The sequence below is a fragment of the Janthinobacterium sp. Ant5-2-1 genome, from assembly GCF_001445815.1.
GTDB lineage: Bacteria > Pseudomonadota > Gammaproteobacteria > Burkholderiales > Burkholderiaceae_D > Janthinobacterium > Janthinobacterium lividum_E.
The window spans coordinates 1-56,717 of record NZ_LNCE01000010.1; the positions used below are offsets into that span (position 1 = coordinate 1).

Annotated in this window: 50 protein-coding genes, 1 tRNA gene and 3 pseudogenes (1 of these 54 running past the window's edge); 25 read left to right on the forward strand and 29 right to left on the reverse strand. The window is 62.8% G+C overall.

Annotated features, from left to right (window positions below):
• Positions 1-1,522 (reverse strand): MHYT domain-containing protein (locus ASN89_RS02735; protein ID WP_152988429.1); only part of this gene is annotated, 1,522 nt, incomplete at its 3' end.
• Between the two features lie 287 nt (positions 1,523-1,809).
• Between ASN89_RS02735 and ASN89_RS02740 the strand changes: the two genes are divergently transcribed.
• Positions 1,810-2,619, forward strand: a complete 810-nt coding sequence (locus tag ASN89_RS02740; RefSeq protein WP_414842498.1) for a class I SAM-dependent methyltransferase — start codon at positions 1,810-1,812, stop codon at positions 2,617-2,619.
• On the opposite strand, the gene ASN89_RS02745 is transcribed toward ASN89_RS02740, so the two are convergent.
• From ASN89_RS02745 to ASN89_RS29250, 3 genes are all read right to left on the reverse strand, one after another.
• On the reverse strand, positions 2,616-3,116 hold the full coding sequence (locus ASN89_RS02745; RefSeq protein ID WP_058048188.1) for a hypothetical protein: 501 nt from the start codon (positions 3,114-3,116) through the stop codon (positions 2,616-2,618). The two genes, ASN89_RS02740 and ASN89_RS02745, sit on opposite strands and share 4 nt — an antisense overlap.
• 64 nt (positions 3,117-3,180) lie before the next feature.
• Positions 3,181-3,903: a M56 family metallopeptidase gene (locus ASN89_RS02750; RefSeq protein ID WP_152988422.1), complete on the reverse strand. Its 723-nt coding sequence runs from the start codon at positions 3,901-3,903 to the stop codon at positions 3,181-3,183.
• A gap of 23 nt (positions 3,904-3,926) precedes the next feature.
• Positions 3,927-4,343 carry a GNAT family N-acetyltransferase gene (locus ASN89_RS29250; protein ID WP_046684356.1) on the reverse strand — a complete coding sequence of 139 codons (417 nt, stop codon included), beginning with the start codon at positions 4,341-4,343 and terminating at the stop codon, positions 3,927-3,929.
• 128 nt (positions 4,344-4,471) lie between these two features.
• On the opposite strand from ASN89_RS29250, the gene ASN89_RS02760 reads away from it, so the two are divergent.
• Both ASN89_RS02760 and ASN89_RS29650 read left to right on the forward strand, forming a co-directional pair.
• On the forward strand, positions 4,472-4,864 hold the full coding sequence (locus ASN89_RS02760) for an Imm10 family immunity protein (RefSeq protein ID WP_058048190.1): 393 nt from the start codon (positions 4,472-4,474) through the stop codon (positions 4,862-4,864).
• 70 nt (positions 4,865-4,934) lie between these two features.
• Positions 4,935-5,021, forward strand: a pseudogene (locus ASN89_RS29650) (protein NrnU); the annotation flags it as partial.
• A gap of 112 nt (positions 5,022-5,133) precedes the next feature.
• Here the strand turns inward: ASN89_RS29650 and ASN89_RS28515 are convergent.
• The 3 genes from ASN89_RS28515 to ASN89_RS02775 form a co-directional block, all read right to left on the reverse strand.
• Positions 5,134-6,180 (reverse strand): SDH family Clp fold serine proteinase, encoded by a 1,047-nt coding sequence (locus tag ASN89_RS28515; protein WP_152988423.1) that lies wholly within the window; start codon positions 6,178-6,180, stop codon positions 5,134-5,136.
• Between the two features lie 119 nt (positions 6,181-6,299).
• Positions 6,300-6,515 carry a tyrosine-type recombinase/integrase gene (locus ASN89_RS29820; RefSeq protein ID WP_058048192.1) on the reverse strand — a complete coding sequence of 72 codons (216 nt, stop codon included), beginning with the start codon at positions 6,513-6,515 and terminating at the stop codon, positions 6,300-6,302.
• 908 nt (positions 6,516-7,423) lie between these two features.
• Positions 7,424-7,510, reverse strand: a tRNA-Leu gene (locus ASN89_RS02775).
• Positions 7,511-7,682: 172 nt separating this feature from the next.
• Here ASN89_RS02775 and ASN89_RS02780 point away from each other — a divergent pair.
• Positions 7,683-8,447: an SDR family oxidoreductase gene (locus ASN89_RS02780; RefSeq protein WP_058048193.1), complete on the forward strand. Its 765-nt coding sequence runs from the start codon at positions 7,683-7,685 to the stop codon at positions 8,445-8,447.
• A 66-nt stretch (positions 8,448-8,513) separates the two neighbouring features.
• Here the strand turns inward: ASN89_RS02780 and ASN89_RS02785 are convergent, their stop codons facing one another.
• A complete protein-coding gene (locus tag ASN89_RS02785) occupies positions 8,514-9,830 on the reverse strand; it encodes an enoyl ACP reductase FabMG family protein (protein ID WP_046684354.1) in 1,317 nt (438 codons plus the stop codon).
• Positions 9,831-10,103: 273 nt separating this feature from the next.
• Positions 10,104-12,461: a DNA polymerase II gene (locus ASN89_RS02790; RefSeq protein WP_058048194.1), complete on the reverse strand. Its 2,358-nt coding sequence runs from the start codon at positions 12,459-12,461 to the stop codon at positions 10,104-10,106.
• 133 nt (positions 12,462-12,594) lie between these two features.
• Here ASN89_RS02790 and ASN89_RS02795 point away from each other — a divergent pair, with 133 nt between their 5' ends.
• Positions 12,595-14,274 carry an AMP-binding protein gene (locus tag ASN89_RS02795; protein WP_058048195.1) on the forward strand — a complete coding sequence of 560 codons (1,680 nt, stop codon included), beginning with the start codon at positions 12,595-12,597 and terminating at the stop codon, positions 14,272-14,274.
• Positions 14,275-14,349: 75 nt separating this feature from the next.
• Here ASN89_RS02795 and ASN89_RS29825 read toward each other — a convergent pair.
• From ASN89_RS29825 to hutC, 9 genes and pseudogenes are all read right to left on the reverse strand, one after another.
• Positions 14,350-14,469 (reverse strand): annotated as a pseudogene (locus ASN89_RS29825) (PEP-CTERM sorting domain-containing protein); the annotation flags it as partial.
• Between the two features lie 51 nt (positions 14,470-14,520).
• Positions 14,521-15,387, reverse strand: a pseudogene (locus tag ASN89_RS02800) (choice-of-anchor A family protein); the annotation flags it as partial.
• 141 nt (positions 15,388-15,528) lie between these two features.
• Positions 15,529-17,253: an ArnT family glycosyltransferase gene (locus ASN89_RS02805; protein ID WP_058048196.1), complete on the reverse strand. Its 1,725-nt coding sequence runs from the start codon at positions 17,251-17,253 to the stop codon at positions 15,529-15,531.
• Between the two features lie 152 nt (positions 17,254-17,405).
• On the reverse strand, positions 17,406-17,675 hold the full coding sequence (locus ASN89_RS02810; RefSeq protein WP_034746247.1) for a type B 50S ribosomal protein L31: 270 nt from the start codon (positions 17,673-17,675) through the stop codon (positions 17,406-17,408).
• 303 nt (positions 17,676-17,978) lie between these two features.
• On the reverse strand, positions 17,979-19,241 hold the full coding sequence (gene rho, locus ASN89_RS02815; RefSeq protein ID WP_010401543.1) for a transcription termination factor Rho: 1,263 nt from the start codon (positions 19,239-19,241) through the stop codon (positions 17,979-17,981).
• Between the two features lie 156 nt (positions 19,242-19,397).
• Entirely contained in the window at positions 19,398-19,724 is a 327-nt protein-coding gene (trxA, locus tag ASN89_RS02820; RefSeq protein ID WP_034780502.1) for a thioredoxin TrxA, read from the reverse strand.
• A 303-nt stretch (positions 19,725-20,027) separates the two neighbouring features.
• Entirely contained in the window at positions 20,028-20,486 is a 459-nt protein-coding gene (locus ASN89_RS02825; RefSeq protein ID WP_046684349.1) for a response regulator, read from the reverse strand.
• 70 nt (positions 20,487-20,556) lie between these two features.
• Entirely contained in the window at positions 20,557-23,889 is a 3,333-nt protein-coding gene (locus tag ASN89_RS02830) for a PAS domain S-box protein (RefSeq protein WP_058048351.1), read from the reverse strand.
• Between the two features lie 331 nt (positions 23,890-24,220).
• Positions 24,221-24,940 (reverse strand): histidine utilization repressor, encoded by a 720-nt coding sequence (gene hutC / locus ASN89_RS02835; RefSeq protein WP_046684347.1) that lies wholly within the window; start codon positions 24,938-24,940, stop codon positions 24,221-24,223.
• A 228-nt stretch (positions 24,941-25,168) separates the two neighbouring features.
• Here hutC and ada point away from each other — a divergent pair, with 228 nt between their 5' ends.
• The 12 genes from ada (at position 25,169) to ASN89_RS02895 (ending at position 40,037) form a co-directional block, all read left to right on the forward strand.
• Positions 25,169-26,224, forward strand: coding sequence for a bifunctional DNA-binding transcriptional regulator/O6-methylguanine-DNA methyltransferase Ada (gene ada, locus ASN89_RS02840; RefSeq protein ID WP_058048197.1), 1,056 nt, complete (start codon positions 25,169-25,171; stop codon positions 26,222-26,224).
• On the forward strand, positions 26,221-26,910 hold the full coding sequence (locus ASN89_RS02845; RefSeq protein WP_058048198.1) for a 2OG-Fe(II) oxygenase: 690 nt from the start codon (positions 26,221-26,223) through the stop codon (positions 26,908-26,910). Before ada ends, ASN89_RS02845 begins: the two co-directional genes overlap by 4 nt.
• A 75-nt stretch (positions 26,911-26,985) precedes the next feature.
• A complete protein-coding gene (locus tag ASN89_RS02850) occupies positions 26,986-28,641 on the forward strand; it encodes a mechanosensitive ion channel family protein (RefSeq protein ID WP_058048199.1) in 1,656 nt (551 codons plus the stop codon).
• 140 nt (positions 28,642-28,781) lie between these two features.
• Complete coding sequence (locus ASN89_RS02855) at positions 28,782-29,408, forward strand: GNAT family N-acetyltransferase (RefSeq protein ID WP_058048200.1); 627 nt, start codon at positions 28,782-28,784, stop codon at positions 29,406-29,408.
• Between the two features lie 72 nt (positions 29,409-29,480).
• Positions 29,481-31,148, forward strand: a complete 1,668-nt coding sequence (locus ASN89_RS02860) for an amidohydrolase (protein ID WP_058048201.1) — start codon at positions 29,481-29,483, stop codon at positions 31,146-31,148.
• Between the two features lie 106 nt (positions 31,149-31,254).
• Complete coding sequence (gene hutU / locus ASN89_RS02865) at positions 31,255-32,964, forward strand: urocanate hydratase (RefSeq protein ID WP_058048202.1); 1,710 nt, start codon at positions 31,255-31,257, stop codon at positions 32,962-32,964.
• 8 nt (positions 32,965-32,972) lie between these two features.
• Positions 32,973-34,532 carry a histidine ammonia-lyase gene (hutH, locus tag ASN89_RS02870; protein WP_046684340.1) on the forward strand — a complete coding sequence of 520 codons (1,560 nt, stop codon included), beginning with the start codon at positions 32,973-32,975 and terminating at the stop codon, positions 34,530-34,532.
• Positions 34,533-34,552: 20 nt separating this feature from the next.
• Positions 34,553-35,341 carry an N-formylglutamate deformylase gene (gene hutG / locus ASN89_RS02875; RefSeq protein ID WP_058048203.1) on the forward strand — a complete coding sequence of 263 codons (789 nt, stop codon included), beginning with the start codon at positions 34,553-34,555 and terminating at the stop codon, positions 35,339-35,341.
• The gene (locus tag ASN89_RS02880) at positions 35,326-36,702 is read left to right on the forward strand and encodes a formimidoylglutamate deiminase (RefSeq protein WP_058048204.1); all 1,377 of its coding nucleotides are present in this window, start codon (positions 35,326-35,328) and stop codon (positions 36,700-36,702) included. Before hutG ends, ASN89_RS02880 begins: the two co-directional genes overlap by 16 nt.
• Entirely contained in the window at positions 36,702-37,277 is a 576-nt protein-coding gene (locus ASN89_RS02885) for a HutD family protein (RefSeq protein ID WP_046684337.1), read from the forward strand. Before ASN89_RS02880 ends, ASN89_RS02885 begins: the two co-directional genes overlap by 1 nt.
• Positions 37,278-37,289: 12 nt before the next feature.
• On the forward strand, positions 37,290-38,516 hold the full coding sequence (gene hutI, locus ASN89_RS02890; protein WP_058048205.1) for an imidazolonepropionase: 1,227 nt from the start codon (positions 37,290-37,292) through the stop codon (positions 38,514-38,516).
• 21 nt (positions 38,517-38,537) lie between these two features.
• The gene (locus ASN89_RS02895) at positions 38,538-40,037 is read left to right on the forward strand and encodes a glycine betaine ABC transporter substrate-binding protein (RefSeq protein ID WP_414842499.1); all 1,500 of its coding nucleotides are present in this window, start codon (positions 38,538-38,540) and stop codon (positions 40,035-40,037) included.
• 11 nt (positions 40,038-40,048) lie between these two features.
• On the opposite strand, the gene ASN89_RS02900 is transcribed toward ASN89_RS02895, so the two are convergent.
• Positions 40,049-40,228 carry a hypothetical protein gene (locus tag ASN89_RS02900; protein WP_034746290.1) on the reverse strand — a complete coding sequence of 60 codons (180 nt, stop codon included), beginning with the start codon at positions 40,226-40,228 and terminating at the stop codon, positions 40,049-40,051.
• Positions 40,229-40,444: 216 nt separating this feature from the next.
• Here ASN89_RS02900 and ASN89_RS28900 point away from each other — a divergent pair, with 216 nt between their 5' ends.
• Positions 40,445-40,582 (forward strand): hypothetical protein, encoded by a 138-nt coding sequence (locus tag ASN89_RS28900; protein ID WP_157808830.1) that lies wholly within the window; start codon positions 40,445-40,447, stop codon positions 40,580-40,582.
• Positions 40,583-40,804: 222 nt separating this feature from the next.
• Here the strand turns inward: ASN89_RS28900 and ASN89_RS02910 are convergent, their stop codons facing one another.
• The 4 genes from ASN89_RS02910 to ASN89_RS02925 all read right to left on the reverse strand — a co-directional run bounded on the left by ASN89_RS02910 (position 40,805) and on the right by ASN89_RS02925 (position 43,586).
• Positions 40,805-41,311 (reverse strand): GNAT family N-acetyltransferase, encoded by a 507-nt coding sequence (locus ASN89_RS02910; protein ID WP_058048207.1) that lies wholly within the window; start codon positions 41,309-41,311, stop codon positions 40,805-40,807.
• Positions 41,308-42,252 (reverse strand): DMT family transporter, encoded by a 945-nt coding sequence (locus ASN89_RS02915; protein WP_058048208.1) that lies wholly within the window; start codon positions 42,250-42,252, stop codon positions 41,308-41,310. The genes ASN89_RS02910 and ASN89_RS02915 overlap by 4 nt, the downstream gene beginning before the upstream one ends.
• Before the next feature lie 318 nt (positions 42,253-42,570).
• Complete coding sequence (locus ASN89_RS02920; RefSeq protein WP_046684332.1) at positions 42,571-43,020, reverse strand: glycine zipper 2TM domain-containing protein; 450 nt, start codon at positions 43,018-43,020, stop codon at positions 42,571-42,573.
• 137 nt (positions 43,021-43,157) lie between these two features.
• Positions 43,158-43,586: a DUF962 domain-containing protein gene (locus ASN89_RS02925; RefSeq protein ID WP_046684331.1), complete on the reverse strand. Its 429-nt coding sequence runs from the start codon at positions 43,584-43,586 to the stop codon at positions 43,158-43,160.
• A gap of 97 nt (positions 43,587-43,683) precedes the next feature.
• Between ASN89_RS02925 and ASN89_RS02930 the strand changes: the two genes are divergently transcribed.
• Complete coding sequence (locus tag ASN89_RS02930; protein WP_058048209.1) at positions 43,684-44,208, forward strand: DNA-deoxyinosine glycosylase; 525 nt, start codon at positions 43,684-43,686, stop codon at positions 44,206-44,208.
• 3 nt (positions 44,209-44,211) lie between these two features.
• Here ASN89_RS02930 and ASN89_RS02935 read toward each other — a convergent pair whose 3' ends face one another.
• Entirely contained in the window at positions 44,212-45,420 is a 1,209-nt protein-coding gene (locus ASN89_RS02935) for a hypothetical protein (protein WP_058048353.1), read from the reverse strand.
• Positions 45,421-45,522: 102 nt separating this feature from the next.
• Complete coding sequence (locus ASN89_RS02940) at positions 45,523-46,389, reverse strand: HDOD domain-containing protein (RefSeq protein WP_058048210.1); 867 nt, start codon at positions 46,387-46,389, stop codon at positions 45,523-45,525.
• 289 nt (positions 46,390-46,678) lie between these two features.
• Here ASN89_RS02940 and ASN89_RS02945 point away from each other — a divergent pair, with 289 nt between their 5' ends.
• On the forward strand, positions 46,679-47,257 hold the full coding sequence (locus ASN89_RS02945) for a DNA-3-methyladenine glycosylase (protein ID WP_058048211.1): 579 nt from the start codon (positions 46,679-46,681) through the stop codon (positions 47,255-47,257).
• Here the strand turns inward: ASN89_RS02945 and ASN89_RS02950 are convergent.
• Both ASN89_RS02950 and ASN89_RS02955 read right to left on the reverse strand, forming a co-directional pair.
• Positions 47,254-48,948 carry a methyl-accepting chemotaxis protein gene (locus tag ASN89_RS02950; RefSeq protein ID WP_058048212.1) on the reverse strand — a complete coding sequence of 565 codons (1,695 nt, stop codon included), beginning with the start codon at positions 48,946-48,948 and terminating at the stop codon, positions 47,254-47,256. The genes ASN89_RS02945 and ASN89_RS02950 overlap by 4 nt on opposite strands.
• 68 nt (positions 48,949-49,016) lie before the next feature.
• The gene (locus tag ASN89_RS02955; protein WP_034780434.1) at positions 49,017-49,475 is read right to left on the reverse strand and encodes a cache domain-containing protein; all 459 of its coding nucleotides are present in this window, start codon (positions 49,473-49,475) and stop codon (positions 49,017-49,019) included.
• A gap of 282 nt (positions 49,476-49,757) precedes the next feature.
• Here ASN89_RS02955 and ASN89_RS02960 point away from each other — a divergent pair, with 282 nt between their 5' ends.
• From ASN89_RS02960 to ASN89_RS02980, 5 genes are all read left to right on the forward strand, one after another.
• On the forward strand, positions 49,758-51,122 hold the full coding sequence (locus ASN89_RS02960; protein WP_058048213.1) for a KamA family radical SAM protein: 1,365 nt from the start codon (positions 49,758-49,760) through the stop codon (positions 51,120-51,122).
• Between the two features lie 2 nt (positions 51,123-51,124).
• A complete protein-coding gene (locus ASN89_RS02965) occupies positions 51,125-52,474 on the forward strand; it encodes an MFS transporter (RefSeq protein ID WP_058048214.1) in 1,350 nt (449 codons plus the stop codon).
• Positions 52,419-53,267, forward strand: coding sequence for a fumarylacetoacetate hydrolase family protein (locus ASN89_RS02970; protein ID WP_058048215.1), 849 nt, complete (start codon positions 52,419-52,421; stop codon positions 53,265-53,267). Before ASN89_RS02965 ends, ASN89_RS02970 begins: the two co-directional genes overlap by 56 nt.
• A complete protein-coding gene (locus ASN89_RS02975; RefSeq protein ID WP_058048216.1) occupies positions 53,267-53,833 on the forward strand; it encodes a carboxymuconolactone decarboxylase family protein in 567 nt (188 codons plus the stop codon). The genes ASN89_RS02970 and ASN89_RS02975 overlap by 1 nt, the downstream gene beginning before the upstream one ends.
• 94 nt (positions 53,834-53,927) lie before the next feature.
• On the forward strand, positions 53,928-55,484 hold the full coding sequence (locus ASN89_RS02980) for a S1C family serine protease (protein ID WP_235501832.1): 1,557 nt from the start codon (positions 53,928-53,930) through the stop codon (positions 55,482-55,484).
• 53 nt (positions 55,485-55,537) lie between these two features.
• Here the strand turns inward: ASN89_RS02980 and ASN89_RS02985 are convergent, their stop codons facing one another.
• Both ASN89_RS02985 and mog read right to left on the reverse strand, forming a co-directional pair.
• Positions 55,538-56,206: an alpha/beta hydrolase gene (locus ASN89_RS02985; RefSeq protein ID WP_058048218.1), complete on the reverse strand. Its 669-nt coding sequence runs from the start codon at positions 56,204-56,206 to the stop codon at positions 55,538-55,540.
• Positions 56,203-56,717, reverse strand: the 3' portion of a protein-coding gene (gene mog, locus ASN89_RS02990) for a molybdopterin adenylyltransferase (RefSeq protein WP_058048219.1). 115 nt of this gene lie beyond the right edge of the window; the window shows 515 of its 630 coding nt (coding positions 116-630); the start codon falls outside the window, past its right edge — the gene reads right to left on this strand; its stop codon occupies positions 56,203-56,205. Before mog ends, ASN89_RS02985 begins: the two co-directional genes overlap by 4 nt.

A 56,717-nucleotide genomic window follows, 5' to 3' on the forward strand; every position in this document is an offset into this window, starting at 1 on the left:
CGGCCCCTGCCGCATCGTGCACGACGGTGCCGCGCTCCCACAGCCAGCGCGCCGTGCCGTCGGCATGCAGCAGCCGGTATTCCAGCAGGTAGGGCTCGCCGCTGGCCACGCTGCGGTTGAAGACGTCGACGACGTAGGCGCGCTCTTCGCTGGCGATCAGGCCCGTGATGCTGCGGCGCGGCGTGGCGCCGATAAAGTCGGCGGCCGGATAGCCGGTGACGGCTTCCACGCCATCGCTGATGAACAGCATGGGCTGGTTTTCCGCCGTGGTGCAGCGAAAGGCGATGCCGGGAATATTGCCGATCAGCGAGCGCAACTGTTGCTCGCTTTCGCGCAGGGCGGCCAGCATGGCGCGCCGTTCGCTGATGTCGGTAATGAACAGCACATATAAATCCTGGTCGGCCAGGCGCGCGCTGGCCATCGAACGTTGCACGGCCACGGGGGCGCCATCCTTGCGCAGGTAGACGATTTCCTCGCTGGTGTGGGACACCTCGCCTTCGCCCGTGCGCAGGTAGTGCAGCAGGCCGTGTCGTTCCGACTGGCGCACGTCGCTGACCAGCACGCTGATATGGCGGCCGACAATTTCCGCCGACCTCCAGCCGAGGATGCGCTCGGCGGCGCCGTTGAAGTCGATGATGCTGCCGTGCCGGTCGATGGTGATGACGCCGTCGACCGTGCTCGTCAGCAGGGAGCGCATCCAGTGTTCGCTCTGGTTCAGGTGGCGAAACAGCTCGCGGTAGCGCAAGAGGCCCACGGCCGAGGCAACCAGGATGGTCAGGGCGATGGTCAGCAGGGTCACGCTGATCACCAGTATCGGCCGGTTGGCATCGGCATCATTGCCGGGCGGAATCGTCCCCACGAAGCGGGCCGCCTGCATGCCCATGTAATGCATCCCCGTAATCGCGCAACCCATGACGCAGGCGCTGATCAGCGTGCGCTGCGACGAGGGCACGCGGCTGCTCCAGCCGCGCAAGCCGAAACGTATCCACAGGGCCAGGGTGGCCAGCGCCACGGCAACGACGAGCGACAGCGCGAACAGCAGCGGATCGTAGCGCAGCGACAGGCCTACACGCATGGCCTGCATGCCCGTGTAATGCATGGCGCCAATGCCCAGGCCCACCAGCAAGCCGCTGCGCAGCAGCAGCGGCGCCGTGACGGCGCGCCGGCTGATGGTGGCCAGGGCCACGAACGAGGCCGCCACGCTGGGCACGATGGACAGCAAGGTCAGGCCCGGGTCGTAATCGACGCTGGTGCTCAGCTCGAAGGCCAGCATGCCGATGAAATGCATGGCCCACACGCCGCAACCCAGCGCCAGGCTGCCGGCCAGCAGGCACAGCAAGTGCAAGCGGCGGCTGATGCTCGCCTGGGCGCGGCTGTACGCCGTCATCTGGAAAGCCATCCACGACGTGAAAATGGCGATCACGAGCGACAGCAGCACCAGACCCGGCGCATGCTGGCCGTGATGCAGCTGGGCCGGGTCGGCGGGAAGGTGGAACAGGTGCTGGACGCTGGCAGGTATCATCGTAGGCAAACGGGTGGCGCGTTGGCGCCGGCATGGACGCCTGCCGCCACTGCGGGTGATCGATGCGAATTACCTTACCAGATTTACGGAAACAAATATCTTAATTGTAATTATTTTCTCTGTCTTGCAAGCGATTCCCGAGCGGGACAGGTGGGTCGCGGACTTGTCGTGCCCGTGGAATGGCGATGCTGGCGAGGAAGTTGCCATCAAGAATTGTGTGGTTTTTTTGCAAGGTGCGACACCTTGCCTGGTGTCATGCTACATTCGCGTCCTGTTTTTTCTGAAGGATGACGATGCCTTTAAGTGACAACTTCTTGCGGCATAATCAGCAAGCCTGGGATGCCCAGGCTGTACAGAACAGCCCATGGTCGCAGCCTGTCGACTGCGCCACCATCGCCGCGGCGCGCGTCGGGCAGTGGCAAATCCATTTGACGCCCGGCCCCTTGCCGGCCGGCTGGCTGGGCGATGTGCAAGGCAAGCGTATCCTGTGCCTGGCCAGTGCCGGCGGGCAGCAGGCGCCCGTGCTGGCCGCCGCCGGCGCACACGTGACCGTCTTCGATTTATCTGGGCAGCAACTGGCGAAAGACCGCATGGTGGCTGAACGCGACAGCTTGCACCTGGCCACCGTGCAGGGTGACATGCGCGACCTGAGCCGTTTTGCCGACGCCAGTTTCGACCTCATCGTCCACCCCGTGTCGAACCAGTACGTGCCCGACATCGCTCCCGTATGGCGCGAATGCGCACGCGTGCTGGCGGACGGCGGCGTGCTGCTGAGCAGTTTCTTCAATCCGGCCGTGTTCATCGGCGACCGCGATCCGCAATGGGCAAAGCAGGGCTTGATACGTCCCCGTTTTGTGCTGCCGTATTCGGATGTGGAGGATATGCCAGCCGATGCGCTGGCAGCGCGCATGGACAGGGGCGAGGCGCTGATCTTCGGCCACGGCCTGGACAGCCAGATCGGCGGCCAGCTGGCGGCGGGTTTCGTGCTGGCAGGCTACCACGAGGAAATGCATCCCCACCCGCGCTTTGAAATTGAAAAATACCTGCCCAGCTTTATCGCCACGCGCGCCGTCAGGGTGGCGCGCGCGATAGCTTAGTTGTACGGCTGCAGATCGAGCCACACGGCATACGACAGGCGCTTGCCGTTCCACAGTCCGCCGCCGCGGATGACGGCGTCGCACGAGGTCAGCTGGCCCACCAGGTCCATGCGGCCCAGGTTGCGGCGCAGGCGCAGCGCGTCGTTGTGCGACAGGTAGCCGACCAGCAGGCCATCGATGAAGACGGCGATGGCCTTGTCCTGGAACGGGTTGGCGTCGTCGCAGACGAGCAGGGCCAGGCATTTCTCTTCCGCATTGCCGGGACCGTGTTCGCCGGCCAGTTTGGCGATGGCGGGCTGGTACATCGCTTCGTTTTCCACTTCCGACGCAAAGCGGCCCTCGTCGCTCCAGTGGTGCGCGGGTGCGCCGGGAGGAATCGCCGGCACGTACTGGCGCACCGAGACGAGCGGCTTGTGCAGCGGTTTGACGGGCGTGCGGCCGCTGAAGACGTAGTACAGCAGGGCGATGACGATCACGATGGCAAGCAGGTAAAGCATGGTATCTCTCTGATTTCGAAGGGGGAAGCCGGGCTCGCGGGCGCGCCGCGCGGCGTTGCCGCTACTATAGCAAGTTCGCCGCCCGGATCCGGGTAAATCTGGCCATGATCTGCCGCCGGCGCCGCAGTGCCAGCGGGTCGCTCAGCACGATGGGCGAGGCACCCGTCAGCCCCGAATAATACTGGCCGTGCCGGCGCAGGACGATGGCATAGTCGCGCAGCGTGTGGCCGTGCGCCAGCATGCGCGCGTCGCAATCGATCTCGATGGCAAAGCGCAGCCGGTGCAACTGCCACCACAGGGGCAGGTTCCAGGGCATGAGCACGATCAAGGCATGCGCCACGGCCAGCAGCAGCGGATCGCGCGCGGCCAGCCGGCATCGCTCGTGCGCCAGCAGCAGCGCTTGTTGCTGGGGCGGAATCAGCTGCAGCCAGACGGGCATCACGATGCGGGGGCGCAGCAGCCCCGCCACGCAGGGGCCGATGCCGCCGCTCAAAAATACCGGCGTGCCCAGCAAGGTGCTCTTTTGCCAGCGGCGCTGGTGCGACAGCAGCCAGGCGCTGCGCAGTAGCAATATCAACAACATGCCCATCGACAAGACAAACCAGCCCAGCTTCAGCTGCGCCTGTTCCGCCGGCATGGCCCCCAGCACGCCGGGCAGCCATGCCAGCGGCAAGAGGACGGACGCGGCGATGGCCGCCAGCCACAGCCAGCGCGTCGTGTGTCCGCGCCGCTGCAGCACGGGCTCGGCGCGCCAGGCGGCAACGCTCAACAGTAGCGCCAGCGCCATGCTGGAAGCCAGCCAGGCCGGCACTAGCGTGTCAGCGCCATGCCGACGGAGGCGGGCGCCGTGTGCTTGAAACCGAATTGCGCATATAGCTCTTGCGCCTGGCCATCGGCGATCAGGCTGACGTACGCGCTTTCAGGCACCTCCGTCTCGATGAATTGCATGATCTCGCCCATGATGCGCTTGCCCAGGCCCTTGCCCTGGTGGGCCGGCAGCACGGCGATATCGGTGACCTGGAAGAAGCAGCCGCCATCGCCGATGACGCGGCCCATGCCCACCACCTCGTCGCCATCCAGGATTTGCACGGCAAACAGCGAGTTCGGCAAGCCCTTGGTTGCCGCCGCCGCGCCTTTTGGGCTCATGCCGGCGGTAACGCGCAGGTGCTGGTAGGTGGCGATGGAGGGAATGGCCAGGCGGATGGTGTAGGGCGATGCTGCGGTCAAGACGGTCTCCTGTGCAATATGGATGGAATGACCATTATAGGCGGCACGCTTTATTCGCCGCGCGCTATGTTGTCCGGAGCGCTTTTGCGCTATGGTGGCGTCATCCATTTATTTGTTGAAAGCACGCCATGTCCGCAGGATTTACCGCCACCGAGTTGTCCGTCATTAATGAAGACGACGCCCTGATCACCACCCTGGCCGCCCCAGCCGGCAAAGGCGAGCCCGTCTACCTGATGCTGCAGCGCGCCGGCGAATATGACGAGCAGGACGTGGCCATGGGCATGGACGAGCCCTACATCGAATACTGTGGCCAGGAATTCGCCTGGTATGGCCACATGCACGCCGTGATTTTGCATCCGAACCGTTTGTCCGTGCAGATGGATGCCGAGGCGGCCATGCAGATGGATGACGACGGCCAGATCGACGTGCGTTTCAATTTGACGCCGGAGCGCTACGCCCAGCTGCAGCAGGCGCTGCGCACCACGTTCGAGGGCTGTGATTATTATCGCGAGGAACGTTGATCTGCGTGGACGGCGCCGGCCATGGTGTCCCGTATGTTCGATAGCTGGTATTGACGGGGGGGAGAAGGCGATGACGGTGCTGATACTCGGGTTGCTGCTGTTCCTGGGCTTGCACTCGGTGCGCATCGTCGCCGATGGCTGGCGCAGCGCTCTGATGGGGCTCGAACCCATGACAACAGGAATCACAATCCTGGCCCGATAACTATTCTGTTGAAATGGAAGAGGCCCGCATATGCGGGCCTCTTCTGAGAGTTAGCGTAAATTAGCGCTTAAGCTCTTTCATCTGGTTTCGCATCACCTTGCTCACCTCCGACAGGATGTTGTTTTTCGACATGCTCTTGTGCAGGTCCTCCATCATGCTCGTGTTGCTGATCGCGTGGTTGCTCGGGATGTTGAAGTGGTTCGGCAGCGGGCGCGGCATCTGTGGCTTCAGGAGTGGGAGCGGGGTCATGATCAGCTTTCGGTGGTGTAGAAGGAACGACGAAATATTGGTTGTAGTCAACCACTATAGCAGAGGAACCTGGATCGGGAAAATACTGTTTCATGAAGTTGCACAATACTTCTTCATATTCGCTTGGTGGATCCACTCGCTTGAAAAGTTGGCGAGCTTCCGACCTATCGATAACGAATCCGTGCGTAGGATATTCCATAATTAATTTACTAAGCGCACCGGTGACTAAACTGTCCGATTTTTCATGCAGACGTTCACCATAGTGCTTCGCGATTTGTAGCGCAGCACTCATTTCGCCAAGCTTTACGGGATCTACTTGCTCGAACAGCGGCTGGTAGAGGCCGATGACGAGCGTGCTGGAGATCTCTAACGCAACTTTAGTGCTTAAGCCACTGCCACCATTGATATTTAACAAATATGATCGAAATGTTGTGAGGGCTTCTTCCCGTAGATGGGTCACACCGCGGAGGATATCAAGGCCCGAACTCTGTTGAAAAAGCTCGTCTTGCTTTCTTAGTTGCACATCGAGGGGGCCGAGTTCGGATCGGTTAGCCATTGCAAGGCTTGTTGCGCCTATGCATATCAACGTCCCTGCGCTCTTGCAATAACCTGGTATGAGAATACGAAAATTCTTGGCGCCAAAATGATGGATTGCTGCTCGAGCTATTCGGTAGCCAGCATTCGGATCGCCGCCAAAGGTGTTTAATACAAGCAACAGTTTGCGGTCGTTAGCTACCCGATCAAGCAGGAGGTCGCAAAATTGATCATATCCAGTACGATCAATTGCCCCTGAATAGAGTATTACATCGGTGTTTGCTTCGACAAAGTGGGCGGAGCATGCTGCGTAATCATTCTTGTCAGCCATGGATGTCTCTTAGTTGATGTGGTAACGAGCCGATGATGCTCGTGATTGCATCAAATTATACTCATTAAAGCAAGTTCCTCAATGCAATTATTTCGCTCACGATCACCACAATGGCGTCGCTAGAGCTTTTTTGCTATCTCCGCTGCGGTTTCATTGTAGTAGACCTGTAGCTGTCGAATGTCCTTGTGCCCAACCATCCTAGCCAGTTCAAGAATATTCAGCTTCTTAGCCAGCCTTGTGATGGCTTCATGCCTGGCGTCGTGAAAGATAAGGCCTTCGATGCCGGCGCGAGTAACTGCTTTTCGGAAAAGGCTGTCTCTGCTTTCATCGGTCACATTGAAGTGTGGGAGCTGGCTGCAGGCACTGGAAGTTCACTGGGGATTTCAAGCGCGTGCATTGAAAGAGGGACGTCGCGTTTGCTATCGGTTTTGTGCGAGGGAGATGCGCAACCGAGCCAGTGATGCGTTCGGGCGTGAGGCTGAGAATTTCCCCTGACCGCATACCCGTTTCATCGCAAACAAAAATGTTGCTGCGACGACTCCAGATACATTGGTGATCTTGCCATCGTAGGCAAGTGGTAGGCAAATGCGGTCGATCTCATCTTGGCTGATTAGACGGTCCCTCGGCGGTGGGGCTTTTCGAAGCCCAATTCCACTCGCGGCGCGCTGTTGTGAAAACGTGCGAGATCAGGTTGAGGTCACGATTGACTGTTGACCCCAATACCGTTTTAAGACGCATATCGCGCCATTGCCCCAGGATGTCCGGTGTTATATCTGCGACCATGTAATCCCCAAGCTTCTTGTCGGCAACAACGTGTTTCGCAATTGCTGATAAACGGATAGTTTCCCAATGCGCACCCTTTTTGTGTACGGAAACCTCGTCGCGATACCGCTCAAACGCTTGTAGGCAGGTTTTGCCTGTTACGATGCCAGTTGCGTCGCTGCGGCGCAGTTGCGCTTCCGTTCGGCCGCCCTTGCAACGGCTTCTGCCTTAGTACTAAATGTCTCTGATTCGCGGGTGCCAAGCGCTGCCACTTCTGCGCGCCAGCCGCCTGAACGTTTTCTAAATGATGCCGTGATCTCTCCAATTTGGCGTAATCATGGCGTAAATTTGGCGTAACGCCTATCAGTTTTTATCGGGTTTAATCGGGAATGTTTGGATTGAACAGGCAAGAAAAAAAGCCACTAAATCCTTGATTCTATTGGACTTAATGGCTTTATCGGTACTTCTTTGATGTGTTCTGTGGTGCCGGGAGCCGGAATCGAACCGGCACGCTGTTTCCAGCGCGGGATTTTGAGTCCCGTGCGTCTACCTATTCCGCCATCCCGGCAACGCGAGACGCATTATCACTGATTTGTCACAATCTGGCAAGTTTTATGCTTGGCGTGCGTTTGCAGAAGTATGGAGACTCTTTGAGCGCGCCGATTCCAGCGCAAGAAGCGGAGTGCCGCGCCTGGCCTGCCGTCCTATCGTATCCCTTCATTCACTTGGAGGGATATCCCATGAAGCAACTGGAAAACAAGGTCGCCATCATCACGGGCGCCAGCTCGGGCATCGGGCATGCGGCGGCGCGGCTGTTTGCCCGCCATGGCGCGCGGCTGGTGCTGGTGGCGCGGCGGCGGGCCGTGCTCGATGCGCTCGTGGCGCAGCTGGCGGACGGCGGCGCGCAAGCCGTGGCTTGCGTGGGCGATGTGGGCGACGCCGCGTGCGCGCAAGAGGCCGTGGCGCTGGCGCTGCAACGCTTTGGCGGCCTCGATATCGCTTTTAATAATGCGGGCACCCTGGGGCCCATGGGGCCCACGCAGGAAGTTGCCCTGGAAGACTGGCGGGCGACGGTCGATACCAACCTCACCAGTGCCTTCCTGGCGGCCAAGTATCAGTTGCCTGCCATGGCGGCGCGCGGCGGCGGCTCGCTGATTTTCACGTCCACGTTTGTCGGCCATACCTTGGGCATGCCCGGCATGGCAGCGTATGCGGCCAGCAAGGCGGGCGTGATCGGCTTGACGAAGGCCCTGGCGGCCGAGTATGGCGCGGCAGGCATCCGCGTGAATGCCTTGTTGCCAGGCGGTACCGATACGCCGTTGGGGCGGCAAGTGGCCAGTACGTCCGAAGCGCTGGCCTTCGTGGCGGGACTGCATGCATTGAAACGCCTGGCCACGCCGGACGAGATCGCCCGCTCGGCGCTGTACCTGGCCTCCGATGCATCGAGCTTTACCACCGGTACGGCGCTGCTGGCCGACGGTGGCGTGTCCATCGTACGGGCATAACGGGGCGCCGAAAACGCCGACGGCCCGGGGATGAGCCGGGCCGTCGGTGGTGCTGCTAGATCAAGCTCAGTTGTGAGCCGAGTTCAGCTGACGCGCGATGATGTCGTGGTTGAGCCAGACAACCGGTGCCGGCGGTTCCGACATGGTGTGGAACATCAACGGGCCCGTGCCTTCCAGAACCAGCGAGCTCAGGTGGTCGGTGATCAGTTCCTTGCGGTCCTTGTGCAGCTTGGTGATGTCGTCCGAGGTGCCGATCATGACTTCGGCCAGCTCCGGGGTGTTGTCCATCGGCCAGGCGGCGAAGTTGCGGAACTGCACGCTGGTGGCGTCGCCATTGTAGGCGGCGATACGGTCGAGCAAGTCTTGCAGCGCAACGCCGTCTTCCAGCAAGCCCTGGCAGGTTTTCCACTGCTCTTCGGCCCAGGCCGCGCCGCCTTCTTTTTTCAGCGCGTCGAGCAGCGGGAACAGGGACAGCTCCACGCCGACGAAAATGTCGGACGAGTTCGTGCGGATTTCCGGGCAGTTGAAGACGGTGGCCTTGATGCCTTTGTCCCACGCGGCCTTGGCCACGTTTTCCAGGCGCATCTTCGCCAGGCCCTGGGTGTAGTTGCTGTAGGTTTGCCACTGGTACTTGCCGTCGATCAGGATTTCGGTACCGTGGTAGCCGTAGGCGCTGTAGCGCACCTGGCCGCCCGTTTGCTCGATGCGGGCGCGGATGGCGGCGCTGCCGTCGATCAAGTGCTGCAAGGTGTTGGCCGTGACTTCGTCGAAGTTCATCAGGATCAGCTTGCCCAGGTCGCTGTCGAGCAGGGCGCGCGAGGACATGAAGCGCTCGCCGCGGCCTTTGTAGATGCGGTTGGCGATCGCCAGGAAGACTTTGACCTTGGGAATACCGCCAGCCATGGTGTGGGCGAAATACACATTGCTGCCGTCAGGAATCAGGCTGTCCAGCTCGGCCATGGCTTTGGCCACGGAAGCGCTGAAACGGGCGATGCCGGCTTCGCGGCAGCGTTCGATCTGCGCCCAGTCCAGCTTGTCTTCCTGCCAGCTCTTCAGGGTCATGTCGGCCAGCAGGGCCGTCGGCGTCGGTTCGCCGGCTGGCGCGTCGAGGTCGAAACCGGCCATCAGCGGCACATTGATGATGCGCCCGCCCAGGTTGGCTTCCGCTTCGGCCAGCTCTTCCGCGTTCAGCGGGCGCAGCGCCATGTTTTCATCGCGGCGGCCGACCGTCATGCCGACGATATTCATGCCCGCCTTGCGCGCCTCGTCCAGCAAGCCATTTACATAGCCGCGGCCGAACAGCTCGCCGAACAGCACAAAGGTGTCGCCCTTGCGGAAGATATTTTTTTGCGGGATGTCTCTTAAGGACGTGATCTCGGTCATGGTGTCAATTCATTCTAAAATTAGCAGGGCAGATGGCTGATGCGACTGCCCGCTGGTTCAACATAGTTGTAAATTATGCGCCATTTCAGCGAGGAAAATCCTGTTGCGAACGATTCTCGTCTGGAATGGCATCTTCTTCTGCATGCAGCTCTTATTCTTTCGCCATGGCGTATTTTACGCTGCCACGGCGCACAGCGCCCGCGGACAGGGTCAGATAAGCCCGGAAGGCGCCGATATTACCTCAGCTTGGCCGCGCAGGTAAGCAGAATTGATCTAGAACAAATCCTGCTGGCCCGACACAAGCCGTGAAAAATCGTCGCCCAAGAAGGGCAGGATGGCGTCGGCCACCGGCTGCAGCTGGCGCGTCAGGTAGTGGTGGTAGTCGATGGGCGAGCGCTGCGTTTCCAGCGGTTCCGGCCCCGCCACCGTGATGACATAGCTGATCCAGCCGCCGTTCTGGTATTGCAGCGGCCGGCCCTGCGACTTGTTGTAGGCGTCGGCCGTGCGCGCCGCGCGCACGTGGGGCGGCACGTTGCGCTGGTAATCGTCGAGCGGGCGGCGCAATCGCTTGCGGTAGACCAACAAGGCATCGAATTCGCCGCGCACCGTGCGCGCCACGTAGTCGCGCACATAGTCCTGGTAGGCGGCGCGCTGAAAGATGCGCCGGTACAAATCCTGCTGGAATTGCTGCGCCAGCGGCGTCCAGTCGCTGCGCACGGTTTCCAGGCCCTTGTAGACCATGTCCTCGCTGCCGTCGGGTTTGCCGACCAGGCCCGCGTAGCGCTTCTTGCTGCCTTCTTCCGAGCCGCGGATGGTGGGCATCAGGAAACGCCGGTAATGCGTCTCGAATTCCAGCTCCAGCGCGTTCTCGAGGCCAAACTCGTCGCGCAAGTGGGCATCCCACCAGGCATTCACGTGCGCCACCAGGGCGCGGCCGATCTTGCCTGCCGCTTCGTCGCTATGCGCCGTTTTCAGCCACACGAAGGTGGAATCCGTGTCGCCATAGATCACCTGATAACCCTGCTCGGTGATCAGCTCGCGGGTGCGGTGCATGATGTCGTGGCCGCGCAAGGTGATCGACGAGGCCAGGCGCGGATCGAAGAAGCGGCAGCCGCTCGATCCCAATACGCCATAGAACGCGTTCATGATGATTTTCAAGGCTTGCGACAGCGGCGCGTTGCGCTCGCGCTTGGCCGTCTCGCGCCCTTGCCATACCTGCTTCACGATGGCCGGCAGGCAATGTTTGGCCCTTGAAAACTGCGCACCCCGGTAGCCGGGCACGGTATCGGCTTCGTCGCCACTGGTACCCACCACCAGGCCTACGGGGTCGATGAGGAAGGTGCGGATGATGGATGGATACAGGCTTTTGTAGTCGAGCACGAGCACGGAGTCGTACAGGCCCGACTGGGAATCCATGACGAAGCCGCCGGGACTGTTTTCGCCGGAGACGTCGCCCAGGTTGGGCGCCACGTAACCTTGCCGGTGCATCAGCGGCAAATATAAATGCTCGAAGGCGGCCACGGAGCCGCCGCTGCGGTCGGCCGCCAGGCCCGTCACGCTGGCCCGTTCCAGCAAGAAGGTCAGCAACTCGGTCTTGGCGAAGATGCGTGTGACCAGCTCGCAATCCTTGAGGTTGTAGCGGGCCAGCGCCGGCTTGTCTTCGCGGAAACGCCGGTCGATCTCGGCCATGCGCTGGTAGGGATTGTCGATGGACTTGCCTTCGCCCAAGAGCGTTTGCGCCACGTTTTCCAGGCTGAACGAGGAAAAATTCCATGTCGCGGACTTCAATGCTTCGATGCCGTCGATGATCAGGCGTCCCGCCGCGGCCGCGAAATAATGTTCCTGCTTGCCGCCATGCTCGCGCCATTCCATGACGGCGCCGCCGCGTCCCAGTTTCAACGGTACCTGGTAGCGCTCGGCGTGCTGGCGCAGCACGCGCAAGTCGAACTGCACCAGGTTCCAGCCGATGATGGCGTCGGGATCGTGGCGCTCCATCCACGTGTTCAGGCGTTCGAGTATCTGTGCGCGGCTGTCGCAGTATTCGAGGTCGAAGTCCAATGCGTCATCGCCGCCGTTTGGCGGCCCCAACATGTAGACCTGGCGCTGGCCGCAACCTTCCAGGGCCAGCGAATACAGCTCGCCATGGGCCGTCGTCTCGATATCGAGCGACACCAGTTTCAATGTGGGGCGGTAGCCGGGCGCAGGTTTCAGCTGCACTTCCGTTTCTCCGCTGAACGTTACCGGCGCCGTGATGAAACGCTCCATCAGGTAGCGCTCGGGCGGGCGGATGTCGGCTTCGTACACGTCGACGCCGTGCGCGCGCAGCTGCTTTTCCAGCTTCAGCAAATGCCGGTATTGCTTGCAGTACAGGCCCAGCACGGGGCGGTGGTGGAAATCGCACAGCGACAGGGGACGCAGTTCCGCATGGCGTTCGCCGCGCAGCAGCTGTTGTGCCTGTTCTTGCTGCTCCATGGGAATAAAGGCGACGGCCGTCTGCACGGGCAGGCGCACGTGGCGGGGCCCGGCATCCGTTGCCAGCCAAAAATCGACTTCCGTGCCGGCGCTCGTGTCGCGCCAGTGGCGGGTCAGGATGAAGCCCTGTTCGGGCGTGTGCTGGGTGTTGCCTGTCATGATGCCGTGAGTGTCGGATGTGCTGGCCTGCACATTACAGCAAGCTGACGCAGGGCGGGGGCGGTTGCGGCTATAATTTTCTGCATCGAAGACGATAACAAGAGCGCGCCGCGCCACCCACCCCGGAGACAGCATGCAAGCAATGAGTTATGTACACGGCGCCCACGAGACGCCGTTGATCGGCGACACCATCGGCGCCTACCTGGACGGCATTGCCGCCCGCTACGGCCAGCACGACGCCCTGATCGTGGCGCACCAGAACGTGCGCTGGACGTACCTTGAATTCCAGCAGCGCGTGCACCGCCTGGCCGCCGGCCTGCTGAAACTGGGCTTGCAGCCGGGCGACCGGGTCGGCATCTGGTCGCAGAATTGCGCCGAATGGGTGCTGACGCAGTTCGCCACGGCGAAAGCTGGCTTGATCATGGTCAACATCAATCCGGCATACCGGCGCTCGGAACTCGAATACGTGCTCGACAAGGTGCAATGCAGCGCGCTGATCCTGTCGCCCAGCTTCAAGTCCAGCGACTACCTGGCCATCGTGCAGGACGTGGTGCCGGACATCGCCCGCTCGCGCGCCGGCGCCCTGCAATCGCCGCGCCTGCCGCAATTGCGCCACGTCATCCGCCTGGGCACGGCCGCCACGCCGGGCATGCACAACTTCGATGCCTTGATGGACGGCATCATGGATGCCGACCTGGCGCACCTGGAAGAAGTGAGCGCTGGCTTGCAGTTTGACGACGCCGTCAACATTCAGTTCACGTCCGGCACCACGGGCGCGCCGAAAGGCGCCACCTTGACGCACCACAATATCCTGAACAACGGCTTTTTCATCGGAGAAGCCATGCGCCTCACCGAACGGGACCGCTTGTGCATTCCCGTGCCCCTGTACCACTGCTTCGGCATGGTGCTGGGCAATCTGGCTTGCGTCACGCATGGCGCGGCGATGGTGTTTCCCGGCGAAGGGTTTGATCCGAAAGCCGTGCTGGAAACCGTGCAGGCCGAGCGCTGCACGGGGCTGCATGGCGTGCCGACCATGTTCATCGCCATCCTCGACCATCCTGACTTCAAGCAATACGATCTGTCCCAGTTGCGCACCGGCATCATGGCCGGTTCGCCATGCCCGATGGAAGTCATGACGCGGGTCATCGAGCTGATGCACATGGCGGAAATCACGATTGCCTATGGCATGACGGAAACGTCGCCCGTCAGCTTCCAGACATCGATCGAGGACCCGCGCGAAATGCGCGTGTCGTCCATCGGCCGGGTCCATCCGCACCTGGAAGTGAAAATCATCGATGCGGAAGGGCGCATCGTGCCGCGCGGCGAGAAGGGAGAGTTGCTCACGCGCGGCTATTCCGTGATGCAGGGCTACTGGGGCGACCCTGAAAAAACCAGCGAAGCCATCGACGCGGCGCGCTGGATGCACACGGGCGACCTGGCCGTGATCGATGACAACGGCTTTTGCAGCATCGTCGGCCGCTCGAAGGACATGGTGATACGCGGCGGCGAAAACATCTACCCGCGCGAAGTGGAGGAATTCCTGTACCGCCACCCGAGCGTGCTCGACGTGCAATGCGTGGGCGTGCCGGACGCCAAGTATGGCGAAGAGCTGTGCGCCTGCATCATCTTGCGTCCCGGCACGCAGGCTACCAGCGACGATATCCGCGCCTTTTGCGACGGGCAGATCGCCTACTACAAGATTCCCCGCTACGTGCGTTTCGTCGAGGAATTCCCCATGACGGTGACGGGCAAGATCCAGAAATATGTCTTGCGCAAGCAGGTAGCCACGGATTTGGGCTTGAGCACGGAGTAAGGTTTTCGCCAGCCCATAAAAAAACACCGGGACGCTCGCGCGGCCCGGTGTTTTTTTATGGATTCAGCGTCAAGCTCAGGCCATCGCGGCTTGCGGTGCGCGCGCTGGCGTGCGGCGGCGCATGAAGGCCAGCAAGCCCAGGCCTGCCAGCAGCATGGCATAGGTGCCTGGTTCCGGCACGGCCGACACGTTGACCGTGTTGAAGCCGGCGCCGTTCATCGCGACGTGGCCATAATTGATCGAGCTGACCGAATTGGCGATCAGGGTACCGTTCATGTCGCCCGAACCCGAGAACGCGCTGTTCGGCGCCAGGATGCTGCCGTTGATGCCGACGTTCTGCAGGTTGGTGGTGGTGGCGTTGGCGAAGTTGAACAGCGTGCGGTTGGCGAAGCTGGCGAAATTGTCGAAGCCGCCGCTCATGGTGATGTTGCTGGCCGTGCCGTTGATGATGATGCTGGCCGTGCTTTTCAGCGAGGACAGGTCCAGGGTCAGGTTATGCAGGTTCGACGCATCGATGTTGAAAATATTCACGTCGGCGTTGACATTGCCCACCAGGGTCATGTTGCCGTACTGCGAGATGACGGTACCGTTCGATTGCAGCTTGGCCACGTCGCCCGACAGGGTCGTCAGTTGCTGCTTGGCGCCCGCGAAGTCCAGGGTGGAAGCGTTGCCTTTGCTGATGTTGTTCGTTGGGAACCATTGTGGCGCCGTCAGGGTGGCGTTAGGATTGCTGACGCCGTACACGGCCGAACCGCCGAGCGTGCCCCAGCCCGTGTTCAGGTTACCGCCAGCAACGACCGAATTGACGGCGTTGCCTGGTTTTTTGTTCGTGCCGACGTTGTAGTTGTCCAGGTAGATATTGCCGCCGGCGGCGATGCTGCCGCCGACGCTGGTAAAGCCGCTGGCGCCGCTGCTGCCGATGTTGCCGAAGATGAAGGCCGAGTAGCCATTGGCGACGCCGAGGTCAACCACGGTGGCCTGGGCCGAAGCGCTGAAGGAGAAGGCGAACAGGGCGGCGCTGATGAGCGGCAAGGTGCGGGTAGCAAATAATTTCATGGACAATCTCATAGTAAATTGGGGGACGAATAGGGCGGGAAAGCAAGACACCGCCATCGCGCAGTCCGCTATTATAATATAAAAAACAATGTTAGTTCAATTTAGGTAATTAACTATATTTTAAGGCAACACTTTTCCTGCGGGCGGCAATTGTCTGGCGGACATAAAAAAACCGGGGCTGGCCCGGTTTTTTTGTACTTACTTGACGCGCTGGTACAGGCGGAAACGCTCCACGTCATCCGTGGGGCGGCGTCCTTCCCACAGTTTGATCCAGTCCGCGCCGTGATGCTCGGGCAGTTGTTCCTTGCTGTCGGGAACCTTGATGCTGTCTTGTAACAAGAACACATCACATTGCTGCTGCCCCACGCTGGCAAACGGCAGGTGGCCGAAATAGACGAACGAGGCGCGCTGGGCGGCGCCGACGTTGCTGTTGATGCACTTGCTGCCTGGCGGCAGATGGACGGAAATCTGGTGCGCCACGCTGGCGTAGCTCTTGCTGTAGTTCAGCGGCGGCAGGAACAAGGTCATGATCAGCACCCAGATCAGGATCAGGCCGCCGGACGACAGCACCACGGCGCGCCACAGCACGGCCGGCTGGCGCGAGATGCGCCAGTGCACCAGCGCCACCCAGCCTGCGCTGGCGCAGGCTGCCACGAAGAAAGCCAGCAAGTCCAGCTCGGGCTTGAAGCCGGGCATGAGTTTCAGGGCGTTATGCGACAGTTTCGGCGGCCAGCCCGTCAGGATGGCGAACCAGAACAGCCACAGCGCGAGGGCGCAGATGGTCAGCACCATCACGGAGAACCAGTCGATGGCGTTGATGGCGCCCCGTTTCATGGTCAGCAAGCCGAACGCGGCCATCACGGCCAGCGGCGGCAGCAGGGGCAGCAGCTGGCTCGGGTCGGGATCGGGATGGCACAGGCCCAGGATGGCCAGCATGGCGACAAAGGTCAGCGGCACGACGATGTGCAGCACGTGGTGTTGGCGGCGCCAGGCATACACGGCCCAGGCGGCGAAAGGCCAGGCAGGCCAGAAGAACCAGATGCCGACACGCAAGAAGTATTGCAGGCTTTTCAGGCTCGGCGCGCTGAACTGGCGGCAATTCCACTCCATCCATGCCTGCAGCGGCGAGTGGCCGTACGGACGCAGCCATTCGCCCGGCAGCAGCCAGACGAGGGTCAGCGCGATGCCGATCAGGATCGCCAGCGCCAGGTGGCGCACGCTGCGCAGCAGCGGCAGGCGCAGGAAGACGGTGCACAGCAGCAAGGCGATGCTCAGCGCCGCCGGCGTGATCCAGCCGCGCGCGAGGGTCAAACCGCCCAGCGCCAGGCCCAGCAACGCTGCATTGCGCACGGACGGGCCTTCCACGTAGCGCACGGCGCGGTACAGCAGATAGGCCATCAGGGACACGTACAGCGCTTCGGCCGTGATGTCGTGGCTGTGCTGCAGCAGGCCCAGGCAGCCCAGGTAGATGAGCACGGCGGCATCGGCCAGGGTGCGGCCGAAGTCGTCCGGCTCGGGCTGGCCGCCGAAGGCCAGGCGCAGCGGCTGGGCGTCGTTGCGGCGGCCCAGGTTGAAGGCGGTATACCAGACGGACAGTGTGCTGACGACGAAGATACCGATGGTCGACATGCGCGCGCCGAAGACGTCGCCGTCGATCCAGCCGAACAGCTTGATGAAGATGGCGCCCAGCCAGAAGGCCAGCGGGCCCTCGTCGGGCAGCGACAGGCCGGCGATATTCGGCCACAGCCAGTCGTTCAGGCCGCCATGCGCCATGGTCCACATGATGCCGAAACTGGCGGCGTCATCGTTCTTCCACGGTTCGCGGCCGATCAGGCCAGGCAGGATGTACAGCAGGCCTAGCGCAAACAAGGCCCATCGTGGCAGCGCGAGTGTGGCGGCGGCGGGAAGGCGGACTGGCTTCATCGATAATCGGTATCAGAATAGTGGCAAGACGCGACGAATGGCGTCGGGTATGCGCGAGTATAAAGTAAAGCGGCCAAAGACAAAAAAGGCAGCCGTGGCTGCCTTTTTTCTGGGAGCCGAAGCTGCCCTTTTTTGCCGCAATGCGGCAAAAATTAGCCTGCTGCGACTGCGGTTTTCGAACCAACCGAACCGAACTTCTGACGGAACTTTTCGACGCGACCAGCGGTATCGACGATTTTGTGCTTGCCCGTGAAGAATGGGTGCGATTCAGCCGAAACCTCGATCTTCACCAGTGGGTATTCTTTACCGTCATGGGTGATTTTTTCGCGGGTTTGGATGGTCGAGCGGGTGACGAATTTGAAATCGCACGACAGATCGTGGAAAACAACTTCGCGGTATTCTGGATGGGTATCGACTTTCATGGTCTTCTCTCTAGTTTGGTAGCCAAACAGCACTTCGTCGGTCGTCTTGCTTCTTGACCCGATTGCCGATCACTTGCCAGGGTTAAAATAATGCAACCGCAGATTATATAGCGCTTTCGGGCTGGCGGCAATAAAAAAGCCGCTCAAAGCGGCTTTGCATGATCGCGTGTGGCCGGCGTGGCGCAACGTAGGTCGGATTAGCGCGCAAGCGCGTAATCCGACAACACCACCGCCTGCGCCAACAATGTTGTCGGATTACGGCCCTGCGGGCCTAATCCGACCTACGATACACGACAGGCGAATTTAACCGCCGCGGCGCATCATGTCGAAGAACTCGGCGTTATTCTTCGTGGCTTTCATCTTGTCGAGAATGAACTCCATCGCCTCGATCTCGTCCATCGAGTACAGCAACTTGCGCAGGATCCAGATTTTTTGCAGTTCGTTCGGCTTGATCAGCAGTTCTTCGCGGCGGGTACCCGATTTGTTCAGGTTGATTGCCGGGTAGACGCGTTTTTCGGCCAGGCGGCGTTCCAGATGCACTTCCATGTTGCCGGTACCCTTGAATTCTTCAAAGATCACGTCATCCATGCGCGAACCCGTTTCGATCAGCGCCGTGGCGATGATGGTCAGCGAGCCGCCTTCTTCGATATTGCGCGCGGCGCCGAAGAAGCGTTTTGGACGTTGCAGCGCGTTCGCGTCGACACCACCGGTCAGGACCTTGCCCGAGGCAGGGATGACGGTGTTGTAGGCGCGGGCCAGACGGGTGATCGAGTCGAGCAGGATGACCACGTCTTTTTTCATTTCGACCAGGCGCTTGGCTTTTTCCAGCACCATCTCGGCCACTTGCACGTGACGCGTGGCCGGCTCGTCGAAGGTCGAGGCGACGACTTCGCCGCGCACGGAGCGTTGCATCTCGGTCACTTCTTCCGGACGTTCGTCGATCAGCAGCACGATCAGCGTGATATCCGGGTGATTGGCCGTGATCGCATGGGCGATGTGCTGCAGGATCACGGACTTGCCGGATTTCGGCGATGCCACCAGCAAGCCGCGCTGGCCTTTGCCGATCGGGGCGATCAGGTCGATGATGCGGCCGGTGATGTTTTCCTGGCCATTCATTTCACGTTCCAGGCGCAGCGGCTCGTTCGGGTGCAGCGGCGTCAGGTTTTCAAACAGGATGCGGTGCTTCGAGGCTTCCGGCGATTCGCCGTTGACCTTGTCGACTTTGACCAATGCGAAATAGCGTTCGCCATCTTTCGGGGTCCGTACCTCGCCTTCGATCGAATCGCCGGTGTGCAGATTGAAGCGGCGGATTTGCGAAGGGGAGATGTAAATGTCGTCGGTGGACGCCATGTAGCTGGCGTCGGGCGAGCGCAGGAAGCCGAAGCCGTCAGGCAGCACTTCCAGGGCGCCATCGCCAAAAATCTGTTCGCCGGACTTGGCGCGTTTCTTCAGGATAGCGAACATCAGCTCCTGTTTGCGCAAGCGGGCCGCGTTGTCAATGTCAAGACCGATCGCCATCTCAAGCAGGGCGGATACGTGTAGGGCCTTTAGTTCGGATAAATGCATATGTGTTGAGTGTCCCGAGACGGGATGTAAAGGTAGGGGAGGGGACTGCGTGGCGTTGATTAATTATTGGGGAAGGCTGTGCACGAATGAGGGCAAAGCCGCTTCCCGGTCTATCCAGTCAGGCGGCGCTGCGGGCGCAGCGCTGCCCATCATACATTAAATGTTGCTGTCGACGAAAGCGGTCAACTGGCCCTTGGCCATGGCGCCTACTTTTTGAGCAGCTGCAACGCCATCCTTGAACAGGATCAGGGTCGGGATGCCGCGGATGCCGAACTTGGCAGGCACTGCCTGGTTGGCGTCCACGTCCATCTTGGCGATCTGGATGCGGCCGGCGTATTCCTTGGCCACTTCTTCGAGGATCGGGGCGATGGCCTTGCAGGGACCGCACCATTCCGCCCAGAAGTCGACCAGTACTGGCAACTCGGATTTCAGGACGTCTGCTTCAAAAGATGCATCGCTAATGTGTTTGATATTTTCGCTCATATTTTCCTCAAATGAGGGTGGGATCAATAATGCCTGGAATTAACCATACGCTGGTTCGCCATCCATGCTTCCTGGAATGCAATGAGAAGATGGGGACAATGGGCACGAATTCAATGTTCTTGGAAGGTGCGACCAGAGGTATGCAGGCGGGGATGGCTGAAATAATAACCCATTTTTTCAAAGCGTGGCGATTATTGCAGAAAAACTTGAGGCATATCGTCGCCGCAGGTGCCGGCAGGGCGCCAAAGCCGCATGCCTGCTGGCCTGCGGCGCCGTACCCTCCCCTCCTGCCTGGTCCTGAGATCAGGCTTGCGCGCTGGCCTGACGCGCCGTGTGCTGCAATTGCAAGTTCACCATCAGCTGCAATTCCGCGCTTTCCATCGGCTTGCGGAAGGTGCCCAATATATGCAGGCCGTTGGCCATGGCCAGGCGCTCGGCCGCCAGGCGCACGGCCGAATGCAGGCCCGACAGCAGGACCACGCCGCCGCGGAAGCCGTTTTCAGCCGCCATGCGCAAGAATTCGATGCCGTCGATGTCGGGCATGGACAGGTCGCAGATCAGCAGGTCCGGCTGGTGCTGCTTCAGGGTCGACAGCGCCTGTTCGCTGTGCGACTCGCAGCGGATGTCGAACGGGCCCATTTGCTCGAGCATGTCGCTGAGCACGTCGAGCATGAAAACGTCGTCGTCCAGCAGCAGCACGCGCAACGGCGCCAGGCCTGCTTCATTGTGTTCCTGGCTTGTTTGGTTGGATACAGTATTCATCGTTCAGTCTTTCTGTTGATATGCATCGCTGTCGATGCCGATACCTTGCCATAGCATAATTTGGCGGTAGCTAATCGTCATTGGCAAAGCTGGTGTTATTCATGATTTGTTCGGTAATCTGTTCCAGCAGGGGCCACAGGCGCGCGACGATGTGCCGTGCCCGCTCCGCCTCGTCGGCCGGTTCGCCCGGCGCCAGGGTTTCCAGGTTGTGGCACAGCTCGGCCAGTCCCAGGGCGCCCACGGTGCGCGCCGACGACTTGATGCGGTGCCCCAGTTCGCGCACCTGGTGCACGTCGCCGCGCGCCAGGGCCGCATCGATGTCGCCGAAGCCATCCTGTGTGGTCTGCAGGAACTTGAAGGCGAACTTGCGCACTTTCTCCGGGTTGTAGCCCAGCAACTTTGCCAGGATGGACAGGTCGATCACTTGCGGATCGCCCGCCAGGGTGGTCTTGAAGGCGGGCGCGGCGCGGCTGCGCGCCGGTGGCGGCGGCGTCTCGCGCGCCGGCAGCCAGCTGGCGATGGTCTGGTACATCATGGCCGGCTGGATGGGCTTGGAAATGAAATCGTCCATGCCCGCATCCAGGCAGCGCACGCGGTCTTCGCTGGTGGCCGTGGCTGTCATGGCCAGCACGCGCAAGTGCGCCAGTTGCGGGTCGGCGCGGATGTGGCGCGTTGCTTGCAAGCCATCCATCAGCGGCATCTGCACATCCATCAGCACGCAGTCGAACTGGGTCTGGCGCAGCAGGTCGAGCGCTTCCTCGCCATTGTTGGCCAGGCAGACGGAGGCGCCCGCTTCCTCCAGCAATTCCAGCGCCACTTGCTGGTTGAACGTATTGTCTTCCACCAGGAGGATGCGCGCATGCTTGAGCGTGCGCATCACCAGGGCCGCGTCGGCGCTGGCGCGCATGGCCGCCGCCGTTTGCACCATGCTGTCGAGCATGGCGGGTGCGGCCTGGTCGGAAATGCCCAGGTTGGCCGTGAACCAGAAAGTGCTGCCGGCGCCGGGCTGGCTGTCGACGCCCACGTCGCCGCCCATCAGCTGTGCCAGCTGCTTGCAGATGGCCAGGCCCAGGCCCGTGCCGCCATATTCGCGCGTGGTGGACGTGTCCGCCTGCTGGAAAGACTGGAAAAGCTTGCTCATTTCATCCTGCGACAGGCCGATGCCGTGGTCGCACACTTCAAAGCGCACCAGACAGTGCTTGGCATCCGCCACCACCTTGCGCACTTTCACGGTAATGCTGCCCTGTTCGCTGAACTTGATGGCGTTATTGGCGTAGTTGATCAGCACCTGCCCCAGGCGCAGCGGGTCGCCCACGAGCACGGCCGGCAATTGCGGGTCGATTTCAAACAGCAATTCCAGGTTCTTGCCGGCGGCGCGCGGCGCCACCACCGTCATCAGGGTTTGCACCACGTGGTCGAAACTGAAGTTGACGCGCTCGATTTCCAGCTTGCCCGCCTCGATTTTCGAGATGTCGAGAATATCGTCGATGATGCCCAGCAAGTGCTCTCCGGCAAAGCGGATTTTTTCCAGGTAATCGCGCTGGCGCGGTTCCAGATCCGTCTTGAGCGCCAGGTACGCCATGCCGATCACGCCGTTCATCGGCGTGCGGATTTCATGGCTCATGTTGGCTAGGAATTGGCCCTTTGCCAGGCTCGCCTCTTCCGCCACCTGCTTGGCCTGGTCCAGCTGCTCCGTGCGCTGCGCCACGCGTTCTTCCAGATGTTCATTGAGTTCGCGCAAGGCGCTCTCGCTGCGCTTGTGATACGTGATGTCCGTCAGGCTGGCCACCACCATGCCCACCTTGCCGTATTCATCGCGGATGGCTTCCGTGTTGACGGACAGCCACGACAGGCTGCCGTCGGGCTGCTGCACGCCCATCAGCACGTCGCGCATGGCGACACCCGTGGACAGGGTGATGTGCACGGGGTGGCTGCGCTGGTCGAAAGGGGAACCGTCCTCGTGGATGGCTTGCCACAGGCTGCGGTTGGACTGACTGGCCGGACTGGCCGCCAGCATGCGCTCGGCGGCGGCATTGCTTTCCAGGATGTGGCCGTGGCTGTCCTGCACCACCAGGCCGTTCGTCACGGCGCCGAACACGGACGCCATGCGCTGGCTCGAGTTCGACAGCGCGATCGACGCCTGGCGACGCTCCGTGATGTCGGTGATCATCGCCAGCGTGCCGCCCGGCTCGCCATTGTCCGACTGGATGCTGGTGCTCGACAGCAAGCCCCACAGGCTGGACTGGTCCTTGCGGAAGAAGCGGAAATCGACCTGGTCCGGCTGGCTGGCGAAGCTGCCGTGGCTGGCCAGGCGGCGCTGCATCAGCAGCTGGCTGTCGCGGTCCATGAAGTCGAGCAGGGGGCGGCCCAGCATTTCCTGCACCGTGTAGCCGAGCATGTGCGCCATCTTCGGATTGACGAAGGTGGTCTTGCCGTCCGCATCCGTCATCCAGATGCCTTCGGCGGCCGTCTGCACGATCAGGCGGTAGCGCTCCGAACTGGCGTGCAGCGCTTCCTCGGCGCGTTGCCGCTGCGTCATGTCGCGCAGCGAGACGATGGAAAACACCTGGCCGGCCATGCGCAGCGGCGACAGGCTGACCTTGGCGGGGAAGTGCGTGCCGTCGCGGCGGCACGCCATCATCACCCGGCCCGGCAGGCTGTGCCGTCCTTGCGGGTCGCCTGCGGATTGGCCAGCCGTGCTTTCCGGCACCAATTGCTCCAGCGACATGCCCGTCAATTCGGCCAGCGGATAGCCGAAGCAGCGCGCGCCGATCTGGTTGGCGTAATGCACCTTGCCCTCGACGTCGGCCACCAGCATGGCTTCCGGCGCCGCTTCCAGCATCGAGCGCATGCGCGATTGCTCATCCTGCTTGCGTTCGCTGATATCGCAGATGATGCCGCTGGCCTGCGTGGCGGCGCCATCCGAGGCGCGTGTCAGCACGGCGCCGCGCGCCAGCAGCCAGCGCCAGTGGCCGTCGCTGTGGCGCAAACGGAATTCGCAATTGAAGGTGCCGGGCGCCTGGCCATCCAGATGCTGGTGAAATGCCAGGCTCAGGCGCGCGCGGTCGTCGCGGTGCACTTCCGCCAGCCAGTCGCCCAGGACATGCTCGAGTTTGGCGCTCTTGTCGCCCAGCACGTCCTGGTATTGGGGCGCGAACTGCAGCCGTCCGGACTGGCGCCGCCAGGTCCAGCCAGCCAAGGCCGCGCCGCGCAAGGCTTGCCCGGCATCCTGTTCGGCCAGGGCGTGCGCGGGCAGGAGCAGGCGGCGCAACCGTTGCCGCAGCCGCCAGGCTTGCCAGCAAGCCAGTCCCGCCAGGGCGGTGGCGCTGGCGGCAGCGTACGGCCACAGCAGTGTTGGCGCCATGCTGTGTACCGCCGCCTGCACCGGCAACGAAAGCGCCATGCCTGCCGCCAGCATCGTATGAGCGAGCCGGTGCAGCGCAGGGCGCCGAGGGCGTGATGCGCTGAAACTCGTGTGGCTGCAATACGACAAATGCATCCCTTTCTGGGGCATGATGGAACTGGGCTGACAGTGCATGATGCGCGCTCAAATAAACGCCTGCGGCGCTTTCTGGCGGCAACTATAGCATCGAATATTTGCTCGCAGTAGTTAAGTTCTGAAACGGCCAAAACGGGATTTTTTTTGTCCCGGAATGGCTGTTTTTTTCGCGATTTGGTGAGAATTCGTGAGAAAGTTGGCGCGAAATCGTGCTAACGAATCGCGATGCCTGACCTCAAGTAAAACTTCCCGCGAACTGATAGCGGTGCCCGGGATGCCACATGGTGGCGATCGAGGCGATCTTGCCGCCCGAGCGCGTCTGGCGGCGCAGCACCAGGCACGCCTGTTTCGTGTCGATGGCCAGCATTTCGGCGATGTCGCGCGGCGCCGACAGCGCCTCGATGCTGTAGGTGGCGCCTTGCAGGGGCGCGGCGGCCATCAGGTATTCGTTCGGCGTGATGCTGGAAAAATCCTGCGTCATGTAGTCGGGCGCGCACTCGGGATTGACCCAGCGGTCTTCCACCTGGATCGGCACGCCGTTTTCAAAATGCACGATCAGCGAGTGGAACAGCGGGTGCTCGGGCGGCAGGCCGAATTGCTTGGCCAGCAAGTCGGATGCCTTGGTGCGTTCAAGCAATTGCAAGCTGCTGCGGTGGATATGTCCGCGTGCCCGCACTTCATCGGCGATACTCTTGATTTCCAACAAGGTCGCCTGGTATTTTTGCTGCGCCACATAGGTGCCGGAACCCTGGCGACGCGTCAGCACCTGTTCGCTGGTCAGTTCGCGCACGGCGCGGTTGACCGTCATGCGCGAGACGCCGAATTGTTTCACCAGTGCTTGCTCGGATGGAATCACATCGCCTTCCTTCCAGCGTCCGGCGGCGATGCCGGCCAGCAGAAAATCCTTGATGCGCTGGAAAATGGGCGTATTTTCTTGTGTATTGTGATCGTCCAATGCGGTTTCTCCGGGGCGCGGGCAGGGCGCGCCGCCGGCTGGAGGCGCGATGGCCGATTTTAGCACCGAGCACGATGCCTGCCGCCAGCCTTTTTTGAATTCAAAAGCAAGCGCCGGAGTGTGGCGCGCGCCGGTGCTGGCTATGCTGGTGACTTGGAGCCTATCCCAGTAGGGGATGTATTCATCTACTGGGAGAGGCTCTTACTATTGACTTGCACGGAGTTCGCCATGGAACACGCTTACCTGACTGACGATGAACGCTGGGATGCCCTGCAGCGGCGCGCGCCCGACGCCGACGGCGTCTTTTATTACTCGGTGCGCACGACGGGGGTGTATTGCCGGCCTTCCTGCGCCGCGCGTCCTGCCTTGCGCCGCAATGTGGCTTTCCACGCCACCTGCGAGCAGGCGGAGGCGGCCGGCTTTCGCCCCTGCCTGCGCTGCAAGCCGAACCTGCCGCCACTGGCCCAGCGTCAGGCGGCCATCGTGGCCGACATTTGCCGGCTGATCGACGCCAGCGACGAGCTGCCCGATCTGGACAGCCTGGCACAGGCGGCCGGCATGAGCCGCTTTCACTTCCACCGCGTCTTCAAGGCGCACACGGGCATCACGCCGAAAGCGTACGCGGCGGCGCGGCGCGGCGAGCGCCTGAAGGCCGGCTTGCAGGGCGAAGCGAACGTCACGGAAACCTTGTATGCGGCCGGCTTCAATTCCAGCGGCCGCCTGTATGCGGCCACGCCCGGTTTGCTGGGCATGACGCCGGGCGCCTTTCGCGCCGGCGGAAGCGGCGCCGTGATCCGCTTTGCCATCGGCGCCTGCTCGCTGGGCGCCATCCTCGTGGCCAGCACGGACAAGGGCATCTGCGCCATCCTCATCGACGACGACCCGGAAGTGCTGCTGCGCGACTTGCAGGACCGCTTTCCCCAAGCCGAGCTGCGCGGCGCGGAAGCCGACTATGAACAGACGGTGGCGCAAGTCGTCGGCCTGGTCGAGGCGCCGGGCCTGGGACTGGACTTGCCGCTCGACGTGCGCGGCACGGTGTTCCAGCAGCGGGTGTGGCAAGCCTTGCGTGAGATTCCCGCCGGCAGCACGGTCAGCTATGCCGAGCTGGCCCGCCGCATCGGCGCCCCGCAAGGCGCGCGCGCCGTGGCCGGTGCCTGCGCCGCGAATGCGCTGGCCGTCGCCATTCCCTGCCATCGGGTGGTGCGCAACGATGGCGCCTTGTCCGGCTACCGCTGGGGCGTGGAGCGCAAGCAGGCATTGCTGGAACGCGAGGGTGAGCGATGATGGCGCTCGATTGGCGGCAGATCGAGGATGAGCTGAATGCGCATGGCTGCGCCGTCGTGCCGGGCTTGCTCGATCCCGCCCAGTGCGCGGCGCTGGCGGCGCAGTACGACGATGCGTCGCGCTTTCGCAGCAAGGTGGTGATGCAGCGTCATGGTTTTGGACAAGGCGAGTACCAGTATTGGGCGCATCCGCTGCCGGACGTGGTGGCCGCCTTGCGCACGAGCTTGTATTCCCCCTTGGCGGCCATTGCCAACCGCTGGCACGCCAGCATGGGCATCGAGACGCGCTTTCCGTCCAGTCACGCCGATTTCCTCGCGCGCTGCCATGCGGCCGGGCAAACCCGGCCCACGCCCTTGCTCTTGCGCTACCGCGAAGGCGATTACAACTGTTTGCACCAGGACCTGTATGGCGAGCACGTGTTTCCGTTGCAGCTGGCCGTGCTGCTGTCGCGCCCGCAAGACGATTTCACGGGCGGCGAGTTCGTGCTGACGGAGCAGCGCCCGCGCATGCAGTCGCGCGCCGAAGTGGTGTCGCTGGCGCAGGGCGACGCCGTCCTCTTTCCCGTCGCGCTGCGCCCCGTGAACGGCACGCGCGGCACTTACCGCGTGAACATGCGCCACGGCGTGTCGCGCCTGCGCTCGGGCTTGCGTCACACCCTGGGCATCATTTTCCACGATGCGAGCTGAAGAGTAGCTGCGGCGCTTGAGTTTCCATGATTACATGGCATGATGGCTGCTCCTTGTCACTCTTTCATTTCCGCCATGTCCGCGTTGCTCCGCCTGTTGTGCCTGTTGACCATTTTCCTGTTGCCCGCAGCCCATGCGGACGATGGCGTGCCCGCGCTCGTTGCGGAGGCCGGGGCCGTCGTGGCGCCGTCGCAAGCTGCGGCCAGGACGGCGCCGCTGATGTTCGCCAACCGCAAGGTATTCGTCTTCCGCGCCGCGCTGGCCGGCTATCCGCCCGACGAGCGTGCCATCGGTGCGCAGCGCCGCCTGGAAAGCGTGCTGGCAAAAAACGGCCCCTTGCAGGCGAGCACGCGCATGATTCCTGAAGGCACGCAAGTGCTGCTCGATGGCGTGCAGCTGTTCGTCGTCGTGCCCGGCGATGTCAACCAGTTGGCTGGCGACACGACGGAAAGCGTGGCGAAAACGGCAGCCGCCGAGCTGAGCAAGGCTGTGTTTGACTATCGCGAGCAAAGCAGCTGGCGCTACCTGGCCATCGCCGCCGCCGTGTGCGCGGCCGCCACCCTCGTGTTCTGGCTCGTGTGGATGGGCTTGACGCGCTTTTACCGCTGGGCCAAGCGCCGCAGCGGCATCCTACTGGCCTCGCGCCTGCGCGACGTGCGCCTGAAGAATGTGCGCGTGCTCGACGCCGAACATTACATCGCCTTCGCCTACCAACTGCTGAGCGCCGTGCTGTGGGGCTTGCGCCTGATGGCCACCTATCTGTGGGCCGCCTTCGTGCTGGGCCGTTTGCCCTACACGCGCTCCTGGGGCGAAAGCCTGAGCGGCTATCTGTTCGACGTGGCGGCCGACGTCTTCCACGCCATCATTGGCGCCTTGCCGGGGCTGGTGCTGGTCTGCGTGATCTTCGCCATCGCGCGCCTGATCGCCGCCACGGCCGCCTCGCTGTTCAAGCGCGTGGAAAGCGGCGAATTGCAAATCGGCTGGCTGGACAAGGACACGGCCCTGCCGACGCGCCGCATCGCCAGCGTGGTGATCTGGCTGTTCGCGCTGGCCATGGCGTATCCATATCTGCCCGGCTCGCACACGGCCGCCTTCCAGGGGCTGTCCGTGCTGGTCGGCCTGATGGTGTCGATCGGCGCGTCGAGCATCGTCGGCCAAGGCGCCAGCGGCCTGATCCTGATGTACACGCGCGCGCTGCGCAAGGGGGAATATGTGCGCGTGGGCGACAGCGAGGGCACGGTGGTCGACGTGGGCATGTTCGAGACGCGCTTGCGCACGGGTCTGGGCGAAGAGGTCGCCTTGCCGAACGCGTGGGTGATGTCGCAAACGACAAAGAACTACTCGCGCGCCCAGCCCGGCGGCGGCTTCGTGCTCGACTCCACCGTCACCATCGGCTACGCGACGCCGTGGCGGCAAGTGCACGCCATGCTGGAACTGGCCGCCTCGCGCACCACGGAACTTTCCACTTCGCCAAAACCGTACGTGATGCAGCTGGCCCTGCAAGACTATTATGTGCAATACCGCCTCGTCGCCTACGCCAGCGCCGAAGTCCCCCGCCAGCGCGCCGAAGTGCTGAACCGCTTGCACCAGAACATCATCGACGTCTTCAACGAATTCAACGTGCAGATCACGTCGCCGCATTACATCGATGACCCGAAAGAATCGCAGGTGGTGCCGCCGGAGGAGTGGTTCAGGGCGCCGGCGCACAAGCCGGAGGACGGGGCCAAGTAAGGTCGCGCGACATGATGCTCGGCCATGGCGCTCCGCGCAAATACCAGTGTCAGCCCGTGGTGTCCTGGTGGTATTGGCCAGGCGCAAGGCCTGCACGCGTGCGCTAAGATGCCGGCGTTTCCACGAAAAGAAAGAGAACCATGTCCAGCCCATCTCCCACCGACACCTCCCGCACCGTCCGCAGCCTGGCCGCCGCCCTGATCGGCGACCCGTTCTACCGCACCGTCACGGTGGCTTGCGGCGAGGACGAAGCGGCGCGGCTGGCGATGCTGGAAGCGTACTTCGCGCTGGCGCTGGCCGAGGGGGAGCAGGCGGGGCGCGTCGACCTGGCTGACGAGGTGTGCAATGAGGCCGGCAATGGCGCCGCGATCTGGACGACGGATACGCCGGCAGCACTGCGCCAGGCCGCGTATGCGCAGCGCGAAGCAGCGTTGCGCGCACTGCTGGGGGAGCAGGGCTACGCGCATTTCACGGCCATCGTCGAGAACATGGAGCACGCGCTGGCGCCGCATGGTTTGCAGGATGCGTGGTATCTGTCGATCGCCGGCATCGATCCCGCCGCACAGGGCCGGGGACTGGGCGCGGCCGTGCTGGCGCCTGGCCTGGCGGCCGTCGATGCGGCGGGCGCCGCATGCTTTCTGGAGACATACAACGAGCGCAGCCTGCCGTTCTATGCCCGCCTGGGCTTCGCGGTGGCGAGGCGGTACGCGGAAGCCGTCACGGGCTGCGATTACTGGCTCATGGTACGGGAACCTCACGCTGCCTGATTGACCATTTTGCCAATTTCTATACACTCGTCTTTTCACTTATTTACTTAATTAAAAGACTTGGAGATGGAAATGCCGATCCCGCGCCGCACCCTGCTCGTTCTCGCCTGCCTGGGCGCCTTGGGTCATGCCCACGCCGACACGGTCATCGACAATGCCAACGGCTATACGCTCGATGCAAACGGCAAGGTGGTGCGTTTCACGGCGCTGGCCTTTGACGATGCGGGCAAGCTGCTCGCCGTCGGCAGCGCCGCGCAGGTAAAACGCAAGGCGGCCAAGGGCGCCACGCATATCGACGTACAGGGAAAAACCGTGCTGCCTGGCCTGATCGACGCGCATGGCCACGTGTTCGGCCTGGGGACGATTGCCAGCGGCGTCATGCTGTACGGTTCCACCTCGCTGCCGGCCGCCGTGCAAGCCGTGGGCGACTTCGCACGCGCGCATCCGCAACGCAGCTGGATCATAGGCAATGGCTGGAACCAGGAAATCTGGAAGCTGGGGCGCTTTCCCACGGCTTTGGAACTCGATGCGGCGGAAAGTGCGCGGCCCGTGTGGCTGCGCCGGGTCGATGGCCACGCGGGCTGGGCCAACAGCCGCGCGCTGGCGCTGGCCGGCATCACGCGCGCCACGCCGGATCCCGCAGGCGGCAAGATCGTTCGCGACGCGGATGGCAACGCCACCGGCGTGCTGGTCGACAGCGCCATGGACTTGATGGACGCCGTGCTGCCCAAGCCCGGTGACGTGGAAAACCGCGCCGCCCTCGATGGCGCGCTGGCGCAGCTGTCGCAGGTGGGCTTGACCAGTGTGCACGATGCGGGCATCGGCCAGATGCAGGACCGGCTTTTCCGCGACTATGCGGACCACGGCAAGCTGACGGTGCGTGTGTACGGCATGATTGCCGACACGACGGACGACTTCGACGCGCTGTCGAAAAGCGGCCCCTTGACCAGCTATGCGCGCGACATGTATGCCTTGCGCGCCGTCAAATTGCTGTCCGACGGCGCCCTGGGCAGCCGCGGCGCGGCTTTGCTTGCGCCATACAGCGACGATCCGAGTACCAGCGGCCTGTTGTTCTACAAGGATGATGTCATGCGCGCGAAGATGGAAAAAGCCATGCGCGCCGGCTACCAGGTGAACGTGCACGCCATCGGCGACGCCGGCAACCATCAAATTCTCGATGGTTACCAGGCCTTGATCGCGCAATACCGCAGCGTGGGCCTGCGCCACCGCATGGAACACGCGCAGGTGGTGCAATTGAGCGATATCCCCCGTTTCAAAAGCCTGGGGATCGTGCCGTCGATGCAGCCGACGCATGCGACGTCCGACCAGAACATGGCGGAGCAGCGCGTGGGCCACGAGCGCATCAAGGGCGCGTATGCATGGCGTACCTTCCTCAAGCAAGGCTCGCGCATCGCCTGCGGATCGGACTTCCCCATCGAGTCGCCGAACCCGTTCGAGGGCATCCACGCGGCCGTGACGCGCCAGAACAGCGAGGGTTTCCCGGCCGGCGGCTGGTACCCGCAGCAAGCGATGACAGTGACGGAAGCGCTGCGCTGCTTTACCTTGGACGCGGCTTGGGCGGGGCACCAGGAAAAGGTCATCGGCACCCTGGAAGCGGGAAAATGGGCGGACTTCATCGTCGTCGACCAGGACCTGTTCAAGGTGACACCGGCCGCCATCGGCAAGACGCAGGTGCTGCAGACGTGGGTGGCGGGCAAGCGCGTGTACGAGAAAAAATAGCTAGTTTTCGCTTGCAAAAACCTGTTGACTTGGTTGTATAGACAACCTATGCTGGGAGTACCAGAGCGGACCACGCATGTACGCTCGCACCCTACGAGGAGACAGCATGAACAGCACAATGGACACCGATCCACGCTTTGATGCCAGCCGTACCATCCGCGCCCCGCGCGGCACGGTCATGGCTTGCAAGAGTTGGCAGGCCGAGGCGGCCTACCGCATGTTGCAAAACAACCTGGACCCGGAAGTGGCGGAAAATCCGCAGCACCTGGTCGTCTACGGCGGCATCGGCCGCGCAGCGCGCAACTGGGCCTGTTTCGACCAGATCCTCGCCTCCTTGCGCGAACTGGAAGACGACCAGACTTTGCTGATCCAGTCCGGCAAGCCGGTGGGCGTATTCCAGACCCACGCGGATGCGCCGCGTGTGCTGATCGCCAATTCCAACCTGGTACCGAAATGGGCCAACTGGGAACACTTCAACGAACTCGATCGCCAGGGCCTGTTCATGTACGGCCAGATGACGGCCGGCAGCTGGATCTATATCGGCACGCAGGGCATCGTGCAAGGCACGTATGAAACCTTCGCCGAGGCGGGCCGCCAGCATTTCGGCGGCGACTGGGGCGGGCGCTGGATCTTGACGGCGGGCCTGGGCGGCATGGGCGGTGCGCAGCCGCTGGCCGCCACCATGGCGGGCGCCGTCTCGCTCAATATCGAATGCCAGCAAAGCAGCATCGACTTCCGTCTGCGCACGCGCTACCTGGACAAGCAGGCGGCCAGCCTGGACGAAGCCCTGGAACTGGTCAAATACCATACCGAACGCAAGGAAGCGATCTCCATTGGCCTCTTGGGCAACGCGGCCGAAGTGCTGCCGGAACTGGTGCGCCGCGCCAAGGCGGGCGGCCTGGTGCCGGACCTGGTGACGGATCAGACGTCCGCGCACGACCTGGTCAACGGCTATCTGCCGCGCGGCTGGAGCGTGTCGGACTGGAAGGCGGCGCAGCAAGACCCGCAGCGCCATGCGCGCCTGACGGTGGCGGCCGCCGATTCCTGCGCCGCCCACGTGCAAGCCATGCTCGATTTCCACGCCATGGGCGTGCACACTGTCGATTACGGCAACAACATCCGCCAGGTGGCGTTCGACCAGGGCGTGCAGAACGCCTTCGACTTCCCCGGCTTCGTGCCCGCCTATATCCGCCCGCAGTTCTGCGAGGGTCGCGGCCCGTTCCGCTGGGTGGCGTTGTCGGGCGACCCGGAAGACATCTATAAAACGGATGCGAAGATCAAGGAGCTGTTCCCGCACCACAAGCAGGTGCACCACTGGCTGGACATGGCGCGCGAGCGCATCGCCTTCCAGGGCCTGCCGGCGCGCATCTGCTGGCTGGGACTGGGCGAGCGCCACATCGCCGGCCTGGCCTTCAACGAAATGGTGCGTATGGGCGAGCTGAAGGCGCCCATCGTCATCGGCCGCGACCACCTCGACACGGGTTCCGTCGCCAGCCCGAACCGCGAGACGGAAAGCATGAAGGATGGCACGGACGCCGTCTCCGACTGGCCGCTGCTCAACGCCATGCTGAACACGGCCGGCGGCGCCACCTGGGTCTCGCTGCACCATGGCGGCGGCGTGGGAATGGGGTATTCTCAGCATGCGGGCATGGTCATCGTGGCCGACGGCAGTGAAGCGGCGGCGAAACGCCTGGCTAGAGTGCTGGTCAACGACAGCGGCTCTGGCGTGATGCGCCATGCCGATGCCGGCTATGAAACAGCGGCCGCCTGCGCCAAGCGCAACAATCTGAACCTGCCGATGCTTAATACGAAGTGAAAGCAAACATGACACAGCACTCCAAAAGTTGGACCCTGAAACCGGGCGCGATGACCCTGGGCGACCTGCGCGCCGTCTGGGCCGCGCCCGCGAAACTGATCCTCGCCGCCGAAGCGTATCCCGTCATCGAGGCATCGGCCGCCGCCGTGCAAGCCATCGTCGCCAAGGGCGATGCGGCCTACGGCATCAACACGGGTTTCGGCCTGCTGGCCAAGACGCGCATCCCCGATGAAAAGCTCGAGCAATTGCAGCGCAACTTGATCCTGTCGCACTCCGTCGGCACGGGCGAACTGCTGTCGGATGCCGTCGTGCGCCTGATCATGCTGATGAAGATCGGCAGCCTGGCGCGCGGCTTTTCCGGCGTGCGCCCGCTGATCGTCGACACCCTGATCGCCCTGTACAACGCCGGGATCATGCCGGCCATTCCCGCCAAGGGTTCCGTCGGCGCCTCGGGCGACCTGGCGCCGCTGTCGCACATGACCCTGGCCATGCTGGGCGTGGGCGAAGTGCGCGTCAACGGCGAATTGATGGCGGCGCCCGAAGCGCTGGCGCAAGCCGGCATCGCGCCCGTCGTGCTGGCGGCGAAAGAGGGCCTGGCGCTGATCAACGGCACGCAAGTGTCGAACGCGCTGGCGCTGCATGGCCTGTTCATGGCCGAGCGCCTGCTGGAAGCGGCCATGGTCACGGGCGCGCTGTCGCTCGATGCGGCCAAGGGCAGCGATTCCCCATTCGACGCGCGCGTGCATGCCGTGCGCGGACAGCCGGGACAGATCCTGGCCGCGCAGATGTACCGCCAGCTGGTGGCGCACAGCGCGATCCGCGCCTCGCACCTGGAAGGCGACGAGCGCGTGCAGGACCCGTACAGCCTGCGCTGCCAGCCGCAAGTCATGGGCGCCTGCCTCGATTTGATCGGCAATGTGGGCCGCACCCTGCTGATCGAAGCCAATGCCGTCACGGACAATCCGCTGATCTTCCAGGATGGTCCCAACGGGCAGGCGGAGATCGTCTCGGGCGGCAATTTCCATGCCGAGCCGGTCGCCTTTGCAGCCGACACCCTGGCGCTGGCGATTGCTGAAATCGGCGCGCTGGCCGAGCGCCGCATCGCGCTGCTGATCGACGCCACGCTCTCCGGCCTGCCACCCTTCCTCGTGCGCGACCCCGGCGTCAATTCCGGCTTCATGATCGCCCACGTGACGGCGGCCGCGCTGGCGTCGGAAAACAAGTCGCTCGCGCATCCGGCCAGCGTCGACAGCCTGCCCACTTCCGCCAACCAGGAAGACCATGTGAGCATGGCCACGTTCGCCGGGCGCCGCCTGGACGACATGGCGCACAACACGGCCGTCATCGTCGGCATCGAGCTGCTGGCCGCTGCGCAGGGCATCGATTTCCACCGTCCGCTGAAAACCTCGCCGCACCTCGAGCACGTGCATCAACAGCTGCGCCAGAAAGTGCCGTTCTTCGACGCCGACCGCTTCTTCGCGCCCGATATCGAAGCGGCCAAGCAGATGGTGCTGCAGGGTGAGTTGAGCAGCAAGTGCAAGAATTTGTTCGCCCCGCTGTACGCCTGAGCGGGCGCAAGGAGACAAGCATGGATTTCCGCTTCAACGAAGGCAGCATCCCGCTGCTCGTGTCGATGCCCCACGTGGGCACCGACATACCCGACGATATCGCCGCGCGCATGACGCCCCAGGCCTTGGTCAAGGCCGATACGGACTGGCATTTGCGCGAACTGTATGGATTTTTGCAGGAGATGGATGCGTCCGTGCTGTCGGCGCGCTGGTCGCGCTACACCATCGACTTGAACCGCCCGCAGGAAGACACGAATCTGTATCCGGGCCAGGATACGACGGGCTTGCTGCCCAGCGATACCTTCCACCGCGAGCCTGTGTACCTGGCTGGCAAGGAGCCCGATGTGGCCGATGTACAGCGCCGGCTGCAGCGCTATTGGGCGCCGTATCATGCGCAGCTGCGCGCGGAACTGGACCGGCTGCTGCGCGTGCATGGCGCCGTGGTGCTGTGGGATGCCCATTCCATCGCCTCGCGCGTGCCGCGCTTCTTTGACGGCAAACTGCCCGACCTGAATTTCGGTACGGCCGACGGCGCCAGCTGCGATGGCGGCCTGACGTCGGCCGTGGTCGATATCGCGCGCGCGCAGGATCAATTTACGGTCGCGCTGAATGGCCGCTTCAAGGGCGGCCACATCACGCGCCATTACGGCCAGCCGGACAACCGCGTGCATGCGATCCAGCTGGAGATGTGCAAGTGCCTGTACATGGACGAGACGGCGCCTTTCGGCTACCGGCCCGACCTGGCGGCACAGGTGCAGCCGCTGCTGCGCCAGATGATGGCAGCGGCCGTGGCATGGGTGGCGCGTTGAGCGGCTGTCTGTTCGCGCGCCACGCGCTGCTGCCGCAAGGCTGGCGCCGCGACGTGCTGCTGGAGTGGAATGCGACGGGCGACTTGACGGCGGTGACCGACAATGCCGCGCCGCCGCCCAGCGTGGAGGTGGCCGAGTATGTCTTGCCCGGCATGGTCAACCTGCATTCGCATGCGTTCCAGCGGGCGCTGGGCGGCATGACGGAAGTCGCCGGCGATGGCCCTGACAGCTTCTGGACCTGGCGCGAGCTGATGTACCGCTTCGCGCGCCACATCACGCCGGAGCAAATGGAAACCATCGCCGCGCAGCTGTTTGCCGAATGCCTGCGCCATGGCTACACGGCCGTGTGCGAATTCCACTACCTGCAGCGCGATATGGCCGGCGCACTGTATGCACGTCCTGCCGAAACGGCGGAACGGGTGCTGGCCGCGGCGCGCCTCAGCGGCATCGGCGTGACCATGCTGCCCGTGCTGTACAGCCATGCGGGTTTCGGCGCACAGCCCCTCAAACCCGAGCAGGCGCGCTTTCGCACCGGTGCGGATGATGTCTTGCGCATCGTCGACGCGCTGGCGCCGCAGCGCGGCGGGCAGGTGGAGGTGGGCTTTGCACCCCATTCCCTGCGCGCGGCCGACGTGGCGCAGATCCGCGCAGTGGCGCAAGCGCTGCCCGCAGGGCGCCCCATCCACATCCACATCGCCGAGCAGCAGGGCGAGGTGCGCCAGAGTCTCGATGTCAGCGGCCGGCGCCCGGTGCAGTATCTGTACGATCAGGTCGACGTCGATGCGCGCTGGTGCCTCGTGCATGCCACGCATGTGCAGCCCGACGAAGTGGCGCTGATGGCCGCCAGCGGCGCCGTCGCGGGCCTGTGCCCGACGACGGAAGCGAACCTGGGCGACGGCCTGTTCCCGCTGGCCGAATTCATCGCCGCCGGCGGGCGTTTCGGCGTCGGCAGCGACAGCCATGTATCCCAGTCGCCGGTGGAGGAATTGCGCTGGCTCGAATATGGCCAGCGCTTGCAGCGCCAGCAGCGCAATGTGGCCGCCACGCCGGATCAACGCCATGTGGGCGACTACTTGTGGCAAACGGCCTTGCAGGGCGGCGCGCAGGCGGCCGGGCGCAAGCTCGGCGCCCTGGCGCCGGGCTGCCGCGCCGACTTGCTGGTGCTCGACGACGCGCATGTCAACCTGTGCGGCGTGGCCATCGCCGATGTGCTGGGCAGCGTACTTTTCTGCGGCAACGACAACCTGGTGCGCGACGTGCTGTGCGGCGGCCAGTGGCAGGTGCGCGATGGGCGCCACGTGGCGCAGGACGCCATCGCCACCGCCTACAAGCGCACCCTGGCGCAACTGAGGGCACTCTGATGGCGACCTTCATCCCGCAGGAATACCTGCGCGCCGCGCCGTGGAAAAACGGCGGCGGCAGCACGACGGAAATCGCGATCGCTCCCCCTGGCGCCGGTTTCGACGATTTTGACTGGCGTATCAGCCTGGCGACGATCACGGCCAGCGGGCCATTTTCCAGCTTTCCCGGCATCGACCGCAGTTTGATGCTGGTCGATGGCGACAGCGTGCAGCTGACGCTGGACGGCGCGCGCAAGGTAACCTTGAGCGCGGCGCAACCGATGCTGTGGTTTCCCGGCGAAGCGGCCGTATTCGCGCAAGTCAAGGGGCCGACGACGGATTTCAATGTGATGACGCGACGCGACCGCTGCCGCCATCAGCTGGAAAAAATCACGGCGCCGGGCAAGTTGGCGCGGCGCAGCGCGGCGACCCTGCTGTTCGTCGCCGGCGAAGGCCACGTGCTGGCGCGCGGTGGCGAGCAGCAGTTCGCGCTGGCCCGCCATGACGCGCTGCTGCTCGACGCCGACGATGCGCCGGACTGGCGGCTCGACGCCTTGCAGCGCACGGCCGTGTTCCGTGTCGACCTGTTCATCTAGGAAGGAAACACCATGCAAGACTGGGATATGGTCATCCACAACGTCCACCTGGCCACCATGGAGCATGGCTATGGCGAACTGCTGGACGCGGCCATCGCCGTCAAGGATGGCCGTATCGCGTGGTTCGGCCCCGGCGACGAGCTGCCGGCCAGCGGCGCGGTGCTGATTGATGGCCAGGGCTGCTGGCTGACGCCCGGGCTGATCGACTGCCATACGCACATCGTCCATGCGGGCAACCGCAGCGACGAATTCGAGGCGCGTCTGAATGGCGCCAGCTATGAAGACATCAGCCGCGCCGGCGGCGGCATCATGTCCACCGTGCGCGCCACGCGCGCGGCCAGCGACGACGAATTGCTGCGGCAAAGCCTGCCCCGCGTGCTGGCGCTGCTGGCCGAGGGCGTAACGACCCTGGAGATCAAGTCCGGCTATGGCCTCGACGCGGACAGCGAGGCGAAGATGCTGCGCGTGGCGCGCAGGATAGGAGAGCAGCTGCCCGTGTCCGTGCGCACCACCTTCCTCGGTGCGCACGCGCTGCCGCCCGAGTATGCGGGCCAGGCCGACTCTTATATCGAGCTGCTGTGCGCGCAGATGCTGCCCCGGCTGGCTGGCGCTGGACTGGTCGACGCCGTCGACGCGTTTTGCGAGCGCATCGGCTTTACGCCGGCGCAGACGCAGCGCATGTTTGACGCGGCGCAGGCGCTGGGGCTGCCCGTGAAACTGCATGCGGAGCAGTTGTCGGACCAGGGCGGCGCGGCGCTGGTGGCCCGCTACGATGGCCTGTCGGCAGACCACCTGGAATTTCTGTCGGACGAGGGCATCGCCGCCATGGCGCAACATGGCACGGTGGCCGTGCTGCTGCCGGGCGCGTACTATTTTTTGCGTGAAGTACAGCAACCTCCTGTCATGGCCTTGCGCGCGGCCGGCGTGCCGATGGCGGTGTCCACCGATTGCAACCCGGGCACGTCGCCCATGACGTCCTTGCTGCTGGCGATGAACATGGCGTGCACCTTGTGGCAGCTGACGCCGCAGGAAGCGCTGGCCGGCTGCACGCTGCAGGCGGCGCGCGCGCTGGGCTTGCAGCATGAAACGGGCAGCCTGGTGGTGGGCAAGCGCGCCGATTTCGCCCTGTGGCGCATCGCGCGCCCGGCCGACCTGGCGTATGCGCTGGGTCTGAACCCGTGCGCGGGCGTGGTGCATGGCGGTGTCTGGCGTGCGCCGGTGGTAAGCTTGCCGGATTGATTATCCGTCCTGGAGCGCCGCGTGCGTGTTGTTTACTCCTTGTCTTACCTGCTGTTGTTGCTAGTCTTCGCCATCGCGCCCGCGCATGCTCAGGATGGCGGCACCCTGAAGGTGGGTTCGAAGCGTTTTACGGAATCGTATATTCTCGGCGAAATCCTCCAGCAGAGCGCCGCGCCGCACGTCAAGGCCGAGCACCGCCAGGGCCTGGGCAACACGGCCATCGTGCTGGCCGCGCTGCAGGCGGGCAGCATCGACGTGTATGCCGAATACATGGGCACCATCGGCAGCGAAATCCTCAAGCACGACAAAGCCATCGACCTGGCGCAGATGCGGCGCGAGCTGGCGGCGCTGGGCCTGGGCGTGGCGGTGCCGCTGGGCTTTAACAATACCTATGCGCTGGCAGTGCGCCATGATGAAAAATCCATCGCCAGCCTGGCGCAACTGGCCCAGCATCCGGCCCTGAAATTCGGCCTGTCGCATGAATTCATCGGCCGTGTCGATGGCTGGCCGGGCCTGGCCGCCCGCTATGGCTTGCCGCAGCGCCCGCGCGGGCTCGATCACGGCATCGCCTATGAAGCATTGGCGCAGCGCCAGGTGGATGTGATCGATATTTACTCGACGGACGCGAAGATCCGCCAGTACGGCTTGCGCGTGCTGGCCGACACGCAGCAGTATTTTCCCCGCTACGACGCCATGCTCTTGTACCGGCTTGACGTGCCGCAGCGTTTTCCCGCCGCCTGGCTGGCGCTACAAGGGCTGCAGGGACGCATCAGCGAGAGCGACATGATCGCCATGAATGCGGCCGTGGAAATCGATGGCAAGCGTTTTTCCGACGTGGCCCGCCAGTGGCTGGCTTCCGGCACGCAGGCGAACAAGCCGGCCGCTGCGCGCGGCAAGCTGCTCGATAAAATCATCGGCGACGACTTGTGGACCCTGACGCGCCAGCATCTGACCCTGGTGCTGTTGTCGGTGGCATTGGCGTGCCTGATCGGCGTTCCGCTGGGCGTGCTGGCGGCGTTTTCGGCGCCGCTGCGGCAAACGGTGCTGGCCTTCGTCGGCGTGCTGCAGACGGTGCCGTCGCTGGCCCTGCTGGCGATATTGATCCCCGTGCTGGGCATGATCGGCACGGTGCCGGCGCTGGTGGCGCTATTCATGTACGCGCTGCTGCCCATCGTGCGCAACACGTGCACGGGCATCTTGCAGGTGCCGCAAGGCTTGCGCATGGCGGCGCTGGCGCTGGGCTTGAGCAAGCGCGACCGCCTGCTGCACGTGGACTTGCCGCTGGCCTTGCCCGTGATGCTGGCGGGCGTGAAAACGGCGGCCGTGATGAGCGTGGGCACGGCCACCATCGCCGCCTTCATCGGTGCGGGCGGCTACGGCGAACGCATCACCATCGGCCTGGCGCTCAATGACAACGACATGCTGCTGGCCGGCGCGATCCCCGCAGCCGTGCTGGCCCTGCTGACGCAGGGCTTGTTCGAGCTGGTGGAGCGCTGGGCCGTGGCCGGCCGGCAGCACTGATGGCGTCACGGTTACAGCGAGTGCAGTTTGGAGCGCACCGAGACGACGGCCTGGTGCAGGATGCGTTCGGCCTGGAAGTCGTTCTCGCGCTGTTCGGCGATGGCTTGCAAGTCGCGCGTGTAGCGCTCCAGGCGGGAGCGCAGATAGGCGCGGTAGATTTTCATGACGAGCGGTTTGGCAGAAACATTCATGATGTGGCTCCCAGATGCGTAACGATGCGTTCATTTTGTGTGAGCGGAATGCTGCCACTTTGTGCCATATCAAATGCCATGACCCCGTCAAATTGGTGCGTTTGACATTGCACAATGCTCCCAAGGCCGAAGATGCCACACTGAATTTTCCCTGCTCGCCTGATCATCATCAGCCGCGGGCCCCTGATTCCCTCAAGCATATTCAAGGAGCGTCGCATGGTCATTTTTGCCGTGGTTGCTGGCTGCATCGCCTGCCTGACAGTGTACCAAATCTATAGAAAATCGCAGGGTGGCAGTGGGGTTGCGCAACAACATATCGGCTTGCACGGCACATTGATTGAACCACGGAAATAATCAGTGTCATCCGAGCGACACCTGGTGACACTTGGTTAGCGGATTTAAGTCAAATGTAAGGCCCGGTAAGCAAATGTAAAGGTCTGCGCTATCGCAAGCGGCAGCGTTTATATTGATAACCGTTGATTGCATTCTCCCCCTCCCACTTGACAATGGGTTCTGCCCCGCGGTGCCGCTAGCCCGCGGGGATTTTTTTTGGAACTTACGCTTACAGTTCCCCCATCAGGCCGATGTCGGCGTGCCTGCCGATAATTGCGTCAAGGCATCGCCAGCGACGCGGCAGATGCGCCAGTCCGGCATCACGTCCGCGCCCATGCCCTTGTAGAAGTTGATCGCGTTTTCATTCCAGTCCAGCACCGACCATTCGAAGCGGCCGCAATCGCGTTCGACGGCCAGTTGCGCCAGCGCCACGAGCATCTGTTTGCCATAACCCTTGCCGCGCACCGATTGCTTCACGTACAGGTCTTCCAGGTACAGTCCCTTGCGGCACAGGAAGGTGGAAAAATTATGGAAGAACAGGGCGAAGGTCACGACTTCACCATTTTCCTCGCCGACCAGCGCTTCGCACGCGGGATGGGCGCCGAACAGGCTGTCGTGCAGCATGGATTCCCTGGCGATCATCATGTGTTCGAGTTTTTCAAACACGGCCAGTTCATGGATCATGCCGAAGATGGCGGCCACGTCGGATGCGGTCGCGGGACGAATGGCGAGGGAGGAAGAGGTGCTCATGTTGCCTTTGCTGATGGAGTGGTGGAAAGGGAAGCAATGGTATTCGTCTTGCGCGCGCCCGACGTCAGGGCCCAGGCCACGCTGGACAGGCACAGCACCATGCCCACCCATTCGATGGCGGCGGGGCGGTAGTGTTCGAACTGCACCGACAGCAGGACGGAAATGACGGGCGTGACGACGCCGATATACACGGTCTTTTGGGTGCCGATGCGGGCGATTAACGTGAAATAGGCGCTGAAGGCGATCACCGAACCGAAGATGGCCAGGTACACCAATCCCATCCAGTAACTGGGGCGGGTGGGCAATTGCCACGACTGCCCCGTGGCGATGGCCCAGGCGGTCACCATCAAGGTGCCCCACAGCATGGTCCAGGCCATGGTCAGCATCACGTTGCCGGAATGTTCGCGCACTTTCATGACGAGGGCATTGCCTGCCGTGCTCGACACGGTGGCCACTAGGGCCAGCATGAAACCGAGCAGGAAATGGCCATTGCCGCCACCCAGAATATCTTGCAGCGCCGCGCCGATGGACTGGTAAAACAGCAGCACGATACCGCAGATGGCGACGAATGCCGCGCAGCAGGTGCTCCAGGTGATCGGTGTGCCAAAGGCGATGCGGTTGAGCAATGGCGTCCAGAACACCATCAGCGCGAACAGTACGCTGACGAGGGCCGAGACCAGGTATTGCTCCGAGCTGTAGGTGCACACATAGCTGAGGGCAAACGAGGCCAGGCCTTGCAGCAGCATCCATTTTTGCGCGCGCCAGGGCAGGCGCAAGCGGTCGCCGCGCACGGCGCACCAGGCAAACAGGGTGGCGGACGCGAGGCCGAAACGGTAGACCACGGAAACGACGGGGGCGACATCGCCCAACTGCAAGGTGATGGCCCAGAAGGTGGAACCCCAGATCAGGCAGGCAATGATGAACAGGAGAGGAGAGGACATCGCGCAAGTATACGGGCATCGCGCGGGGATGGCGAGTGCGGTCGAGTTTGCTCAATATGTCGTCAGGAGACAGCCAGGATTGAGCCAGCGCAGTGCTTCTGGAAAATGTTGAATTTATGAAAATATTTACTTTATTATCAAGTAAATATTTTCCGGATTGCATCTTTGAAGGGGACCGCCATGCCAGCCTCACTGCAGATCAAAGTATGGAGCGTGCTTGTGTATGTGGTCGTGACGGCGGTGATTGCTATCTGGCTGCACCCTTCAGTCTTGCTCGCTGCCGGCGCATTCGGCTGAGCGCATGCGCCGGCAAGCGGATCAGTGCGTGACGCGGGTCTTGCGGCCGTCGGACAGCAGGCGCACGCGCTCGCCCGGGCGGAACAGTTCGTCCGCGTCTTGCACGATGGCGCGCATGTCGCCGTTGTCCAGGCGCACGGTGATTTCCAGGCCGGGCTTGTTCGAGGCATTCGCCTCGATGCTCTTGCCGGCCATGCCGCCCGCGACGGCGCCGAGGATGCTGGCTGCGATGGCGCCCTTGCCGCCACCGACTGCCGAGCCGGCCACGCCGCCCAGCGCCGCGCCGGCCAGCACGCCCGTGCCTGTTTCGCCCTTGTCGATGGTTACCTGACGCACGGATTCAACCGTACCCATGCGTACCGATTGTTCATTTTGCGCCTGGCGCGCATTGTAGACATTTGCCGAGTTCGGTTGTACGGCGCAGCCGGCCAGGGTGGCGAGCAATGCCACTGCAATAATTGGTGCTTTCATGTGGGACTCCCTTGGACAAAAGTTGGTTGCCGATTGCGTCGACCGGCAGATGATGACTTATCATAAGGACACTTGCCGCAGATAACTAGTTACGAATGGTAAAAATCTGTTACCAGCTACACGTAACCGCTTGCCGCTCAATACGCCAACCGCAGGCGCCGGTATAAAAATCCCAGCACGAACAACGGCCCCACCAGCAAAAAGCGCAAGTCGTCGAGGAACGACGGTTTCTTGCCTTCGATCTGGTGGCCGATGAACTGGCCTATCCAGGCCAGCACGAACAGCGCCAGCGACACGGGCAGGATGGTCAGCGCCGGCATGAGCAGCAACAGGCCCAGCATGGCGGCCAGCATCGCCAGCATGCCCGCCGCAAACGGGCGCGACAGCTTATAGTAATAGTATAAGGCCAGAATACTGCCGAGCAGCGCCACGCTGGGATGTACGCTCCACAGCAGCCCCAGCAAGCTGAAAACGATCAGCGGCACGCACACGATGTGTACCCATTCATTGACGTGGTTGCGGTGGCTTTCGCCATACTGGGCCAGCAGGGTGTCGATGGTGCGCATGGGCGGTCTCGTGTGTGGGGGAAAGGTTGTGCGGGAATTCTACACCGTCGCGTGGCCGGGTAAAATGGCCCTTCGTTTTTCCTTCCGGACATCTCATTTGAATAGCCCAGCCTTCCTGCCAGACGCTGCCGCCGACCCGCGCAAGCGCTGTTTCGATCCCGTCGTCGACGCCGGCACGCGCTTGCTGATACTGGGCAGCCTGCCCGGCGAAAAATCGCTGGCACACAGCCAGTACTATGCGCATCCGCAAAACAAGTTCTGGATGCTGCTGGGCGAGGTGCTGGGTGTGGATTTGAAGAGCCAGCCCTATGAGGAACGTCTGGCGACCTTGCTGGCGCACGGCGTGGGCTTGTGGGACGTGGTGGCGCAGGCGCAGCGCACGGGCAGTCTGGACAGCAATATCCGCGACCGCGACGATAACGACCTGGTGGCCCTGGCCGCCAGCCTGCCGCGGCTGCAGACGATCGCCTTCAATGGCGGCACGGCCGCGAAGCTGGGCATCAAGGTGCTGGGCGAACACGCCCAGCGCTACCGCATCGTCAGCTTGCCGTCGAGCAGCCCGGCTTACACGCTCGCGTATGGCGCCAAGTTGCTGCAATGGAAAACACTACAGCCCTTGTAAAGCTTACGCCGGCGCGTACGGCTGCGCTTCCAGCGGCTGTCCCTTGGCATCGAATTTCAGCGCCACGGACAATTGCGTCACGCCGATGGTGGCCAGCGCGTCGCAGATGTCGTCGACTTCGTCCTGCAGGTCGGCGGCCAGGTCCAACGGCTTGTCGGCGCTGTGCAGCAGTTCGCCGGCCGCCGTGCTGACGTTGACGCGCAGCAGCATTTCGCCATGTTCATCGGCCGGGCCGACGACTACCGAGACGTCGGCCGCGTCCACCTTGTTTTCCGCCAATGCATGGTTGATGCCGGACATCATCTGCAGCATCGCGTACTCGCTCATGCCTTGTTCCTTGCCGCCGTGGAACAGATCCTGGTAGAGGAAGCTCACTTCCAGGGCGCTGCCGGCTGGCGCCAGGCAACGTTTGACGAGCTCGCCTACTTCCGTCGTCCACTGCTGGTAGCGGGCCATGCGCGCGTCGAACCAGGCGTCAAGCGCCGCTTCGTCCTTCGGTTCCGCATAGAACGGGTCGTCCACGCGTTTCAAGGCAAAGCCCAGCAGGAAGCGCAGTTCGACGGCCGTGTCCTGCGGGCCGAAAGCCGTCTCGCTCCAGCCGACGATGCTGTTTTCCAGGCCCGGCGTGGCGACGATCTTCTTGTCCGTCATCGAGCTATAGGCATCGCGCACCATCTCGTGCAGGTGGCTGTAGGTGATGCGGTCGATTTCGTCGAGGTCGTAGGCATGGCTCATCAGGACCACCTTGGCCTTGGCGCTTTCCAGTTCTGCCTGCTGGAAACTTTTTACCAGCGCTTCGAACGCGTCCTGGTCCTGGAAGCTGTCCGCTTCCTTCAGGCCGCCCGTGCTTTGCACCAGCAGGGGTACGACGAAGGCGTTGATTTCCATGGCCGGCGCATTCTCGCGGCGGATCACGGAAATGGAGGCCGCTTCCTCGATATGGCTGCGCAGGTACTGGTAGGCGCCCACGTCTTCGTATTTCGAACGCTCGATGGCGTCGTACAGGATTTCATCCTTCTTTTGATTCAAGGCCTTGCGGATCAGGCGGCCGAACTCGACGGCTTGCTCGGCCAGCACCGTGCCCTGCGATTCGCTGTCTTCCTGCTCCGCCAGGTTCAGGGCCATCGTGCATAGCATGCGCGTGACGGACTCGTCCTTGTCTTCTGGCGTGTTGGCGGATTTACGGGGGACAGGGCGCTTATTTTTGGGCATGGCGATCAATTGGTTATCAGGGTAAAAGTCAGGCGAACGGGCGTCGAGGCTGCTTGCCTCACGCCGGGCGAATGATACAGGGGGACGCAGCCGCCCCGTACCTCAATGGTCGGTATCGAACATCTCGTGCAATTCGTCGAGCAGGTCGGCGGCTTCTTCCTGCGACAGGCCGAGATGCTGGCAGGCAAGTTCGCCGCCCTTGTCCCACTCGAGCGAAGTACTGTTGCCATGGTAGCGCTGAATGCCCTTTTCGGCCAGCAAGGACAGGGCGACGAGCGAGCGGATGGCGTCGTCCGTGGACGGGTCCGCCAGCACCGTGTAGTCGTGGTGGTGCAAAATTGCCCAGGAGACATCGGAGGACAGGCCCCAGTTGCGCGCCAGCAAGCAGCCGATGGCCGCGTGGTTGGTCTGGTGGCGCGCGTCCTCCAGTGTCGTAAAGCAATTCTGCGCATCGTTGGCCGCCGCCGCATACGTGTTGACGTAGTCGGGAAAACGGTTCATCAGCAGGGGCACGCCGATATCGCAGAACAGGCCGAAGGTGTGGGCGATGTCGGGCGGGGCGATGCGCAGCTTGCGCGAGGTAAATACCAAGGCGCGTGCGCGCTTGGCCGATACATCCCAGAAGTTCGTCAGTTCCACTCCTTCCGCTTCCAGCGCCTGGCGTGCCAGCAAGCCCGTCATCATGGCGCTGCACTGGTTGATGCCAAGAAAGTTGATACCTTGCTCAACGGACTTGGCCTTGCGCGCGGCGCCATAGAACGGCGAGTTGGCCAGTTTCAGCAAAGCGCCGGACATGCCGACATCGTCGGCGATGATGCGCGCGATGCGGCGCGGCGACGGGTCCTGTTCCGCCAGTTCGCGCTGCAAGTCGACCAGCAGGCTGGGACGCGGCGGGATACGGATGGAACGCATCAAGGCGTCAACCGGATCTTCCTGCACTACCTGCTTTTGCGCTGCCGCTCTCATCATCACGCTTTCATCATCATTTTTGTGCCCGGTGCTTATTCTGTGCGCGCTGCCGCTGCCCGCCTCATGAGCGTCTGGCGCAGTGCCCGACGATTATCGCTGTTTATGCATGGCAATAGTTCATCTCTGCAATATATTGTCGCAAAAATCCCTGTTTTGGCCTGCTCCAGCCCCGATTTTCCTCATTTTACGACGCTGCCCATGAAGATGTTCATGATGAAAAGAGCAAGTTTTATTTGTTTTCAAGGCCGGGCAAGGTGTGCGGCGGGATGCACGGCGGTACAATTGCCGGATGAAAAAAATCCTCGCGGGTATCGATTTTGCGGACGATTCCAGCAGCGTGGCGCGCCAGCTGATCGGCGTGACCGTGCTGGTCGACGGCGTGGGCGGGCGCATCGTGGAAACGGAAGCGTATGACCGGCTCGACCCTGCCTCGCACACGTATGGCGGCATGACGTCGCGCAATGCGGCCATGTTCGGTCCGCCCGCGCACGCCTATGTCTACCGTTCGTACGGCATCCACTGGTGCCTGAACTTTGTGTGCCGCGAAGCGGGCCATGGCGCGGGCGTGCTGATCCGCGCGATCGAGCCGCTCGTGGGACTCGATGCCATGCGCGAACGGCGCGGCGTCGAAGATGCGCGGCTGCTGTGCTCGGGGCCGGGCAAGGTGTGCCAGGCGCTCGGTGTCACGCATATGCATAACCGGCTGGCGCTCGATGCGCCGCCATTCATGCTGCTGGCGCGCGAGGAAGAGGTGATGGTGCACGCAGGCCCGCGCATCGGTATTTCCAAGGCGATGGACACGCCGTGGCGCTTCGTGCTGGCTGGTTCGCGCTACCTGAGCAAGCCGATGCGCATGCCAACTGCCTAGCTGCGCCGGCGCTGTGGCGCCGTGTTTGCGCCGTGCAAGCCGGGCATGCCGCGCAGCGGGCTGTGCAGTGCGCGCCGCTCCTGCTGCGCACTGGCCGGATGCCGGAACGCTTCCTCGTCAGGCGATGCGGGCTGCGCGGGCGCCAGCGGGCCGAGGGTAAACACGGCCACGGCCGCCGACAATTTGACGGCCTGGTCCTGCAAACTGGCAGCCGCCGCCGCTGCCTGCTCCACCAGGGCCGCATTTTGCTGGGTGACGTCATCCATTTGCGTGACGGCCTGATTTACTTCCGTGATACCCGACGCCTGCTCCGCGCTGGCCTCTTTCACGCGCTGGATGATTTCATTGACTTGCTGCACCGAGGCCACGATGGCGCCCATGCTGTCGCCCGCTTTCTGCACAGCCACGCTGCCGCCATCGATGGTCGTGACCGAGGTGGCGATCAAGGTCTTGATTTCCCTGGCGGCCTGGGCCGAACGCTGCGCCAGGGTGCGCACTTCGGACGCCACGACGGCAAAGCCGCGGCCTTGCTCGCCCGCGCGCGCCGCTTCCACCGCCGCATTCAGCGCAAGGATATTGGTCTGGAAAGAAATGCCATCGATCACGCCGATAATATCCACGATCTGGCGCGAATTGGCGCGTATCGTCGCCATCGTCGTTACCGCCTGCTGCATCGACATGCCCCCTTGCACGGCCAGGGTGGAGGCTTGCCCCGCCAGCTCGCAAGCCAGCTGGGCGTTGTCGGCATTGTCATTGACGGCTTGCGTCAGCGCTTCCATGGCGCTCGACGTTTCTTCCAGCGAACTGGCCTGCATTTCCGTGCGCGCCGACAAATCCAGATTACCGGTGGCAATTTCCCGCGAGGCCGTGTCGATCGATTGCACGGCGTCCATGATGGTGCGCAAGGTCTGGTTCAGGTGGGCGATGGTCTGGTCCAGCACGCGCGAGGTGGCGGCGATTTCGTCATTGCCCTGCTTGGGCGCGCCGGCTGTCAGCTTGCCCGCCGCCAGGTCTTGCACGGCGTCGGCGATGCCGCGGATCTCCGCCAGCATGGCGCGGCGTACCAGCATGGTCACGACGATGGAAACGAGAATCGATAGCAGCACCGTCAGCAGCAAGCTCCAGCCGAGGCTGCGAAACTCGGCGCTGGCCGTCGCATGGGCTTCGTTGCTGAGGGTTGTTTCCAGGGCAGACAGCTGCGTCAGCTGCGTATTGAACTGGACGAATTGGGTTTCCGCCTTGAGCATGGAATTGGTGGCGATCGACTGGTCCATCTGCGCCATTTCCATGGTTTCCAGCACGGCCTTGCGATAGCCGGCCAGGGCCGTGATGGCCGCATCGACGAGGGTGCGCTCGGCGCCCGTGGCCGTGGTACGCAGCGTGGCCAGCTGAGTGCCGATGGTCGCATGGCGCGCCTTGATCTGTTGCTCCAGCGTATCGAGGCGGGCCTTGGCGAAGCTGCCATTCGTCCACGACAGCAATTGGTACATATTGCCGTGCACCTGCCTGGCCTCGCCTAGTACGTCGGCAGCCGCCTTCAAATGCGTGATGCGTACCCGCACCATGTTTTCCAGCGAGGCATTTTGCCGCACCATGCCATACCAGGCGCCGCTCGAGCTGAGTATCAGCAGCAGCAAGACCAGGGTGGGCGCCAGCAATAATTTTGGTCCGATGCGTAATTGATTGAGCATACTTGACTCCTGGCTATGGCTGTTCCAACCGCAGGCGGCGCGTGGTGTGCGTGCGCGCCGCCCCTGTCTTATTTTTTGTAGATGCCCGCTTCCAACACCACATCGTTGACGCGCAGGATGTAGGTGGTCTTCGGCTCGATCTTGCCGCTGGTGGGATTCTTATACTGGTAGTCGACCCAGCCCTTGCCTTGCTTTTGCGCCAGTTCGATGATTTCACGGCGATATTTCTTGCCATTCGCATCGGGTACGTCCGTCAGATCCTTGCCCACGATGGAAGGATTGATGGGGTGGGCCAGCACGATGCCCGTCTTGATGTCGCGCATGTCGACATACAGCGAACCCTGCACGAAGTCGGGGTCTTTCGCCGTGATTTTCTTCATCATTTCTTCCTTGCCATGCGCCTTCATGAAGGCAGCGCCCCGTTCGGCCATGGCGATGGCGTCCTTTTCCGTTGGTTCGACCGCGGCGCTGACGCTGCCGCCGGCAAATGCCAAGCACAGCAGGCTACCCGTGAATAAGCGTTTCATGAAAGCTCCTTGTGATATCGAGGGATGTGTTACCAAGTCGTAATTTACGTCGCCGAAGTCCGCCTCAGATTGCGATGGAACAAACTAAAGTGTTGCTTGTAGGCAGCTTGCAACGTATCGACGGCTTGTTGATATGCAGCAATTTGGTTCTGCACGGCAAGAACTATGATGACTTTCACAGCATGCCGAGGTGGTCTCGCATGCGGGAGAAAAAGGCTGGGATTGGCCGATATGGGGCCAATTTCATGAAAGTTATCGCTATTTACAGGCAAGGAGCCGATCGTGTCCGCACTCATTACCGAGCCGTTTTCACCCAAGTTCAAGCCGTACACACGGCAAACCATTCAGCAGGCGCGGCAGTGGGAATGGCTGCCGGAAGAGCAGCGCGAAGCCGTGCAGGTGGTGTCGCACGTCTTGCCGTTTCGCACCAATGAATATGTGCTCGATCAGCTGATCGACTGGAACAATATCCCTGACGATCCCATCTACCGCCTCGTCTTTCCCCACCGCGACATGCTGCCGCCCGAGCAGTACGCGCACTTGCGCGACCTGGTGCTGGTCAAGCAGGACAAGGCGGCCATCGACGCCTATGTGCATGGCTTGCGCTTGGGCATGAATCCCCATCCTGCCGGCCAGATGACGCATAACGTGCCGCGAGTCAACGATGCGCCCGTGCGCGGCTTGCAGCATAAATATGCGCAAACGGTGCTGTTCTTCCCCAGCGCGGGCCAGACCTGCCACGCGTATTGCACTTTCTGTTTCCGCTGGCCCCAGTTCGTCGGCATGGACGACATGAAGTTCGATGCGCGCGAGTCGCATGAGCTGGCAGCCTATCTGAAACTGCATCCGGATGTGACGGACGTGCTGATCACGGGCGGCGACCCGATGATCATGAACACGCGGCAACTGGCCGCCTACCTGGAGCCGCTGCTGGCGCCGGGCCTGGAACACATCCAGAACATTCGCATCGGCACCAAGGCAGTGGCGTACTGGCCGCAGCGCTTTGTTTCCGACCGCGATGCGGATGACTTGATGCGCCTGTTCGAGCGCATCGTCAAGGCGGGCAAGAACCTGGCCGTGATGGGCCATTACAGCCATGCCGTCGAGTTGCGCCAGGACATCGCCCAGCAAGCTGTGAAACGCATCGTCTCCACGGGCGCCACCTTGCGCATGCAGGGGCCGCTGATCCGCCACATCAATGAAGATCCGGCGAGTTGGGCCGAGCTGTGGCAGACGGGCACGCGCTTGGGGGCGATTCCGTATTACATGTTCGTCGAACGGGACACGGGTCCGCGCGGCTATTTCGAGTTGCCTTTGGCAAAGGCGCACGAGATTTTCCAGGCCGCTTACCAGATGGTGTCCGGCCTGTCGCGCACGGTGCGTGGGCCTTCCATGAGCGCCTTCCCCGGCAAGGTCGTCATCGACGGCATCGTCACCATCCATGGTGAAAAGCTGTTTGCCCTGCAATTTTTGCAGGCGCGCAACCCGGACTGGGTGCGCCGGCCGTTTTATGCGAAATTCGATGCGGAAGCGACGTGGCTGGACGATTTGAAGCCCGCGTTCGGCCACGACAAGTTTTTCTTTGAGACGGATGAACCCGTCCCTCAGGTGCCGCATAAAATCATCCGCCTGGCACAGGCCGCCTGAGCATGCACGGCGCCGGCGCTTCTTCCCGCTCCGGCGTGGCCGTGTTTTGCCTGGTGTTCCTGCCGTTCGCGCTCGGGCATTATCTGTCGTGCCTGCTGCGCGGCGTCAATGCCGTGCTGACGGCCGAGCTGCTGGCTTCCATCGCCCTCACGCCAGCCCAGCTGGGCCTGCTCACCAGCGCCTTTTTTCTCGCTTTTGCGCTGGTGCAACTACCGATCGGCATGGCGCTCGACCGCTACGGCCCCCGTACGGTGCAACTGTGGCTGCTGGCGCTGGCGGCCCTGGGCGTGTGGCTGTTCAGCCGGGGCCACAGCTTTGCCGAGCTGATGTGGGCACGCGCCTTGATGGGGGCGGGCCTGGGTGGCTGTTTCATGGCCGCCGTGAAAGCGGTCTCGTGCGCCATCGCCCCATCGCGCCTGCCTTCCGTGCATGGCTATCTGATCGCCGTGGGCGGCCTGGGCGCGGCTACGGCCACCATGCCCGTCAAACTGGCTCTGCACTACACGGATTGGCGCGGCGTGTTCCTGGGCTTGGCGCTGGCGGCGCTGGCCATCGGGCTGCTGATCCGCCTGCTGTCGCCAGCCATGCCCGCGCCTGCCGCTGGCACGAGCAAGGTTAGCAAGGTCAGCGTCTGGAGCGTGTACCGCGATCCCGCTTTTCGCCGCACCATCGCACTGATCCTGCTGCCGCACACGGTGTTCTTTGGCGTGCAAGGCTTGTGGATAGGCCGCTGGCTGGCCGACGTGGGCGGCTTGTCCGACGACAACGTCGCGTATTTGTTGTACCTGGGCATGGCGGCCGTCATCTTCGGCGCCATCGGCATGGGCATGCTGACGGAATGGGCCGGGCGGCGTGCGATTGAACCGATGCAAGTGGCGGGCGCCGGCATCGTCCTGTTTGTCGCCGTGCAAGTGGCGATGGCGTGCAATGTGGTGCCCAGCCTGCCTTTGCTGTCCGTGCTGTTTACCTTGCTGGGCACGGTGACGGGGCTCGAGTATGCAATCGTCGCGCAAAGCATGCCGGCCAGCCTGACGGGCAGGGCGGCCACCTGCCTGAATTTGCTCATTTTCACGGGCGCCTTCCTGGTGCAGGCGGGCTTTGGCCTGATCCTCGGCTGCTGGCCCCTGAACAGCCAGCAGCAGTATCCGCCGCAGGCCTATCAGGCAGCGTTCGGCGTGCTGGCGGCCTTGCAACTGCCGGGGCTTGCGATGTTTTTCATTGACCGCTACAGGCGTGCCGGGCCATCCGGTAAAATGGCAGCCTGCACAGCGGCAATGATCAACTCCAAGGAAGACTATGAAACTCGTTCGTTATGGACGTCCAGGCAAGGAAAAACCGGGCCTGATCGATGAAGAAGGCAAACTGCGCGACCTGTCCGGCGTGATTGCCGATATTGACGGCGCACAACTGTCCGACAAGGCCTTGCGCAAGCTGGCCAAGCTCGATGAAAAGACGCTGCCCCTCGTGCGCGGCAACCCACGCTTCGGCGTGCCGCTGGCGAAAGTCGGCAAGTTCATCGGCATTGGCCTCAATTACGCGGATCACGCGGCCGAATCCGGCATGGCTATCCCCGCCGAACCCATCGTGTTCATGAAGGCCATCACTTGCCTGAATGGCCCGGACGACAATGTCGTGTTGCCAAAAGGCTCCAAGAAGACGGATTGGGAAGTGGAGCTGGGCGTGATCATCGGCACGCGTGCGCAATACGTGAGCGAAGAGGACGCCTTGAAATATGTGGCTGGCTATTGCGTCGTCAACGACGTTTCCGAGCGCTCGTTCCAGCTGGAGCGGGGCGGCCAGTGGGACAAGGGCAAGGGCTGTGACACCTTCGGTCCTGTCGGCCCGTGGCTGGTGACGCGCGATGAAGTCATCGACGAGCAGGATCTGGACCTGTACCTGGAAGTGAACGGCAAGCGCATGCAGACGGGTAATACGCAAACCATGATCTTCACGGTGGCGCAGATCGTCAGCTATTTGTCGCAATTCATGACCCTGGAACCGGGCGACGTCATCGCCACAGGCACGCCGCCGGGCGTGGGCCAGGGCCGCAAGCCGCAGCGTTTCCTGAAAAAAGGCGACAGCATGCGCCTGGGTATCGCCGGCCTGGGCGAGCAGCAGCAGGACGTGGTCGCCTGGACCGCCTGATGGCCGGTAGCGATCTCGACCGCTTGCCCCCGTTGCCGCTGGACCAGCTCGACCCGCAGCAGCGCGCGGCCGCGCAAGCCATCATCGACGGCCCGCGCGGGGCGCTGTACGGCCCTTTCGTGCCGCTGATCCGCAGCCCCGAGCTGATGGAAACGGCGCAGCGCATGGGGGAATATTTGCGCTACCGCAGCGCCATCGGCACGCGGCTGTCGGAACTGGCGATCCTGGTGACGGCGCGCCAGTGGGACCAGCAAGTCGAGTGGGCCATCCACGCGCCGCTGGCCGTGCAGAACGGCATCGCGCAAGCGGCCGTGGACGCCATTGCTGAACGGCGCTTGCCGCCTGCCCTGAAAGACGATGAGCAAGCCGTGCATGATTTCTGCATCGAGCTGCAGCAAAACAAGCGGATCAGCGACGCCACGTATGCGCGGGCGCTGGCGCTGTTCGGCGAGCACGGCGTGGTGGACTTGATGGGTATCAATGGCTACTACACCTTCCTGGCCATGGTGATGAATGGGGCGCAGACGGCCGTGCCGGCCTTGGGTGTGACGCCCTTGCCTGCCTGATTAGAGGAGTTCTTCGGCAAAGATGGACAAAGTGTAATGAAGTTGCAATTATTCAATATATAATTTTACTTCCCTTCCATTGCCAACAAGCTCAATGAAAACTCGTCCGTGCTCCACCCTGATGGGCCGCGCCTTCCTGGCGCTGGCCCTTTCTTTTTGCCCCTTGATGACGGTGCGTGCGCTTGCCGCCGAGACGGCCGCCAGCGCCAGCGCTTCCGCCCTGGAAAACTCCGTCGTCAAGGTGTTTTCCACCCTGCGCGGGCCCGATCCGTACAAGCCGTGGAGCAAGGCTGCGCCGCAGGAGGTGACGGGTTCCGGCGTCGTCATCGAAGGCCGCCGCATCCTCACCAATGCGCACGTGGTCGGCTATGCCAGCCAGGTGCAGATCCAGGCCAACGGCGCTGGCGACAAGATACCGGCGACCGTGCTGGCCATTTCGCGCGGCATGGACCTGGCCTTGCTGAAAATCGATGACGACAGTTTTTTCGCCAGCCACAAGGCGGTGCCCCGCGCCAACGTCATGCCGGACGTGCGCGATGCCGTGCTGGCGTATGGCTATCCGACGGGCGGCACTTCTCTGTCGATCACCAAGGGCATCGTCTCGCGCATCGAATTCGTGCGCTACAACTTTCCCGTCTCCGGCCTGCGCATCCAGATCGATGCGGCCATCAATCCGGGCAATAGCGGCGGCCCCGTGATCGCTGGCGACAAGATGATCGGCCTGGCCTTTGCGGGCATGCTCAATGCGCAAAACATCGGCTACATCATCCCCAACGAGGAAATCGAGCTGTTCCTGCGCGACCAGGAAAGTGGCGCGCCCAAGGGCAAGCCGGCCATGCGCGACGTGACGCAAACGTTGGAAAATCCCGCGTTGCGCACCTATCTGAAGCTGGCCAAGGGTGTCGAGGGCGCTGTCGTGATGACGCCGGCCAGCAAGGATGCGGCCTACCCGCTCAAGGAGTGGGATGTCATCACGCATATTGGCGATTTTCCCATCGACAACCAGGGCATGGTCAAGCTGAATGCCAACAGCCGTGTGCGCTTCCAGTACCGGGTGCAGCAGCTGGCGAAAGATGGCGAATTGCCGCTGACGGTGGTGCGCCAGGGCGCGTCCCTGAAAATCAAGGTGCCCGTCTCGGCGGCGCATCCGATGCTCATTGGCGGCCTGCAGGGCAATTACCCATCCTATTTCATCTTCGGCCCGATGGTGTTTTCGCGCGCCACCACGGAATTCATGGCGGCGCCGAATGGCAATCCGGCAATCTTGGGCGGCATGGCGTTTGCCGGCAATCCGCTGGCCACGCGACGCGGCGATGCGCCCGATAGCGAGCGCGAAGAGTTGGTGGTGATCGCCGCGCCGTTCTTCCCGCACAAGCTGATGAATGGCTACAGTACCCGTTTCTTCTCGGTCGTCGATTCCGTCAACGGCGTGCGCGTGCGCAGCCTGGCGCACCTGGTGGCCTTGCTGCGCGACCAGACGGATGAACTGCTGACGTTCCGCTTCCAGCAGCGCGATGCGGAAATGGTCGTCGTGCCCCGCAAGGACATGCTGGCGGCGACGGAATCGGTGCTGACGGACAACGGCATCCGCTCGGAAGCGTCGCCCGACATGCTGAAAATCTGGAATGAAAAAACGCCGGCGAGCAACTAGCTCCCGGCGTTTCGCAAGACAGCAGGCGCGGCGCACACCGCGCCTGTTTTATTTTAGGCCAGCACTTTTTTCAGCCACGCGCCGATGGCGTCGATTTCTTCCTGGCACAGCGAGTGCTGCATCATGTACTCGTGCCACTCCACCTTGTAACCCATGCCGGTGAGCAAGTCACGCGACTGCTGTGCGCGGGCGACCGGCACCACGGGGTCGGCCGTGCCGTGCGCCATGAAGATCGGCGTTTCCAGGCTTGCCGGGGTGCGCTCGGCCGCCGTCTTGTCGGCCAGGGGCAGATAGCCGGACAGGCACATCAGACCGGCCAGCGGTTCCGCATGGCGCAAGCCCGTTTGCAAGGTCATGGCGCAGCCTTGCGAGAAACCTGCCAGGATGATGCGGCTGGCTGGAATGCCGCGCGCCTTTTCGCGCGCGATCAGCGCTTCGATCTGCGCCTGCGAGGCGCGCAAGCCGCCTTCATCTTCGCGGCGCACGAGGTCGCTCACGAGGATGTCGTACCAGGCGCGCATCACATAGCCGTTGTTGATGGTGACGGGCATGGTGCCGGCGCTGGGGAAGATGAAGCGGATGGCGGGGCAGCCGCGCAAATCAAGTTCTTTCACCAGGGGCACGAAGTCGTTGCCGTCGGCGCCCAGGCCGTGCATCCAGATGATGGAGACGGTGGGATTCGGTGCGCTGTCGAGTTCTATGGTTTCCAGCAAGTTGCTCATGTGTTTTCCTCAGGTAGGGGTTGCGCCGGACGCAGCGCCGATTTGGGACGGAAGGCCTTGCAGATGGCCGGATCGGTTTCCATGTAGGGGCCACCGATGAGGTCGATGCAATACGGTACGGCGGCAAAGATACCGTTCACCAGTTGCACGCCAGCGGCGTCTTTCAAGCCTTCCAGTGTTTCCTTGATGGCTTTCGGCTGGCCCGGCAAGTTCATGATCAGGGCGGCGCGCTCGGGCGTTTCGCGGATCACGGCCACCTGGCGCGACAGGATCGCCGTCGGCACGAATTGCAGGCTGATCTGGCGCATCTGTTCGCCGAAACCGGGCATTTCCTTGGTCCCGACGGACAAGGTGGCGTCCGGCGTCACGTCGCGCCGCGCCGGCCCCGTGCCGCCCGTCGTCAGTATCAGATGGCAGTGGCTCAGGTCGACCATGTCGATCAGGGTGTTTTCAATTTGCGAACGCTCGTCCGGGATCAAACGCTTTTCCAGGCGGAAAGGCGTGCGGATGG

What these genes read in the sequence shown, in the direction of transcription:
- ASN89_RS02910 (WP_058048207.1), bottom strand. Translation starts at nt 41,311, where the DNA reads ATGAGCACCTCTTCCTCCCTCGCCATTCGTCCCGCGACCGCATCCGAC.
- ASN89_RS02945 (WP_058048211.1), top strand. Translation starts at nt 46,679, where the DNA reads ATGAAAAAAATCCTCGCGGGTATCGATTTTGCGGACGATTCCAGCAGC.
- hutI (WP_058048205.1), top strand. Translation starts at nt 37,290, where the DNA reads ATGCAAGACTGGGATATGGTCATCCACAACGTCCACCTGGCCACCATG.
- ASN89_RS02830 (WP_058048351.1), bottom strand. Translation starts at nt 23,889, where the DNA reads ATGGCGCTTTCGTTGCCGGTGCAGGCGGCGGTACACAGCATGGCGCCA.
- ASN89_RS02950 (WP_058048212.1), bottom strand. Translation starts at nt 48,948, where the DNA reads ATGCTCAATCAATTACGCATCGGACCAAAATTATTGCTGGCGCCCACC.
- hutH (WP_046684340.1), top strand. Translation starts at nt 32,973, where the DNA reads ATGACACAGCACTCCAAAAGTTGGACCCTGAAACCGGGCGCGATGACC.
- ASN89_RS02785 (WP_046684354.1), bottom strand. Translation starts at nt 9,830, where the DNA reads ATGACCGAGATCACGTCCTTAAGAGACATCCCGCAAAAAAATATCTTC.
- ASN89_RS02810 (WP_034746247.1), bottom strand. Translation starts at nt 17,675, where the DNA reads ATGAAAGTCGATACCCATCCAGAATACCGCGAAGTTGTTTTCCACGAT.
- ASN89_RS28900 (WP_157808830.1), top strand. Translation starts at nt 40,445, where the DNA reads ATGGTCATTTTTGCCGTGGTTGCTGGCTGCATCGCCTGCCTGACAGTG.
- ASN89_RS02780 (WP_058048193.1), top strand. Translation starts at nt 7,683, where the DNA reads ATGAAGCAACTGGAAAACAAGGTCGCCATCATCACGGGCGCCAGCTCG.
- ASN89_RS02745 (WP_058048188.1), bottom strand. Translation starts at nt 3,116, where the DNA reads ATGCTTTACCTGCTTGCCATCGTGATCGTCATCGCCCTGCTGTACTAC.
- ASN89_RS02915 (WP_058048208.1), bottom strand. Translation starts at nt 42,252, where the DNA reads ATGTCCTCTCCTCTCCTGTTCATCATTGCCTGCCTGATCTGGGGTTCC.
- ASN89_RS02750 (WP_152988422.1), bottom strand. Translation starts at nt 3,903, where the DNA reads ATGGCGCTGGCGCTACTGTTGAGCGTTGCCGCCTGGCGCGCCGAGCCC.
- ASN89_RS02860 (WP_058048201.1), top strand. Translation starts at nt 29,481, where the DNA reads ATGCCGATCCCGCGCCGCACCCTGCTCGTTCTCGCCTGCCTGGGCGCC.
- ASN89_RS02940 (WP_058048210.1), bottom strand. Translation starts at nt 46,389, where the DNA reads ATGATGAGAGCGGCAGCGCAAAAGCAGGTAGTGCAGGAAGATCCGGTT.
- ASN89_RS02985 (WP_058048218.1), bottom strand. Translation starts at nt 56,206, where the DNA reads ATGAGCAACTTGCTGGAAACCATAGAACTCGACAGCGCACCGAATCCC.
- ASN89_RS02980 (WP_235501832.1), top strand. Translation starts at nt 53,928, where the DNA reads ATGAAAACTCGTCCGTGCTCCACCCTGATGGGCCGCGCCTTCCTGGCG.
- ASN89_RS02925 (WP_046684331.1), bottom strand. Translation starts at nt 43,586, where the DNA reads ATGCGCACCATCGACACCCTGCTGGCCCAGTATGGCGAAAGCCACCGC.
- ASN89_RS02920 (WP_046684332.1), bottom strand. Translation starts at nt 43,020, where the DNA reads ATGAAAGCACCAATTATTGCAGTGGCATTGCTCGCCACCCTGGCCGGC.
- ASN89_RS02805 (WP_058048196.1), bottom strand. Translation starts at nt 17,253, where the DNA reads ATGAAGCCAGTCCGCCTTCCCGCCGCCGCCACACTCGCGCTGCCACGA.
- ASN89_RS02965 (WP_058048214.1), top strand. Translation starts at nt 51,125, where the DNA reads ATGCACGGCGCCGGCGCTTCTTCCCGCTCCGGCGTGGCCGTGTTTTGC.
- ASN89_RS02850 (WP_058048199.1), top strand. Translation starts at nt 26,986, where the DNA reads ATGTCCGCGTTGCTCCGCCTGTTGTGCCTGTTGACCATTTTCCTGTTG.
- ASN89_RS02845 (WP_058048198.1), top strand. Translation starts at nt 26,221, where the DNA reads ATGATGGCGCTCGATTGGCGGCAGATCGAGGATGAGCTGAATGCGCAT.
- ASN89_RS02970 (WP_058048215.1), top strand. Translation starts at nt 52,419, where the DNA reads ATGAAACTCGTTCGTTATGGACGTCCAGGCAAGGAAAAACCGGGCCTG.
- ASN89_RS02975 (WP_058048216.1), top strand. Translation starts at nt 53,267, where the DNA reads ATGGCCGGTAGCGATCTCGACCGCTTGCCCCCGTTGCCGCTGGACCAG.
- rho (WP_010401543.1), bottom strand. Translation starts at nt 19,241, where the DNA reads ATGCATTTATCCGAACTAAAGGCCCTACACGTATCCGCCCTGCTTGAG.
- ASN89_RS28515 (WP_152988423.1), bottom strand. Translation starts at nt 6,180, where the DNA reads ATGGCTGACAAGAATGATTACGCAGCATGCTCCGCCCACTTTGTCGAA.
- ASN89_RS02900 (WP_034746290.1), bottom strand. Translation starts at nt 40,228, where the DNA reads ATGAATGTTTCTGCCAAACCGCTCGTCATGAAAATCTACCGCGCCTAT.
- ASN89_RS02825 (WP_046684349.1), bottom strand. Translation starts at nt 20,486, where the DNA reads ATGAATACTGTATCCAACCAAACAAGCCAGGAACACAATGAAGCAGGC.
- ASN89_RS02880 (WP_058048204.1), top strand. Translation starts at nt 35,326, where the DNA reads ATGGGTGGCGCGTTGAGCGGCTGTCTGTTCGCGCGCCACGCGCTGCTG.
- ada (WP_058048197.1), top strand. Translation starts at nt 25,169, where the DNA reads ATGGAACACGCTTACCTGACTGACGATGAACGCTGGGATGCCCTGCAG.
- ASN89_RS02795 (WP_058048195.1), top strand. Translation starts at nt 12,595, where the DNA reads ATGCAAGCAATGAGTTATGTACACGGCGCCCACGAGACGCCGTTGATC.
- hutG (WP_058048203.1), top strand. Translation starts at nt 34,553, where the DNA reads ATGGATTTCCGCTTCAACGAAGGCAGCATCCCGCTGCTCGTGTCGATG.
- ASN89_RS02790 (WP_058048194.1), bottom strand. Translation starts at nt 12,461, where the DNA reads ATGACAGGCAACACCCAGCACACGCCCGAACAGGGCTTCATCCTGACC.
- ASN89_RS02740 (WP_414842498.1), top strand. Translation starts at nt 1,810, where the DNA reads ATGACGATGCCTTTAAGTGACAACTTCTTGCGGCATAATCAGCAAGCC.
- ASN89_RS02885 (WP_046684337.1), top strand. Translation starts at nt 36,702, where the DNA reads ATGGCGACCTTCATCCCGCAGGAATACCTGCGCGCCGCGCCGTGGAAA.
- ASN89_RS02955 (WP_034780434.1), bottom strand. Translation starts at nt 49,475, where the DNA reads ATGAAACGCTTATTCACGGGTAGCCTGCTGTGCTTGGCATTTGCCGGC.
- ASN89_RS02760 (WP_058048190.1), top strand. Translation starts at nt 4,472, where the DNA reads ATGTCCGCAGGATTTACCGCCACCGAGTTGTCCGTCATTAATGAAGAC.
- trxA (WP_034780502.1), bottom strand. Translation starts at nt 19,724, where the DNA reads ATGAGCGAAAATATCAAACACATTAGCGATGCATCTTTTGAAGCAGAC.
- ASN89_RS02935 (WP_058048353.1), bottom strand. Translation starts at nt 45,420, where the DNA reads ATGCCCAAAAATAAGCGCCCTGTCCCCCGTAAATCCGCCAACACGCCA.
- ASN89_RS02855 (WP_058048200.1), top strand. Translation starts at nt 28,782, where the DNA reads ATGTCCAGCCCATCTCCCACCGACACCTCCCGCACCGTCCGCAGCCTG.
- hutU (WP_058048202.1), top strand. Translation starts at nt 31,255, where the DNA reads ATGAACAGCACAATGGACACCGATCCACGCTTTGATGCCAGCCGTACC.